General features: G+C 62.3%; 55 protein-coding genes and 2 pseudogenes (1 of these 57 running past the window's edge). 22 read left to right on the plus strand and 35 right to left on the minus strand.

Annotation, left to right across the window (positions count from 1 at the left end; translation table 11 throughout):
• From dxs to B7Y49_RS06015, 3 genes and pseudogenes are all read right to left on the minus strand, one after another.
• Positions 1 to 1,862: pseudogene (dxs, locus tag B7Y49_RS06005) on the minus strand (1-deoxy-D-xylulose-5-phosphate synthase); the annotation flags it as partial.
• Between the two features lie 132 nt (positions 1,863 to 1,994).
• Complete coding sequence (locus tag B7Y49_RS06010) at positions 1,995 to 2,453, minus strand: Fur family transcriptional regulator (protein WP_374126671.1); 459 nt, start codon at positions 2,451 to 2,453, stop codon at positions 1,995 to 1,997.
• Positions 2,454 to 2,493: 40 nt separating this feature from the next.
• The gene (locus B7Y49_RS06015) at positions 2,494 to 2,910 is read right to left on the minus strand and encodes a MerC domain-containing protein (protein WP_374126672.1); all 417 of its coding nucleotides are present in this window, start codon (positions 2,908 to 2,910) and stop codon (positions 2,494 to 2,496) included.
• Between the two features lie 152 nt (positions 2,911 to 3,062).
• On the opposite strand from B7Y49_RS06015, the gene B7Y49_RS06020 reads away from it, so the two are divergent.
• The 3 genes from B7Y49_RS06020 to rpsI all read left to right on the plus strand — a co-directional run bounded on the left by B7Y49_RS06020 (position 3,063) and on the right by rpsI (position 5,352).
• A complete protein-coding gene (locus B7Y49_RS06020; protein WP_374126673.1) occupies positions 3,063 to 4,106 on the plus strand; it encodes a COX15/CtaA family protein in 1,044 nt (347 codons plus the stop codon).
• 221 nt (positions 4,107 to 4,327) lie between these two features.
• Positions 4,328 to 4,807 (plus strand): 50S ribosomal protein L13, encoded by a 480-nt coding sequence (gene rplM, locus B7Y49_RS06025; protein ID WP_374126674.1) that lies wholly within the window; start codon positions 4,328 to 4,330, stop codon positions 4,805 to 4,807.
• Entirely contained in the window at positions 4,807 to 5,352 is a 546-nt protein-coding gene (gene rpsI / locus B7Y49_RS06030) for a 30S ribosomal protein S9 (protein ID WP_374126675.1), read from the plus strand. The genes rplM and rpsI overlap by 1 nt, the downstream gene beginning before the upstream one ends.
• A gap of 89 nt (positions 5,353 to 5,441) precedes the next feature.
• On the opposite strand, the gene B7Y49_RS06035 is transcribed toward rpsI, so the two are convergent.
• The 4 genes from B7Y49_RS06035 to B7Y49_RS06050 all read right to left on the minus strand — a co-directional run bounded on the left by B7Y49_RS06035 (position 5,442) and on the right by B7Y49_RS06050 (position 8,960).
• Positions 5,442 to 6,986, minus strand: coding sequence for a methyl-accepting chemotaxis protein (locus B7Y49_RS06035; protein ID WP_374126676.1), 1,545 nt, complete (start codon positions 6,984 to 6,986; stop codon positions 5,442 to 5,444).
• Positions 6,986 to 7,255, minus strand: coding sequence for a hypothetical protein (locus B7Y49_RS06040; RefSeq protein WP_374126677.1), 270 nt, complete (start codon positions 7,253 to 7,255; stop codon positions 6,986 to 6,988). Before B7Y49_RS06040 ends, B7Y49_RS06035 begins: the two co-directional genes overlap by 1 nt.
• Positions 7,256 to 7,398: 143 nt before the next feature.
• A complete protein-coding gene (locus B7Y49_RS06045) occupies positions 7,399 to 8,133 on the minus strand; it encodes a metallophosphoesterase (protein WP_374126678.1) in 735 nt (244 codons plus the stop codon).
• Complete coding sequence (locus tag B7Y49_RS06050; protein WP_374126679.1) at positions 8,130 to 8,960, minus strand: diacylglycerol kinase family protein; 831 nt, start codon at positions 8,958 to 8,960, stop codon at positions 8,130 to 8,132. Before B7Y49_RS06050 ends, B7Y49_RS06045 begins: the two co-directional genes overlap by 4 nt.
• A 182-nt stretch (positions 8,961 to 9,142) precedes the next feature.
• Here B7Y49_RS06050 and B7Y49_RS06055 point away from each other — a divergent pair, with 182 nt between their 5' ends.
• Complete coding sequence (locus B7Y49_RS06055; protein ID WP_374126680.1) at positions 9,143 to 9,685, plus strand: cytochrome c family protein; 543 nt, start codon at positions 9,143 to 9,145, stop codon at positions 9,683 to 9,685.
• Between the two features lie 45 nt (positions 9,686 to 9,730).
• On the opposite strand, the gene B7Y49_RS06060 is transcribed toward B7Y49_RS06055, so the two are convergent.
• The 7 genes from B7Y49_RS06060 to B7Y49_RS06090 all read right to left on the minus strand — a co-directional run bounded on the left by B7Y49_RS06060 (position 9,731) and on the right by B7Y49_RS06090 (position 16,399).
• The gene (locus tag B7Y49_RS06060) at positions 9,731 to 10,009 is read right to left on the minus strand and encodes a hypothetical protein (RefSeq protein ID WP_374126681.1); all 279 of its coding nucleotides are present in this window, start codon (positions 10,007 to 10,009) and stop codon (positions 9,731 to 9,733) included.
• On the minus strand, positions 10,006 to 10,488 hold the full coding sequence (locus B7Y49_RS06065; RefSeq protein WP_374126682.1) for a TspO/MBR family protein: 483 nt from the start codon (positions 10,486 to 10,488) through the stop codon (positions 10,006 to 10,008). The genes B7Y49_RS06060 and B7Y49_RS06065 overlap by 4 nt, the downstream gene beginning before the upstream one ends.
• Positions 10,485 to 11,690, minus strand: a complete 1,206-nt coding sequence (locus B7Y49_RS06070) for a geranylgeranyl diphosphate reductase (protein ID WP_374126683.1) — start codon at positions 11,688 to 11,690, stop codon at positions 10,485 to 10,487. The genes B7Y49_RS06065 and B7Y49_RS06070 overlap by 4 nt, the downstream gene beginning before the upstream one ends.
• Positions 11,687 to 13,039 (minus strand): BCD family MFS transporter, encoded by a 1,353-nt coding sequence (locus tag B7Y49_RS06075; protein ID WP_374126684.1) that lies wholly within the window; start codon positions 13,037 to 13,039, stop codon positions 11,687 to 11,689. Before B7Y49_RS06075 ends, B7Y49_RS06070 begins: the two co-directional genes overlap by 4 nt.
• Before the next feature lie 8 nt (positions 13,040 to 13,047).
• Positions 13,048 to 13,956, minus strand: coding sequence for a chlorophyll synthase ChlG (gene chlG / locus B7Y49_RS06080; RefSeq protein ID WP_374126685.1), 909 nt, complete (start codon positions 13,954 to 13,956; stop codon positions 13,048 to 13,050).
• Between the two features lie 73 nt (positions 13,957 to 14,029).
• Positions 14,030 to 15,382, minus strand: coding sequence for a transcriptional regulator PpsR (ppsR, locus tag B7Y49_RS06085; RefSeq protein WP_374126686.1), 1,353 nt, complete (start codon positions 15,380 to 15,382; stop codon positions 14,030 to 14,032).
• A gap of 126 nt (positions 15,383 to 15,508) precedes the next feature.
• Positions 15,509 to 16,399 (minus strand): B12-binding domain-containing protein, encoded by an 891-nt coding sequence (locus B7Y49_RS06090; RefSeq protein WP_374126687.1) that lies wholly within the window; start codon positions 16,397 to 16,399, stop codon positions 15,509 to 15,511.
• A 233-nt stretch (positions 16,400 to 16,632) separates the two neighbouring features.
• Here B7Y49_RS06090 and B7Y49_RS06095 point away from each other — a divergent pair.
• The 15 genes and pseudogenes from B7Y49_RS06095 (at position 16,633) to B7Y49_RS06165 (ending at position 32,744) form a co-directional block, all read left to right on the plus strand.
• Positions 16,633 to 17,063, plus strand: a pseudogene (locus B7Y49_RS06095) (2-vinyl bacteriochlorophyllide hydratase).
• Positions 17,060 to 18,361: a ferredoxin:protochlorophyllide reductase (ATP-dependent) subunit N gene (locus B7Y49_RS06100; protein ID WP_374126688.1), complete on the plus strand. Its 1,302-nt coding sequence runs from the start codon at positions 17,060 to 17,062 to the stop codon at positions 18,359 to 18,361. Before B7Y49_RS06095 ends, B7Y49_RS06100 begins: the two are co-directional and overlap by 4 nt.
• 5 nt (positions 18,362 to 18,366) lie before the next feature.
• Positions 18,367 to 19,983, plus strand: coding sequence for a ferredoxin:protochlorophyllide reductase (ATP-dependent) subunit B (gene bchB, locus B7Y49_RS06105; protein ID WP_374126689.1), 1,617 nt, complete (start codon positions 18,367 to 18,369; stop codon positions 19,981 to 19,983).
• Entirely contained in the window at positions 19,973 to 23,647 is a 3,675-nt protein-coding gene (locus tag B7Y49_RS06110; RefSeq protein WP_374126690.1) for a magnesium chelatase subunit H, read from the plus strand. The genes bchB and B7Y49_RS06110 overlap by 11 nt, the downstream gene beginning before the upstream one ends.
• A gap of 12 nt (positions 23,648 to 23,659) precedes the next feature.
• Positions 23,660 to 24,550, plus strand: a complete 891-nt coding sequence (gene bchL, locus B7Y49_RS06115) for a ferredoxin:protochlorophyllide reductase (ATP-dependent) iron-sulfur ATP-binding protein (protein ID WP_374126691.1) — start codon at positions 23,660 to 23,662, stop codon at positions 24,548 to 24,550.
• Positions 24,547 to 25,236 (plus strand): magnesium protoporphyrin IX methyltransferase, encoded by a 690-nt coding sequence (gene bchM / locus B7Y49_RS06120; protein WP_374126692.1) that lies wholly within the window; start codon positions 24,547 to 24,549, stop codon positions 25,234 to 25,236. The genes bchL and bchM overlap by 4 nt, the downstream gene beginning before the upstream one ends.
• Positions 25,233 to 26,651, plus strand: coding sequence for a BCD family MFS transporter (locus B7Y49_RS06125; protein ID WP_374126693.1), 1,419 nt, complete (start codon positions 25,233 to 25,235; stop codon positions 26,649 to 26,651). The genes bchM and B7Y49_RS06125 overlap by 4 nt, the downstream gene beginning before the upstream one ends.
• 22 nt (positions 26,652 to 26,673) lie before the next feature.
• Positions 26,674 to 27,447 carry a photosynthetic reaction center subunit H gene (gene puhA, locus B7Y49_RS06130; RefSeq protein ID WP_374126694.1) on the plus strand — a complete coding sequence of 258 codons (774 nt, stop codon included), beginning with the start codon at positions 26,674 to 26,676 and terminating at the stop codon, positions 27,445 to 27,447.
• Positions 27,444 to 28,097, plus strand: coding sequence for a photosynthetic complex putative assembly protein PuhB (puhB, locus tag B7Y49_RS06135; protein WP_374126695.1), 654 nt, complete (start codon positions 27,444 to 27,446; stop codon positions 28,095 to 28,097). Before puhA ends, puhB begins: the two co-directional genes overlap by 4 nt.
• Positions 28,094 to 28,582 carry a photosynthetic complex assembly protein PuhC gene (gene puhC / locus B7Y49_RS06140; protein WP_374126696.1) on the plus strand — a complete coding sequence of 163 codons (489 nt, stop codon included), beginning with the start codon at positions 28,094 to 28,096 and terminating at the stop codon, positions 28,580 to 28,582. Before puhB ends, puhC begins: the two co-directional genes overlap by 4 nt.
• Entirely contained in the window at positions 28,579 to 28,875 is a 297-nt protein-coding gene (locus B7Y49_RS06145) for a hypothetical protein (RefSeq protein ID WP_374126697.1), read from the plus strand. Before puhC ends, B7Y49_RS06145 begins: the two co-directional genes overlap by 4 nt.
• Positions 28,872 to 29,936 carry a magnesium-protoporphyrin IX monomethyl ester (oxidative) cyclase gene (gene acsF / locus B7Y49_RS06150; protein ID WP_374126698.1) on the plus strand — a complete coding sequence of 355 codons (1,065 nt, stop codon included), beginning with the start codon at positions 28,872 to 28,874 and terminating at the stop codon, positions 29,934 to 29,936. Before B7Y49_RS06145 ends, acsF begins: the two co-directional genes overlap by 4 nt.
• A complete protein-coding gene (gene puhE, locus B7Y49_RS06155; RefSeq protein WP_374126699.1) occupies positions 29,933 to 30,724 on the plus strand; it encodes a DUF3623 domain-containing protein in 792 nt (263 codons plus the stop codon). The genes acsF and puhE overlap by 4 nt, the downstream gene beginning before the upstream one ends.
• Before the next feature lie 21 nt (positions 30,725 to 30,745).
• Positions 30,746 to 31,966 (plus strand): 5-aminolevulinate synthase, encoded by a 1,221-nt coding sequence (gene hemA / locus B7Y49_RS06160; RefSeq protein WP_374126700.1) that lies wholly within the window; start codon positions 30,746 to 30,748, stop codon positions 31,964 to 31,966.
• 28 nt (positions 31,967 to 31,994) lie between these two features.
• Entirely contained in the window at positions 31,995 to 32,744 is a 750-nt protein-coding gene (locus B7Y49_RS06165) for a DUF4336 domain-containing protein (protein WP_374126701.1), read from the plus strand.
• A gap of 165 nt (positions 32,745 to 32,909) precedes the next feature.
• On the opposite strand, the gene pufC is transcribed toward B7Y49_RS06165, so the two are convergent.
• From pufC to B7Y49_RS06215, 10 genes are all read right to left on the minus strand, one after another.
• Positions 32,910 to 34,010, minus strand: a complete 1,101-nt coding sequence (gene pufC / locus B7Y49_RS06170) for a photosynthetic reaction center cytochrome PufC (RefSeq protein ID WP_374126702.1) — start codon at positions 34,008 to 34,010, stop codon at positions 32,910 to 32,912.
• Positions 34,007 to 34,981, minus strand: a complete 975-nt coding sequence (gene pufM, locus B7Y49_RS06175; protein WP_374126703.1) for a photosynthetic reaction center subunit M — start codon at positions 34,979 to 34,981, stop codon at positions 34,007 to 34,009. Before pufM ends, pufC begins: the two co-directional genes overlap by 4 nt.
• 12 nt (positions 34,982 to 34,993) lie before the next feature.
• The gene (pufL, locus tag B7Y49_RS06180; RefSeq protein ID WP_374126704.1) at positions 34,994 to 35,818 is read right to left on the minus strand and encodes a photosynthetic reaction center subunit L; all 825 of its coding nucleotides are present in this window, start codon (positions 35,816 to 35,818) and stop codon (positions 34,994 to 34,996) included.
• A 150-nt stretch (positions 35,819 to 35,968) separates the two neighbouring features.
• On the minus strand, positions 35,969 to 36,157 hold the full coding sequence (pufA, locus tag B7Y49_RS06185; RefSeq protein ID WP_374126705.1) for a light-harvesting protein: 189 nt from the start codon (positions 36,155 to 36,157) through the stop codon (positions 35,969 to 35,971).
• Between the two features lie 15 nt (positions 36,158 to 36,172).
• The gene (gene pufB / locus B7Y49_RS06190) at positions 36,173 to 36,397 is read right to left on the minus strand and encodes a light-harvesting protein (RefSeq protein ID WP_374126706.1); all 225 of its coding nucleotides are present in this window, start codon (positions 36,395 to 36,397) and stop codon (positions 36,173 to 36,175) included.
• 136 nt (positions 36,398 to 36,533) lie between these two features.
• The gene (gene bchZ / locus B7Y49_RS06195; protein WP_374126707.1) at positions 36,534 to 37,979 is read right to left on the minus strand and encodes a chlorophyllide a reductase subunit Z; all 1,446 of its coding nucleotides are present in this window, start codon (positions 37,977 to 37,979) and stop codon (positions 36,534 to 36,536) included.
• The gene (gene bchY, locus B7Y49_RS06200) at positions 37,976 to 39,412 is read right to left on the minus strand and encodes a chlorophyllide a reductase subunit Y (protein WP_374126748.1); all 1,437 of its coding nucleotides are present in this window, start codon (positions 39,410 to 39,412) and stop codon (positions 37,976 to 37,978) included. Before bchY ends, bchZ begins: the two co-directional genes overlap by 4 nt.
• Before the next feature lie 96 nt (positions 39,413 to 39,508).
• Positions 39,509 to 40,492 (minus strand): chlorophyllide a reductase iron protein subunit X, encoded by a 984-nt coding sequence (locus B7Y49_RS06205; protein WP_374126708.1) that lies wholly within the window; start codon positions 40,490 to 40,492, stop codon positions 39,509 to 39,511.
• Positions 40,489 to 41,418, minus strand: a complete 930-nt coding sequence (bchC, locus tag B7Y49_RS06210) for a chlorophyll synthesis pathway protein BchC (protein WP_374126709.1) — start codon at positions 41,416 to 41,418, stop codon at positions 40,489 to 40,491. Before bchC ends, B7Y49_RS06205 begins: the two co-directional genes overlap by 4 nt.
• 102 nt (positions 41,419 to 41,520) lie before the next feature.
• Positions 41,521 to 42,651 carry a methyltransferase gene (locus tag B7Y49_RS06215; RefSeq protein ID WP_374126710.1) on the minus strand — a complete coding sequence of 377 codons (1,131 nt, stop codon included), beginning with the start codon at positions 42,649 to 42,651 and terminating at the stop codon, positions 41,521 to 41,523.
• Positions 42,652 to 42,724: 73 nt separating this feature from the next.
• Here B7Y49_RS06215 and crtD point away from each other — a divergent pair, with 73 nt between their 5' ends.
• Both crtD and B7Y49_RS06225 read left to right on the plus strand, forming a co-directional pair.
• The gene (gene crtD, locus B7Y49_RS06220; RefSeq protein ID WP_374126711.1) at positions 42,725 to 44,281 is read left to right on the plus strand and encodes an NAD(P)/FAD-dependent oxidoreductase; all 1,557 of its coding nucleotides are present in this window, start codon (positions 42,725 to 42,727) and stop codon (positions 44,279 to 44,281) included.
• Between the two features lie 92 nt (positions 44,282 to 44,373).
• Positions 44,374 to 45,114 carry a hydratase gene (locus tag B7Y49_RS06225; RefSeq protein WP_374126712.1) on the plus strand — a complete coding sequence of 247 codons (741 nt, stop codon included), beginning with the start codon at positions 44,374 to 44,376 and terminating at the stop codon, positions 45,112 to 45,114.
• A 10-nt stretch (positions 45,115 to 45,124) separates the two neighbouring features.
• On the opposite strand, the gene B7Y49_RS06230 is transcribed toward B7Y49_RS06225, so the two are convergent.
• From B7Y49_RS06230 to bchI, 4 genes are read right to left on the minus strand one after another with little or no spacing between them, the layout of a single operon-like run.
• Positions 45,125 to 45,286 carry a hypothetical protein gene (locus B7Y49_RS06230; protein ID WP_374126713.1) on the minus strand — a complete coding sequence of 54 codons (162 nt, stop codon included), beginning with the start codon at positions 45,284 to 45,286 and terminating at the stop codon, positions 45,125 to 45,127.
• Entirely contained in the window at positions 45,283 to 46,176 is an 894-nt protein-coding gene (gene bchO / locus B7Y49_RS06235; protein WP_374126714.1) for an alpha/beta fold hydrolase BchO, read from the minus strand. The genes B7Y49_RS06230 and bchO overlap by 4 nt, the downstream gene beginning before the upstream one ends.
• Positions 46,166 to 47,911 (minus strand): magnesium chelatase subunit D, encoded by a 1,746-nt coding sequence (locus B7Y49_RS06240; protein WP_374126715.1) that lies wholly within the window; start codon positions 47,909 to 47,911, stop codon positions 46,166 to 46,168. The genes bchO and B7Y49_RS06240 overlap by 11 nt, the downstream gene beginning before the upstream one ends.
• Positions 47,908 to 48,915: an ATP-binding protein gene (bchI, locus tag B7Y49_RS06245; protein ID WP_374126716.1), complete on the minus strand. Its 1,008-nt coding sequence runs from the start codon at positions 48,913 to 48,915 to the stop codon at positions 47,908 to 47,910. The genes B7Y49_RS06240 and bchI overlap by 4 nt, the downstream gene beginning before the upstream one ends.
• A 54-nt stretch (positions 48,916 to 48,969) precedes the next feature.
• Here bchI and B7Y49_RS06250 point away from each other — a divergent pair, with 54 nt between their 5' ends.
• Positions 48,970 to 49,440, plus strand: a complete 471-nt coding sequence (locus B7Y49_RS06250; RefSeq protein ID WP_374126717.1) for a TspO/MBR family protein — start codon at positions 48,970 to 48,972, stop codon at positions 49,438 to 49,440.
• Between the two features lie 3 nt (positions 49,441 to 49,443).
• On the opposite strand, the gene B7Y49_RS06255 is transcribed toward B7Y49_RS06250, so the two are convergent.
• From B7Y49_RS06255 to B7Y49_RS06285, 7 genes are all read right to left on the minus strand, one after another.
• A complete protein-coding gene (locus B7Y49_RS06255; RefSeq protein WP_374126718.1) occupies positions 49,444 to 50,109 on the minus strand; it encodes a tetratricopeptide repeat protein in 666 nt (221 codons plus the stop codon).
• Positions 50,110 to 50,120: 11 nt separating this feature from the next.
• Positions 50,121 to 50,534 (minus strand): cytochrome c-type biogenesis protein, encoded by a 414-nt coding sequence (locus B7Y49_RS06260; RefSeq protein WP_374126719.1) that lies wholly within the window; start codon positions 50,532 to 50,534, stop codon positions 50,121 to 50,123.
• Complete coding sequence (locus tag B7Y49_RS06265; protein WP_374126720.1) at positions 50,534 to 51,061, minus strand: DsbE family thiol:disulfide interchange protein; 528 nt, start codon at positions 51,059 to 51,061, stop codon at positions 50,534 to 50,536. Before B7Y49_RS06265 ends, B7Y49_RS06260 begins: the two co-directional genes overlap by 1 nt.
• Positions 51,058 to 52,983 (minus strand): heme lyase CcmF/NrfE family subunit, encoded by a 1,926-nt coding sequence (locus tag B7Y49_RS06270; protein ID WP_374126721.1) that lies wholly within the window; start codon positions 52,981 to 52,983, stop codon positions 51,058 to 51,060. The genes B7Y49_RS06265 and B7Y49_RS06270 overlap by 4 nt, the downstream gene beginning before the upstream one ends.
• Positions 52,980 to 53,438: a cytochrome c maturation protein CcmE gene (gene ccmE / locus B7Y49_RS06275; RefSeq protein WP_374126722.1), complete on the minus strand. Its 459-nt coding sequence runs from the start codon at positions 53,436 to 53,438 to the stop codon at positions 52,980 to 52,982. The genes B7Y49_RS06270 and ccmE overlap by 4 nt, the downstream gene beginning before the upstream one ends.
• A gap of 106 nt (positions 53,439 to 53,544) precedes the next feature.
• Entirely contained in the window at positions 53,545 to 54,270 is a 726-nt protein-coding gene (gene ccmC, locus B7Y49_RS06280) for a heme ABC transporter permease CcmC (RefSeq protein ID WP_374126723.1), read from the minus strand.
• A gap of 124 nt (positions 54,271 to 54,394) precedes the next feature.
• Positions 54,395 to 56,453, minus strand: partial view of a PAS domain-containing protein gene (locus B7Y49_RS06285; protein WP_374126724.1) — the 3' portion only. 356 nt of this gene lie beyond the right edge of the window; the window shows 2,059 of its 2,415 coding nt (coding positions 357-2,415); its start codon lies off the right edge, out of view — the gene reads right to left on this strand; the stop codon is at positions 54,395 to 54,397.

Here is a 56,453-nt window from a genome sequence, read left to right on the forward strand (position 1 = left end):
TTCCTCATTCCACCTGAGGGCCTTGAGGACGCTGTCGATGATGGCGTCGGCGTCAAGGCCGGCCTGGGCGTACTGGATTTCGGGCTTGTCGTGGTCCTGAAAGATATCGGGCAGGCGGAGCGTGCGGAGCTTGAGCCCGGCGTCGATCAGCCCGGTGTCGCTGGCGAAGGTGAGGACGTGGGCGCCGAGGCCCCCGACGGCGTTTTCCTCGATCGTGATCGCCACTTCATGCGTGGTGAGCAGCTTGCGGATCAGGTCTTCGTCGAGCGGCTTGGCGAACCGCAGATCGGCGACCGTGGTGCTGAGCCCGCGCGCGTCGAGCGCGTCGGCGGCCTTCAGCGCCTCACCCAGCCGCGTGCCGAGCGAGAGGATCGCGACCTTGTGCCCGGTGCGCACGATCCGCCCCTTGCCGATCTCGAGCCGTTCGGGGACGGCGGGGAGCGCGATACCGGTGCCGTTGCCGCGGGGGTAGCGCAGCGCGATCGGGCCGCTGTCATGCAGCGCGGCGGTATAGGTCATATGGACCAGCTCGGCCTCATCAGCGGCGGCCATCACCACCAGATTGGGCAAGGTCGCGAGATAGGTCACGTCGAAGCTGCCCGCATGGGTGCAGCCATCGGCGCCGACCAGGCCAGCGCGGTCGATCGCGAACCGCACCGGCAGGTTCTGGATCGCGACGTCATGCACGACCTGATCATAGGCGCGCTGCAGGAAGGTCGAGTAGATCGCGCAGAATGGACGCATGCCCTGCGCGGCAAGACCCGCTGCAAAGGTTACGGCATGCTGCTCGGCAATGCCGACATCGAAGAACCGGTCAGGGTGCGCCTTGGCGAACTTGTCGAGCCCGGTGCCGCTGGGCATCGCCGCGGTGATCGCGCAGATCGTCGGGTCGGTCTCGGCAAGCTTGCTGAGCGTCTCGCCGAACACATTCTGGTACGCCGGCGGCCCGGGCGGTGCCTTGACCTGCACGCCCGACACAACGTCGAACTTCTGCACGCCGTGATATTTGTCCGCCGCTGCCTCGGCCGGGCCATAGCCCTTGCCCTTTTTGGTGACGACATGGACGAGGATCGGGCCTTGCTCTGCATCGCGGACATTTTCGAGCACCGGGATCAGGTGATCGAGATTATGCCCGTCGATCGGGCCCACATAATAAAAGCCCAGCTCCTCGAACAACGTGCCGCCCATCGCGATGCCGCGCGCGAACTCGTCGGTCTTTTTGAGGCCGGCCGCAACCGGGCTCGGCAGCAGTTTGGCGACGCGCTTGGCGAAGTCACGCAGACCGAGGAACTCACGGCTCGAGACGATCCGGCTAAGATAGGCGGAAAGCCCCCCCACCGGTGGGGCGATCGACATGTCATTGTCGTTCAGGATCACGACCAGCCGGTTGCCGGCCTGGGCGGCGTTGTTCATCGCCTCACGGCAATGCCCTTGCCCGGCGTGCCCGCAATCTTGTTCGCGATCGCAAAGCCGAGTGCGGCCGAGATCGAGGTCGACGAATGCGCCGCGCCGAACGGATCATACTCAGACTCGCTGCGCTTGGTGAAGCCGGAGAGGCCACCGCCCATCCGCAACGTCCGAATCCGGTCGCGGCGTCCCGTCAGGATCTTGTGCGGGTAGCATTGATGCCCCACGTCCCACACCAGCCGGTCATCCGGCGTGTTGAACACATAATGGATCGCCGTCGTCAGCTCGACCACGCCCAGCCCCGACCCGAGATGACCCCCCGTCACCCCCACCGCCGATATCACCTCGGCCCGCAACTCATCCGCCAACTGCGGCAACTGATCCGCTGACAGCAAACGAATGTCGGCGGGGGTTTCAACCGTATCGAGCAACGGTGTTTCAGGGCGATGGGTCATGCTGGCAGATTAGCCGCCTCGCCACACTGAGTCGATTACCCCGGGGCCAGTGCACCGAATTGCACCGAAATGTGACATAAATGCATGAACAGGCGACCATGGCGCCCAATCGATGCGGGTCAAGTCAAACGATCAATCACAAGTCGCGCATTTACCTCGCACCTCGATCACCGGTCGTTCGGGCGAAAATCCAGCAGCTTCGGCCGCCGACCTGACGCTGCGGGTTACAACATCATTGTCGAGATGCGTCGTTTGGCCGCAGCTGTCGCAGACCAGAAAGATGCAATCATGCAGGCAATCGGGATGGGCGTTGGCGATATACGCATTCGCGCTCTCAACCCGGCGGGCCAGATTGGCAGCCACGAACAGATCCAGGATTCGGTACACGCTGTTCGCCGCCACGCGGCGCCCGGCCGCCTTGGACACCGCCTCAGCAATGTCATAGGCCGATGCAGGCTTGTCGAATCCCGCCAGCGCGGCGAAAATCTGCGCGCGCATCGCGGTCCATTGTTCGCCGGAACGTTCAAGCGTGGCCTGTGCCGCGCTCGCCAGGGCAACGCCTTGATGTTCGTGATGATGGTGATTGGCCATCAGGCCAATCTAGGCCTTCACCGTCACAGCGGCAAGGCAGTCAGCGAGCTGCGCGTTGGTTCAGATCATGACCGAGCGCAAGCAGACCGACGCCAACCAACGTAAACAGCGTTTCCCCGCTGCCGTCATGCGGTAAAGATACCGCCCCTGCCATTACGCCGAGCCCGAGCGCACCGATCGAAATCGGCATCATGAACCCATGCTGCAACACACCACGGCCGAGCGCCATTGCGCCAAGCAAGATCGCAACCGACAGGCCGATTTCATGCACGGCCGGCACCAGCAGCAGCCCGCCCGCCGAAGCAGCCAGGGCAAGCAGTACGGCGCTTGCAAGGCAATGCACGGCGCACAGGCCCGACAGGCCAATCGCGAGGCGATCAAAGCCAATTGTGCCAAAGCCAATCGGGCCGACCAAGCCGGAGAGTCTCAAACCGGAATTACGAAACATCGTCGTCATGCCAACCATCTGGCATGATCATACGGAAGTTACAATATATCATTGCGGGGATCGGGCAATTTTTATGAACTTGGTCGCCCGCGTCCGCCACCCCATCGCTACCACCGATAGGCGGTGGTGACGCGGCAGCGGCTTTAAGCTATACGTCTGCCATGCTCATGCAATCTGCTGCCATGCTGCGCGCCCGGCCGCGCGCGCTTTCGATCTGGCTATTCGCGGTCGCGGCGCTGGTGATCGTGATGATCATGGTTGGCGGGATCACACGGCTGACCGATTCGGGGCTGTCGATCACGTCGTGGAAGCCGATCAGCGGCACCCTGCCCCCCTTAAGTGATCAAGCTTGGCAGGCTGAGTTCGACGCGTACAAGAAAATTCCAGAATATCAGCAAATCAACAGCGGCATGACGATGGCCGGGTTCAAAGCGATTTTTTTCTGGGAATATGTCCACCGGCTACTCGGTCGCTTGATCGGGATGGCGTTCGCGGTGCCGCTGTTGTGGTTCGCGGTACGGCGGCAAATTCCGCGCGGTTATGGCGTGCGTCTCGTCGCATTGCTTGCGCTGGGGGGGCTGCAAGGGGCGATCGGCTGGTGGATGGTCGCCTCCGGCTTGTCCGCGCGAACCGATGTCAGCCATGTACGCCTCGCGGTGCATCTGACGACCGCGCTGATTCTGCTCGGCGGCCTGCTCTGGACGGCGCTTGATCTGCGCGCCTTGGCGCAGTTGCCGGTTGCGCGCCCGGCCCGGCTGACGCGGGCTGCGGCAATTGCCCTCGCACTGCTCGGGATCCAGATCATTTACGGTGCCTTCACCGCGGGGCTAGATGCAGGCTATGCCTTTTCAAGCTGGCCGCTGATGGGCGACGCGATCTTTCCCGCTAATGTGCCGATGCTGTCGTCGGCATGGGCCAATGCGGTCGACAACCCGATTGTCGTTCAGTTCATTCACCGCTGGTTTGCCTTTGCCGCTGCCGCCGGACTCGGCTTTCTGGCCTGGCAGACGATTCGGCATGGTGCCCGACTGGCAGGGTATGCGATCGTTGGCCTGGTCGCGTTGCAGATCATGCTTGGGATAGCGACGTTGATGACAGGCGTCGCCATCCCAATTGCGGTTGCCCATCAGGTGAACGCAGCGCTGTTGTTGATGGCGGCGGTGGTGGCCGCCCATCTGCTCGGGCGACGTGCAGCGAAGATCTGAGTTCGGATCAGCAGATGACGCTGCTGAACCACGTCATGCGAGCACGACCGATAACACTCCAAGGGACCTGGTATCCTGATACCCACTCGCAATGCCGCGCAGATGCTTGACTTTTAGGCACCCTCGCGTAAATGCCGCCCAACGACGCCGCTCCTTTCCGGGGCGGCGTGTTCGTTTTTACCGGCGGCGCTAAGCTGCCAAAGCAAAGAAGGTCTGGCCCCATGAAGGCGCTGATGAAGACCACCAAGTCGGCCAAGCCGCACGAAGTGGAAAAAAAGTGGCATATCGTTGATGCCGATGGCCTGGTGGTCGGTCGCGCGGCGACGATCATCGCCAATGTGCTGCGCGGCAAGCACAAGCCCAGCTTCACCCCGCATGTCGATTGCGGTGACAATGTCATCGTCATCAACGCGGACAAGATCCGGTTCACCGGCAAGAAGCTGAAGGACAAGATTTATTACAAGCACACCGGCTATGCTGGCGGCATCAAGGGCGTGGCAGCGGGCAAGGTGCTCGAAGGCCGTTTTCCTGAGCGCGTGCTCGAAAAGGCCGTTGAGCGGATGATCCCGCGCGGGCCGCTGGGTCGTGATCAGATGCGCAACCTGCGCGTCTTTGCTGGCCCCGAGCATCCGCATGCAGCACAGGACCCGCAAGTCCTCGACATCGCGGGCATGAACCGCAAGAACAAGGTGGGCAACTAATGTCCGATAATCGTCAGTCACTTTCCGATCTGGGTTCGCTTGCCGGCGGTGCGCCGCAGGCGCCGCGCGACGCCGCCACGCTGGGCGACGTCATGCCCGTCAACAATTCCGGTCCAAAGCCAGAGCCGATGCCGCTGCGTGAGCAGATCATCGACAAGCAGGGCCGCGCTTACGCCACCGGTCGCCGCAAGGACGCCGTTGCCCGCGTCTGGATCAAGCCGGGTTCTGGCAAGATCACGATCAACGGTCGTGATCAGGAAGTGTATTTCGCCCGTCCAACGCTGCGTCTCGTCATCAACCAGCCCTTCGGCGTTGCCGAGCGGACTGGCCAGTATGACGTGATCTGCACGGTTAAGGGCGGCGGGCTTTCGGGCCAGGCCGGCGCGGTCAAGCACGGCATCAGCCAGGCGCTGACCAAGTATGAGCCGGTGCTGCGTGCCCCGGTGAAGGCGGCTGGCTTCCTGACCCGCGACAGCCGCACGGTCGAGCGCAAGAAGTACGGCAAGGCTAAGGCCCGCCGCAGCTTCCAGTTCTCCAAGCGCTAAACGCAGCCGTCATGTCAGCGCATGCTGGCCTGTCGGGTTGAAAATTGGGCGGTCCGTTCATCGGATCGCCCTTTTTTCATTGGGGCAGATCAAGCGGCGCGAAGCCGCGAAATGAAATCATCGGACACCGCCAGCAGCTGCTGTGCCGTGTCGGACAGGTTGACGGCGGCGCCACGCACCTGAGCCGATAGCTGAACCGCCGCATTGGCTGCCCCTGCCATATTCGAAATCCGCTGCGCCATCGCATCAGCACCGGTTGCTACCTCGCGGGCATTGTTCTCGATCACGCTAGCGGACGCGTGCTGGGCATCGACCGTTACCGCAATCTTGTCAGCGGCATCGGCAAGGTCGGCAATTGCTGTGGTAATATCGTGCAGGGCCGTTCCCGCCTCGGTCGCACCGTCCTGCACGCCAACAACGAGGCCGCCAATCCGGCGCGTCGCATCCGCAGTTTGCCCGGCAAGACTTTTCACCTCATGCGCAACCACCGCAAAGCCCGCCCCCGCCGGGCCGGCTCGTGCCGCTTCGATTGCGGCATTCAATGCCAACAGGTTGGTTCGGGCGGCCACGGCATTAATCCCGTCGACAAAGCTGACGATGTCTGTGGTGCGTTGATACAGCGCATGCACGGCCTGGTCGGTTGCCTTGCTGTTGTCGCGCGCCGTCTCGCTCAGCCCGGCTTGGCGCGACACATGACTGGCGATGTCATGAATTGAATGGGTAAGCGTCGTAATCGCCGATGCCACGCTGCGCGCATTAGTTGACGCATGCGCAGCGGCTTTAGCCACATCCCCGGCCTGCTGCCCAGTTTCATCGGCCAGCTCGTTCAGCGATCGCGCCGATTGCTGTAACTGTTGGGCAGCCGTCGCCACCGCCATTGCCACGGCGGAAACCGATTTTTCGAAGCTGGCGGCAAGCTGCAACATTTCTGCATGGCGTGTAGCCGCCACGCTATCTGCCAATGCCCTGCGCGCGCGTCGCTCTTCGGCGGCCGAAACTTCGGCAGCTCCTGCCTCTGCTAAGGCTCGTTCGGCCCGTGCTTGAAGCGTCGCAGCCTCACGCGCCATGGCATCGCTACGGGTTCGCTCGTTCGACTGATTAACGATCAGGATGCGGAGCCGTTCAGCAATATAGGCAAGAACCGCAAATTGCATCACCACAGCGGAAGCGTGCAGCAGCACGCGTTCGAATTCGCCCCGCTGCGCAAACACCCATTCGGGCACCACATAACCAAGAAGCAAATGATGAACGGCGATGGTGGCGGATGCGAGCGCCAGCGGCTTCCAGTCGCACAAAATCGTCAACGCTCCCAGCGCAACGAAAAAGAACATGTGCGTGTCCATCTGCCACGCATGGCCCTGCAGCACAAAAACATGAATAGCGGGATGGATTGCTGCCATGATGGCCGTCGCCATCCGTGCGGACAAATCATGGTAGCCGCGCAGCACCGCCATTGTCGGCACGACGTTGACCAACATCGAGATCAGGATCGCCGGCAAATAGGCAAAGGTGACCGTCCCTCTGTCAAGCGCTGCCCCGCTGGCCATCACCGCCAAGCTGGCAGTCGAACCCCAGGCGCAGATGACGGCCAACTTTATCCCGCGGTTGCGCAAACCGTCCAGGTCGCTGTTCATCACGTTCCGTTACTCCGCTCCAGATTCTCTCCGCACAGCGCATACGGCGCCGCAAGCGCTAGACTGCCCTGACGCAACATTGCCGCGAACAGGGGAATCCCATGCGCATCGACAATCAACGAGCCGGGCAGCGGTCCCTTCCCAAGCAGCCGCACCTGCAAATTGGTCGCAGCGCCCGGTAACGCCGCAGACGCTTCAGGCGTTAATGGCACCAGCAACAGGCGCCCTTGAGATGAAGGCGTGAATGCCACGGCGACCAGCGCAGCCACACCCGCGCAACCCTGAAAAGCAAGGCTAGAAAAGGCACAAAGCGACGATCGACGGTTTCCGGTCATGACGCTGAGTTAACGAATGATGGTTATCTCGCGGTTAACCAGACGGCTCCTTTCGAGGATTTTGAGCAGCGTATTCGCTACAAACTCGGCATTTCACGCAGGTTCGTGAGGATCGCACCGTCATCGACATGTAGTTCGTTAAACGACGGACGCGTAGACCGGACCCGTTCTGACAAGGTGCCGGCCCCGATCAGCCGGACGATGCGATCACCCACCGGATGCGCAATATCGAACGGATCATGCACATGGCCCGTCAGGATCGCATCCGCGCCCGCCAATGCCAGCGCCGACAACGATCGCGGGCCGTGCCGGGTTCGCGCGGTGCCGCTGGTGCCCGTTTCGATCAATGGATGATGACAAGCGACGATGACGGTCGCCCCCTCCGGCGCCGCGCCTATACCGGCCAGTGCGAGCGCCAGCTGGTCACCGCGAACAATGCCCTTTGACCAATTGGGCCGCAACTGGAACCGCGCCGTGGTGCGCAGCGGGACGATATGAACGCCGGGAAGATCAAGCGGTCGTTCGATCAGCCGTTCGAGCCGACCATAACGGGCATAGGGCCGGAACGCGCGCATGAACGGGTTGAAATAGGGCAGATCATGGTTGCCAACTTCGACCGTTGTCGGTCGGTCAAGCGCCTCCAGCCAACGCGCCGCCGCATCGAATTCGCGGCGACGCGCCCGCATCGTGATGTCACCGGTGACGATGATCGCATCGGGCTGTTCGTTGCGAACGGTGGTGGCAAACCAATCGAGCGCGGCGCGATCTTCTGCCCCGAAATGAATGTCGCTAACATGGAACAGACGGATCATTCGGATGACAGCGTGCTGATGAACCGGGCAGCGGTCTGCGCGCCCGTGATGGGAATGCCGGGGGGCAGCTGCTGCGGTTCGCCGTCGAACAGGGCGAGCACTGGTTTGTCGTTCAGGACGTGGACGCTCGTCGCCCGCACCTCCGTTACCGATGTTGCGGCAACCCAATCGCCGGTAAGCCAATCCCAACCGAGCTGTGCGATCGATCGCCAATCTCGCGCGTCGATGGCGGCCAGCTGCAGCGAATCCCCATCGGGCGTTACCAGCACGGCTTGTGCGCCGGACGGAAGCCCTGGTGCACCACCGATCCGGATGCCGCGACCAAAGGTGCGCGCCCAAGCGTGGCGAATGGCCCGGCCGAGGCCGCGCAGCCGGCCCGCTCGCACCAGTTCACGCGCATGGACCCAGCTCGCCGCCGGGCCCAGAATCAGCCCAACAAATGCGCGGTGATCGGCCGCCGCGACAAAAGAAAGCGCAATCCGTTCGTGGTGTTCGTGCATCGCACGGATGATGGCGGCGGGATCGGCATCGCCATGAAGTGCCTTGGCGAGCAGGTTCATCGTGCCGCCGGGCAGGATCAGGATCGCGCCATCCCAGTCATCAAGCGCGCAGATCGCCGCGTTGATCGTGCCGTCACCGGCGAACAACACGACGGCATCGACATCGGCGGTTTCGAGCATAGCGCGATTGGGCAGCTGATCCTCTGGAAAGATCGTGCGCCCCACAACGGTGAGCGAATGATCGGCAAAGATTGCCATCAACGCCTCGCATTTTTCGACCGTCGACGATCCGGATCCCGGATTGGTAATGAACCACAAATTTTTCATCGATGCTCAACGTCCGATACGGGATTTGGTCCCCAGGGGTCTTGCGCGTCACGAAAAGTCACGCAATGGCAATGTCCCACGTGGCTTTTTCCGTGTAACCACCGCCCGACATGCGCACCTTCGAATCGCGACATGTCGAGCAGGCCGGCGCAACCCGGCACTCGATTCAGGAGCAGGATCAAATGAACTCTCACTCCACAACTCGTTTTGGCGGCATCGCGCTTGGCGTTGCCGTTTCTTCGCTCGCGCTGGCAGCATGCTCGCCCCAGCCGACGACCGAAAAGGCTGAGGCACCCGCCGCCGAGGCAACCGCTGCTGCCCCAGCCGAGAACGCTGCAGTACCAGCAGCACCGGCAGCTGCCGCTGGCGTCGCCCCCGATAATGTCGACACCGTCAGCGGTGCGAAGTTCGCATCGTTCACCGGCGATGCCACCAAGGGTGAAGCCGTTTTTGCAGCCTGCAAGGTTTGTCACGCTGTTGAAGCCGGCGTGAACAAGATCGGGCCGTCGCTCAACGCCATCGTCGGCCGCAAGGCTGGTGAAGTCGCAGGCTACACCTATTCGGCAGCCAACAAGAACAGCGGCATCACCTGGTCGGCTGAGAAGATGTTCCAGTATCTGGAAAATCCGCAGCGCGTCGTTCCCGGCACCAAGATGACCTATCCTGGCCTGCCTGACCCGCAGAAGCGCGCTGACGTGATCGCTTATCTCGCCGCGCAGAAGTAATCATATTACCAAGTAAAAACTGGGCGGGTCTGGAAACAGGCCCGCCTATTTTTTTGTCCGCCGCCCCGGCCCGAAGCGCAAATCGGCAAGGTGGAATGGAAATGACAGCGTTAGCGGCAGCGCTATCCACACCCAGCCCTGCCCCGTCAGCGCCGCGCGCAATGCCAGCATCATCAACAGGCCGGGCATCAGCCGACACATGATGGCAATGACCAGCCAGCGCCGCCGCAACCGAAGCCAAACCGCCTCCAAAGCGATCACGATCAGAACGACATCGGCAGCGATACCGCTCGCGAACAGCCACACCAGCGTGCTTTCAGTCAAGAAAACGGGCCGTTGAGCCGCACGATGGCCAGGTTGAGATATCCTGCAAAGGTCACCCACAGGATATAGGGCACCACCAAAATCGCCGCCATCATCGATCGACGCCACGAATAGACGATCAGCGAGCCGACCGAGAGCCAAAGGAAAACGACCTCAATCAGCGCCCAATCCGGCCGCTGCAGCCGGAAGAACAACAGGCTCCACAGGATATTGAGGAAGCCATTCATCGCCCAAAGCGCGACCAGACCTTCGGACTCGCGCCGGGTCTCCATCGCTCGCCAGGCTGTGACCACGGCGATCACATTGATGGCATAGATGGCCGTCCAGGCAACGCCATAAGCCGCTTCGGGCGGCGCCCAGCGCGGCTGAACCAAGCCATCATACCAAGGGCCTGTCACGGTAATCGTCGACCCCATGATCGCGACGATGGCGGTTGCCAGCGCCGCAATCAGGATCGGGAACAGCGACGCTCGGGTCATGCCGCCACGCCGCGGATCCCCAGCAAATGGCCCATATCCTTCAGGAAGATACGCACGTGCGCCATTGGTTTACGGCGGACAAGCTCCTTGTTCATATAGGCCTGCCAGGTCAGTTCCTGAACATCCTTGTCCTCGCAGATCTTCACGAAGCGTTCGCGACGCTTGTCATTGGCGTACCAAAAATACTGCATGATCCCGAGTACCCAGAATACCTTGCCATGAGCGCGCATGAATTGCTTGCGCGCGCCCTTCAGCGCGCGAGCGTCGCCGGTAGCGAGAAAGTCCTGCACCGCATCCGCTGCAAAGCGACCAGCGGCCATCGCATAATAAATGCCCTCGCCGGAAGCCGGTGCGACGACCCCAGCCGCATCGCCGGCGACCAGAACATCGCGGCCATTATCCCAACGCTTCAGCGGCTTGAGTGGGATCGGCGCGCCTTCGGTACGGACCGTTTCGCAGGCAGCCATGCCATTATCGGCGCGCAACCGCGTGATCGCATCGCGCAGTTCATAGCCCTTGTTCGCGCTGCCAACGCCGATGCTGGTCGTCTCACCATGGGGGAACACCCAGGCATAAAAATCGGGCGAGTATTTGCCCTGATAGAGCACGTCGCAGCGCGACGGATTGAATGCCGCGCTCGCGGGCGGCGATTTGACGATCTCGTGATAGGCGAACACGCACGGAATGCGGTCGGCGCCCGGAATCTCCTGCCGCGCGACGCCTGAGCGGGCGCCATCAGCGCCGATTACGCAGCGCGCGCGGACGCGGTGCTCCTCACCCCCGCGTCGCTCGGTATAGACGACCACAGCGCAACCGTCGGCATCACGATCGATCCGGGTAAAGCTGCCGGTTCGCCGTTCGGCGCCTGTAAGTGCAGCGCGTGCCCGCAGCCATTCGTCAAACACATCGCGATCGACCATCCCGACAAAGCCGTCGCCCACCGGCATATCGACTTCCTTGGTGGATGGCGCGATCATGCGGGCCGATGTTGCTTTGGCCACAAGCAGGTGATCGGGGATCTCGAAATCTTTGATTAGCCGGGGCGGGATAGCGCCGCCGCAGGGTTTGATCCGTCCGGCACGATCGAGCAGCAACACATGCTTGCCCGCGCGCGCCAAATCAGTCGCGGCGACCGAACCCGATGGGCCACCGCCAACGACGACGACATCGAAATCGACGTGGGAACGTTGCTGATTCATCATGCGGCCACCTCCTGCGGCAAGTTGACCCTTGCGGGTGCATTGGGGCTGGCCGAACGGCGCGCCGGATCACGCGATCGCGATACGCTCATCGCCAGCCAGGCAGCGACGAGGAACAATGCCGCCTCGCCTGCAAAAACGATCAGGAAGGCAGGGGCATCGGCCCCGGCCAGCGCGCGACCAATATCGACGCCAACCGCGCCGATCAGCCCGCCCAAGCCGAAAGCAATGGCCTGCGATGCACCCCAGACACCCATTCGGATACCCGATCGGGATGGGCCCTGGGCCCCGGCCAGCCCCATCATCGCGCCAATCGCGGCGACCGCGAACACGCCATTGGCAAAACCGAGCAGCACTATGTTGATTGTCAACGGCCAGGCCGCACCCACTTGCGCTGCCACGGCCAGCCCGGCCAAAGCGACGGCCGAACCAACGCACCCTCCGACGATCCACCGGCGCAAGCTAGCGGGCGTGCCGCCACCAAAGGCGCTGCCCAGGAAGCCGACCACAATCATGCCAACGAGAACGCCGCCATGCTGCATTCCTGAAAGCTGGGTCGATTGGCCCGGGGTATAATCGAACAACAGGCCCGCAAATGGCTCCAGGATCATGTCCTGCATCGAATAGGCGAGCATCGAAAGAAAAACGAAAATCGTGAACTGGCGCGCATCCGTTTCAGCCAGCATTTCACGCAACGCTGCGCCGAACCCAACTGACGGGGCATCCTGCGCTGCAACCATTAGTCGCTGCCTGGGGTGTTCAAGCCCCCACAACGCCAGCAATGCGACCACAAAGGCGACCAGCGCGACGCCACTCGCCACCATCGCCAGCCGCTGCAGCGAATAAGGATCGATCAACGATCCGGCGACACCCGCAGTGATGACGATACCAAGCACCATCATGATCCAGGTGATTGATGCCGCAGCGGCACGTCGCTCGGGCGCAACCTGTCCTGCCAGCAGCGCGAGCAATGATGTTCCCGCCGCGCCGACACCCGCGCCGATCATGCTGTACCCGATGACCGCAACGAAATAGCCAAGTGCAACACGCTCCGCGAGTAACGGCACCGCGTTCACCGAAACCAACGCGCCAATTGCCAGCAACGCCATCCCGAACACGATCCACGGCGTGCGGCGATTGCCCTGATCGGAACCATGCCCCCAAGCCGGGCGCGATAGCTGCACCGCATAATGCCACGCGACCAACCCGGCCGGCAGGGCAGCGGGCAGCGCATATTCCACCACCATCACGCGATTGAGAAGTGACGTGACCAGCATGACCATTGCACCGATCGCGCTTTGGACCAGTCCGATCCGGACGATACCGAGCCATCCGAGGGTCTTCGTCGACATGTTTGTTGTCATAACCCTACCGCTCCGCCCAAGCCAAAGGCCGCCGCCAACATGCCGAAAACATACAATGTCGTGCCCGTCGCGTTGTACCAGGGCGTGTTAGCGCGCGGATCGTACAACAGGCGCGGCATCAGCGAGAGTTGCGCAATCACCAGCACGCCGACGATCAGCGCGGCGATCTGATGCCCCCATTGGCCAAGCAAAATCACCACCACAACTTGCGGTAGCGCCATCGTCACACAGGCAATCTGCGCAGCGCGATCGACCCCGAGTATCGCTGGCAGTGAGCGGACACCCATCTGGAGATCGCCCTCTACTGCCTTGAAATCATTCAGCGTCATGATGCCATGCGCGCCGATGCTGTAGAGCAGCAGGATGATCAGAATATCGGCGCCCGGTAAGGTGCCAGCCATCACCGCAGCGCCCGTAAACCAGGTAAGCCCTTCATAGGTGAGCCCAACGACACCTGGTCCCCAGATACCGCTCATCTTCAGCCGCAACGGCGGCGCGCTATACGCCCAGGCGCAGGCAAGCCCAAGGCAGGTCGCCGCAAACACCCATTGCCCCGCGATCAGCGACACAGCGAGCGACAGCACGGTGCCGCCGATAGCGATCCAAAGGCCCCATTGCCCAGCAATCCGGCCCGACGGAATCGGGCGTTCGGGCTGGTTGATGGCGTCGACATGCCGGTCGAACCAGTCATTGATTGCCTGGCTGTTGCCGCAAACGAGTGGGCCGGTGAGCAGAATGCCGATGATGACAAAGGGCCAGCGATCGGCAAGCGATTCGCCCGACGAAATACAGCCACACATGAATGCCCACATCGGCGGAAACCAGGTGATTGGCTTCAGCAATTCCAGCACGTCGCGAGGCGCGGGTGGGCGCAGGTTTAGGGTCGACATTCCAGCGTTGGCCATGGCCGCAAGCTATGGTTGACACCCCAAAGTGTCAAACCAAATTGTCACCTACAGCGCGTCATTTGCCGGAATTTCAATTGGCGTCGGATACGAGATTGCCCAGCCCATGGCGGTGCAGTTTGGAATACAGGCTCTGCCGGCTGACCCCCAATATTTCGGCGGCCGATGCGCGATTATCTGACGTGTAGGTCAGCGCCGCTTCGATACAGAGCCGCTCGATCAGATCGGTCGATTCGCGAACGATATCCTTGAGCGACATCCGCCCGACAAGCTCCGTCAATTGCTCAACCGAACGCGGCAACTGCTTGTCATTGGCCGGCGCGTCACGCAGCCGACGCCCGACATTGCGGATGGAAAAGCCATAGCAATAGCCGTCGCCATAAGGGGCCGACACCGCAGAAACCTCCACCTCCTCCTGCGTGTTCGCCCCACCCCGGAATATCGCCGACACGTTGCGCACCGAACCATGCTCGCGGAGCTGGCCCAGAATAAGGTCAAGATCGATACCGGGTCGACCGAGCCAATCGCCGAGCTTCAATCCGCGGAGCCGATCGATCGACGCCGTCTCGGTCAATTCGACAAACGCTGCATTCCCCGTCAGCACGCTCATCGTCGCATCGACTAACACGAACGCATCGGGCATCCGTTCGATCACGTCGAATAGCTTGGCATCATGTTGATGCCCCTCCGCCGGGGCATCGACCGCCGCAATGCGGACGAGCAGCAGCGACGTTCGCGCCTGGCGGAACAGCCGCGCGGAGAACGTGGCATCGATGGGCTGGTTCTTCAGGCGCAGCATCACCGGCTGCACATCGTCGGACGCCTCAGCCCCGCCGAGATGCGCGATAAAGGACTCGCGGTCCTTGGGTTCCACCAGCCCGCTAACCAGCTGATCGCTGAGCGCGCCTTCTTTGCTGCCGAACAATTTGTGTGCGGCCGGGTTCGCTTCCCGAATACGCCGCGTGGTCGCATCCACAATCAGCACCGGTTCCGATGCCATGTCGAACAACAACCGATACCGTGCCTCGGCCTGACGCAACCGCACATAATCGCGCTCTAGCGATTGCTGCGTCTGCAGCAGACGTTGCTGCATGACGGCAGCACTGCGCATGTCGCGGCCGATCGCAATGACCTGGCCCGCCTTCCCCATGTTTACCGTCAGATAGCGGACAGGCAGGTCACCCTCGAGACCGAGATGATTGATCTGACGCCACCGCGCCGGCAGGTTTGCCGCTGCGTCGGCCAACATATCCTGCACTTTGCCCCGGCTGTCGGGCGTTGTGCTTTCAATCCAGGGTTTGCCGATCCAGTCGGCCAGGCCGCTACCAACCAGTTCGGCTTCGGCAATCGCCACGTCGAGAATGATGCCGCTGGCATCGAGCACAAAGGCGATATCGCCCACTGATCCGAGCAGGGCAGCGGTCACAGCGGGAGATAAGGCGCCCGGAAGCTGATCGGGAGCCGAGAAGGGCCGCGATCGGAGAGGGGCGTGATGCTTGTTCATCGGCGAGCCGCCGCACTCCCTTAGGCCCCGAGTAAACCATAGGCGAAATCAGACAGCCGGTTTGCTGCCGATCGCTTCAACCAATGCCAGTGCCGTTTTCACCGCGACCTTTGCGTCAGACGCCGTGCCATCGGCACCAACGTTTGCCGCGAGGTCAGGATCGTCAACGAAAATGCGACCACCGACCATGACGCACAGATTGGGGTTTCTGGAGACGTTTCGCAACGCAACAATAACTGATCCGAGCGGCGCAATATGGTAGTCGCAGCTGATGGTCAATCCGATCAGATCGAACCACTCGCCGGCAACGCGCTCAAGCAGATCAGGCGTCGACGCTTCGCTCATCCGGTCAGTCAGCCAGCCTTCCCGGCTGAACAATTCCTCGACCACGATCGTGCCAAAACTGTGTTGATCGCCGGGCATCGATGCAAAGAGTGCGCGCTTGCCCGGTCCGACACGGCGCTCAGCGGGCAGCCGTGCGCCGAGTTCGTGGACGATTTCCTGCAGCCGCCAAAGTCCCATCGTAACGTCAACGAAGTCGCAGCGATCTTCTTCCCAATATTCGCCGAGTCGGCGTGCGGCGGGGGCGAGCAGATCGACCATCACCGTATCAATGCCAACACCACGATTCAGGATGCCCTCGACATAAGCGAGCAGATGATCCGCCTCTACCTGAAGCGACAGTGGCGCGAACTCGTCAATCTCTTCTGCCGTAATTTCGCCCGATCCGCGATTACCGCAATGCTTGCCGGCAAGCGGATGCGAAGCAACCAGGCGGGGGATGATTTCACGCTCGACAAGGTTTGATAGCGACTGATCGTCAATACTGGAGGCGACAGGAAATGGAGGTGAAATCTCGCTGGATTCGGCATCGCGGACAGGCGATTTTTTCCGATAGGCAGAGGCGATCTGGGCCCCAAATTCCAGCAATGAAGCCATTCCTCGACGCTCCCCACCACCTTAATATGCTTCACGCATATCAATGCTGACAGGCCATTTTTGACTCTGCCGACGATTGCGAAGGCTAAGCCGATTATCCAGCCCTGACAATATCCCAATTGTGCCGCAGCGCACCATATGTCAAAAAGTTTGGACGTCAGTTTAGGTTGACACTTTGCCGGGGGGTGCCTTAGTCTGATCACAATGTGGCAGGTGACCAAATGCGGGGAGCAATGCGGGTGAGTACGCCGCAGTACGATCAGTTCAGAAAGTCTTTGCGGCCGACGCCCCCGGCACCGCTCTACACGCCCGAGCAGCGTATCCGCCGCGACAACAGCAAATGGACGCTGGTCCAGGGCATTTTGGCCCCCGTCCAGTTCCTGATTTTTCTGATCAGCCTGTTCCTAGTGATTCGCTATCTGCAGACCGGGGAAGGCGCGTTCGCCGCGACGGTATCGATCGTCGTTCGCTGCACTCCGCCTACCTCATCATGCTGATTGGCGATTATGGAAGCGAGCGGGACCGGATGTTCGTCGCGCTCGCTGCCTATGCGACTTACGTGATCAACGCGGGGCAGTTCATTCTGAAACTGCGCGCCGCGCGCCTGCAGTCTGCCCATGAAGACGCTGCCGCGAACCTGTCAATGCGGGCGGTTGCCGCATGACGGTGGCGATCACCCTGCCCCCGGTTCTTGGTGCGGCATCGGCTCATGGCGCGGATTGCGCGCCGGTGCTGCGCGAGCGGGGACAGCGGGAGGTTTTCTGCGGACTCACGGGCATCATCTGGCTTCACCGCAAGGTGCAGGATGCCTTTTTCCTCGTCGTCGGATCACGCACCTGCGCGCATCTGCTCCAGTCGGCGGCGGGGGTGATGGTGTTTGCCGAACCCCGATTCGGTACCGCGATCATCGAAGAACGCGACCTCGCCGGGATGGCCGATTGCAATGAAGAGCTCGACCGAGTCGTTGACCGGCTGCTTACCCGTCGCCCCGATATCAAGATGCTGTTTCTGGTCGGTTCCTGCCCATCCGAAGTGATCAAGCTCGATCTGTCGCGGGCCGCTCAGCGGTTGCAGGGCAAGCATTCGCCCAATGTTAGGATCCTCAATTATTCCGGCAGCGGCATCGAGACGACTTTTACCGAGGGCGAGGATGCCTGCCTCGCTGCTTTGGTGCCCGAGCTCCCCGCGCTGCCCGCCGATTCGCCGCAAGAGTTGATGATCGTGGGCGCGCTGCCCGACGTCGTCGAGGACCAGTTTTTGCGCATCTTCAAGGAATTGGGCATCAAAACCGTGCGCTCGCTCCCTGCGCGCCAGTCCGTAAATCTGCCCCCGGTCGGCCCCAACACCCGTTTCCTGCTCGCCCAGCCGTTCCTTGGTGAAACCGCCCGCTGCCTTGAAGATCGCGGCGCGGTGCGACTCGACGCGATGTTCCCGTTCGGGGCGGAAGGCACCGCCAACTGGCTCTACGCCGCAGCGATGGCGTTCGGCGTCGACGAAGCCGAATTCCAGCGCGTCATCGCACCGGGCAAGGCCCGCGCCATCCGCGCGATCGAGCATTGCCGCGCACAACTAAACGGCAAAACCATCTTCTTCATGCCCGATTCGCAGCTCGAAGTGCCACTCGCGCGCTTCCTGGCGCAGGAACTCGGCATGATCCCGATCGAGGTCGGCACGCCGTATCTCCACCGCCGCCATCTTTCGCAGGATCTCGCCTTGCTGCCCGCAACCACGCAGATCAGCGAAGGTCAGGACGTCGACAAGCAGCTCGATCGGGTGCGCGAGTCGCGGCCCGACATTACCGTTTGCGGGCTCGGCCTCGCCAACCCGCTGGAGGCTGAAGGGCTGACGACCAAATGGGCGATCGAGCTCGTCTTCTCGCCGATCCACGGCTTTGATCAGGCCGGCGATTTGGCCGAACTGTTTGCGCGCCCCTTGCGGCGGCGCGACGTGCTGAAGGTATAGCGGCCATGCAATTGACCGTCTGGACCTATGAAGGACCGCCGCATGTCGGTGCCATGCGGATCGCGACGGCGATGGAAGGCGTGCACTACGTGCTGCACGCGCCGCAGGGCGATACCTATGCCGATCTGCTGTTCACAATGATCGAGCGCCGCAACAAGCGGCCGCCCGTAACCTACACCACGTTCCAGGCACGCGACCTCGGCAAAGATACCGCCGAGCTGTTCCAGTCCGCCGCACGCGATGCCTATGCGCGCTATCAGCCGCAAGCGATGCTGGTCGGCGCGTCGTGCACTGCCGAGCTTATTCAGGATGACCCCGCCGGGCTGGCCGAGGCGATGCGCCTCCCGATTCCGGTGGTTGCGCTCGAGCTGCCCAGCTATCAGCGCAAGGAAAATTGGGGCGCGTCCGAGACGTTCTACCAGTTGGTCCGCGCGATCGCCGACAAGGACGCCAAGCCGCGCCCTCGCGAAGGGCGTCGCCCCCGCGTCAACCTGCTCGGGCCGACCGCGCTCGGCTTTCGCCACCGCGACGACATTATCGAGATTACCCGACTGCTCGAATCGATGGGCATCGACATTCATCTGACCGCGCCGCTCGGCGCGAGCCCAGCCGACATCAAGACGATCGGCGAGGCCGATTTCAACATCCTGCTCTACCCAGAAATCGCCGACACGACGGTGCGCTGGCTCGAAAAAACCTTCGGGCAAAAGACCGTCCGCACGATCCCGATCGGCCACGGCGCGACTCGCGATTTCGTGAATGAAGTCGCAGCGCTGGCCGGCGTCGATCCTGCTTCGGCGCTCGACCGGTCGAACATGCCGTGGTGGAGCCGCTCGGTCGATTCGACTTATCTCACCGCCAAGCGCGTCTTCATCTTCGGTGATGCGACCCATGCCATCGCCGCCGCGCGCGTGGCGCGCGACGAACTGGGCTTCGAGGTCGTCGGCCTTGGCTGCTACAACCGTGAGTTCGCCCGCGAACTGCGTGAGGCTGCTAAGCTGTATGGCATCGAGCCGCTGATCACCGATGATTATCTGGAGGTTGAGGACGCGATTGCCGCGCTCCAGCCCGAACTCGTGCTCGGCACGCAAATGGAGCGGCACATCGCGAAGCGGCTGCGCATCCCGTGCGCGGTCATCTCGGCCCCCGTTCATGTGCAGGATTTCCCGGCCCGCTACTCCCCGCAAATGGGATTCGAGGGCGCAAACGTGTTGTTCGATACCTGGGTCCATCCCCTCGTGATGGGTCTGGAGGAACATCTGCTGACGATGTTCCGCGACGATTTCGAATTCTCGGACAGCGCCGGTGCCAGCCATCTGGGCCATGGTTCGTCCGCGCCACACGCCAATCAGCACCCCGCCATCCCAAGCGAAATGGCGGAAAATGACAGGACGACCGTACCGAACACGGCCGAGTCATCGGCGGGCTGGGCCCCCGTCCTTGAACCGGAAGTGATGGCCGCAGGCGGATGGACCGCCGAGGCCGAAAAAGAGCTGATGAAGATCCCGTTTTTTGTTCGCGGCAAAGCGCGCCGCAACACCGAGCGCTATGCCGCGGAGCAAGGCCTGGCCACGATCACGCTCGACACGCTCTATGACGCGAAGGCCCGTTATGCGCGCTAATGTCCCCGCTCCCACCACGCCGGTTCGTGTTGTCGTCATCACGCTCGACAACCATCTTTCGGGGGCATTCCAGCGCGCACAACGACAATTCGACCAGGCTGGGTCAGGCGTGACGATCGGCTTTCATGCCGCTGCCGATTGGGAAGAAAAGCCCGAGACGCTGGAAGCGGCGCGGGCGGACATTCTGCGCGGTGACATCATCCTGTGCACGATGTTGTTCCTTGAAGATCATATTCGCGCCGTGCTGCCGCAGCTGATCGAACGTCGCGAAGCCTGTGATGCGATCGTCGGACTGATGTCTGCCGGGGATATCGTCAAGCTCACCCGGATGGGTGACTACCGGATGGACAAGCCCGCGACGGGCATGCTCGCGCTCATCAAGAAGCTGCGCGGCACCAACAAGTCCGGCGCAAGCTCGGGCGCCGGCCAGATGGCGATCCTGCGCCGCCTGCCGAAGCTGCTGAAATTCGTCCCCGGCACCGCGCAGGATGTGCGCGCCTATTTCCTGACGCTGCAATATTGGCTGGCGGGCAGCGACGACAATATCGTCGACTTGATCCGCGCGCTGATCGATCGGTACGCCAGTGGCCCGCGCCAGAGCCTGCGCGGCACGATGAAGGCCGCCGCGCCGCGCGAATATCCCGAGGTCGGCGTCTATCACCCTGCGATCCCGCAGCGCATGGCTGAATCGATCAGCGCCCTGCCCCGCCGCAATGGCACCAAGGGCACGGTCGGGCTGTTGATGCTGCGGTCCTATGTACTCGCCAAGGATGCAGCGCATTACGATGGCGTGATTTCCGCGATGGAAGCGCGCGGGCTCGATGTGATCCCTGCTTTCGCTGGCGGTCTTGATGGTCGCCCCGCGATCGAAAACCTGTTCATGAAGGACGGCAAATCGACCGTTGATGCGGTCGTCAACCTCACCGGGTTCAGCCTGGTCGGCGGCCCTGCTTATAACGACACGGCGGCCGCCGAAGCAATCCTGACCAAGCTTGATCGCCCCTATATCGCTGCCCACCCCGTCGAGTTCCAGACGCTCCAAGCCTGGGGTGCAAACCGCCAGGGTCTGCTCCCGCTCGAATCGACGATGATGATCGCGATCCCGGAGCTGGACGGCGGTACCCAGCCGATGGTGTTCGGGGGTCGTTCGGACGGCAGCGGCACGGCCTGCACCGGCTGCCAGCGCGGGTGCACCTTCCACGCCACGGGTGCGGTGCGCCAGATGGAAAGCTGCAGCGAGCGTGCTGAAGCACTGGCCGGGCGCGTGCTGAAAATGATCGAACTGCGCCGCGCGAGCGAGGCAGAGCGCCGCGTCGCGATCGTACTGTTCAACTTCCCGCCCAATGCCGGCGCCGCCGGCACCGCACAGTTCCTGGCTGTGTTCGAATCACTCCACGCCACGCTCACCCGGCTTCGCCTCGAAGGCTATGACGTCGAAATTCCTGCCACGGTCGATGATCTTCGCGAGGCGATCCTGGGCGGCAATGCATCGCGCTACGGCACCGAAGCCAATGTCCATGCCAAGGTCAGCGCCGACACGATCGTCGCCCGCGAAACCTGGCTCAACGAGATCGAGGCAAGCTGGGGGCCTGCCCCCGGCAAGCTCCAGTCTGACGGCACTTCGGTGCAGATCCTGGGTGCGCAGTTCGGCAATGTGTTCATCGGCATCCAGCCAGCGCTCGGCATTGAGGGTGATCCGATGCGGCTGCTGTTCGAGGGCCGCTTCGCGCCGACACACGCCTTCGCCGCCTTCTACCGCTGGCTGCGCGAGGATTTCAAAGCACATGCCGTGCTGCATTTCGGCACGCACGGGTCGCTTGAGTTCATGCCCGGCAAGCAGACCGGGCTGACCGCCGATTGCTGGCCCGATCGGCTGATCGGCGACATGCCGAACATCTATCTCTATGCCGCCAACAACCCGTCGGAAGGCGTGCTCGCCAAGCGCCGTTCGGGCGCGACCTTGGTCAGTTATCTCACCCCTGCCCTCACCAATTCGGGCGTGTACAAGGGCCTTGCCGACCTGAAGGCATCGGTCGATCGCTGGCGCAATATGCAGCCGGGTGATGAACAAGCTGCGCCGCTTGCCGAAATGATTGCTGTGCAGGCTGAGGCGCTCGATCTTGACGGCAGCGACGTCAGCGCGCTCGCTGCCAAGCTCTACGAAATTGAGCGCGAACTTATCCCACAAGGGCTGCATGTCGCCGGTCTCGCCGCGACCCGCGAAGAGCGGATCGACATGATCCTCGCCTCTGCCGAGGGTCGCGATCAGCCGATGGCGCGCGACACCGTCGAGGCGCTCGTCGATGGCAAACTGAAGCTCGATACGCCGCTGCTGAAAGACATGGCCGCGCTCGACAAGGCGCTGGCAACAAACCACGAACTCGATGGCCTGATCGCGGCGCTGAACGGTACGTACATCCACCCGGTTTCGGGAGGCGACATCTTGCGCAACCCCGAAATCCTGCCGACCGGGCGCAATATCCACGGCTTCGATCCCTTCCGCCTGCCTTCGGCCTTTGCGGTGAAGGATGGTGCCGAACAGGCACAGCGCCTGATCGATCGCAGCGTGGCTGACTCAGGGCACCTGCCCGAAACCGTCGCGATGGTACTGTGGGGCACGGACAATCTGAAGAGCGAGGGCGCGCAGATCGCCCAGGTGATGGCGCTAATCGGCGCTCGGCCGCGCTTCGACAGCTATAGCCGCCTTGCCGGTGCCGAATTAATCCCGCTCGCCGAACTCGGCCGCCCGCGTATCGACGTGATCGTTACCCTCTCCGGTGTGTTCCGCGACCTGCTGCCGCTGCAGACGCGGATGATGGCCGAAGCCGCCCTGCTCGCCGCCCAAGCCGATGAGCCAGAGGAGATGAACTTCGTCCGCCGTCACGCGCTCTCGCATCAGGCCGAGCATGGCTGCGATCTCGAAACCGCAGCGCTGCGCGTCTTCTCGAATGCAGAGGGTGCTTACGGCGCCAACGTCAATCTGATGATCGACGATGGCGCCTGGACCGATCCGAACGAACTTGCCGACAGTTTCGAACGGCAAAAGGGCTTTGCTTACGGCGTAAAGGGCGTGCCCGTTCGCCAGGCAGCGATCCTCGCTTCCGCGCTGAAAACCGTCGATTGCGCCTATCAGAACCTCGAAAGCGTCGAACTCGGCATCACAACGATCGATCAATATGTCGATACGCTGGGTGGCATCAGCCGCGCCGTCACCCGCGCCAAGGGCGGTGCCACGGCGCCCGTTTATATCGGCGACCAGACACAGGGCTCGGGCAAGGTCCGTTCCTTGCAGGAACAAGTCGCGCTCGAAACCCGCACGCGTATCCTCAATCCCGTCTGGACCGAAGGTCTGCTGAAGCACGGATATGAAGGCGTCCGTACGATCGAGGGCCATGTCACCACAACCATGGGCTGGTCCGCCACGACGGGGGAAGTCGATCCCTGGGTCTATCAGCGGATCAGCGAAACCTATGTCCTCGATGCCGAAATGCGCGAGCGGATCGCCGCGCTCAACCCGCGCGCATCGGCCCGCGTCGCCAACCGTCTGATCGAGGCGGTGGAACGCAAATACTGGTCACCCGACGAAGCTACTCTTGCAGCACTCCACGCCGCCAGTGACGAACTCGAGGATCGCCTCGAGGGTGTCGTGGCTGTCGCGGCTTAAGGAAAAACACACATGGCTCTACTCGACCCACCAGTCCGCGGCACCGATGGCGAAGGCTCCGTTCAGGTCCGCATGGATCCCGCCGATCGCATCGGCAATGCAAAGGTCTTCGCCATTTACGGCAAGGGCGGCATCGGCAAATCGACAACGTCGTCGAACCTGTCCGCCGCGCTATCGCTGCTTGGCAAGCGCGTGCTGCAGATCGGCTGCGATCCCAAGCATGACAGCACCTTCACGCTGACCAAGAAGCTGATGCCGACCGTCATCGACGTGCTCGAAACGGTGAATTTCCACGCCGAGGAACTCCGGCCGGAAGATTACATGTTTGAAGGCTTTAACGGCGTGATGTGCGTCGAGGCTGGCGGTCCGCCCGCAGGCACGGGTTGCGGCGGTTATGTCGTCGGCCAGACGGTGAAATTGCTCAAACAGCATCATCTGCTCGAAGAAACCGATGTCGTCATCTTCGACGTGCTTGGCGATGTGGTGTGCGGTGGCTTTGCGGCGCCGTTGCAACATGCCGAGCGCGCCGTGGTGGTTGCTGCCAATGATTTCGACAGCATCTTTGCAATGAACCGCATCGTCGCCGCCATTAAGGCGAAGTCGAAGAATTACGACGTCCGGATGGCGGGCGTGATCGCCAACCGTTCGGCGGCAACCGATGAGATTGACCGTTTCAATGAGGCGACCGGGCTGAAGCGCCTCGCGCATTTCCCCGATCTCGATGAGATTCGCCGCAGCCGCCTGAAGAAATGCACGCTTTTCGAAATGCCATCGTCGCCGGCCGTCGATGCCGCCTGTCTCGAATATAAACGGCTTGCTGCCCAACTCTGGGCGGGCACCGATGCGCTCGAAGCAATGCCGATGAAGGATCGCGAGATCTTTGAATTTCTGGGGTTCGAATGACGCAGACGGCGACCTATTCTGACTATCGCGGCAAGCTCGAAACCTATTTCGACAAAACCGCGAGCAAGGCCTGGGAACAGCTGACCAGCGACGCGCCGGTCAGCGGGGTGCGGGCGACCGTGCGCGCCGGTCGTAATGAAATGCGCGATACGTTGCTGTCGTGGTTGCCCGCCGACATGACGGGCTTAAGGCTGCTCGATGCCGGTTGCGGCACCGGCGCGCTGGCGGTGGAAGCGGCGCAGCGCGGAGCGGAGGTCGTTGCGATCGATGTGGCGGGCAGCCTGGTTGAAATCGCCCGGAAACGGGCACCGCAAGGACTGACGATCGATTGGCGCGTAGGTGACATGCTCGATCCGACGCTTGGCAGCTTCGATCATGTCGTCGCCATGGACTCGCTCATTCATTACAAGGCGTTCGATATTGTCGAGGTGATCCGCGGCCTGTCTGACCGTACCCGGGGATCGATGGTGTTCACCTTTGCCCCGCAGACACCATTGCTGATGGTCGCGCTTGGCATGGGGCGGTTGTTCCCGCGCAGTGATCGCTCACCCGCGATCATCCCGGTGCGCGAACGCCTGCTCCGCACGCTGATCAAGAACGCCGTCCCGACAGCGACGCTTGGCCGCGATCGCAAGGTTTCGGGTGGGTTCTACACCAGCCACGCCCTGGAGGTGCTGCTGGGATGAAGCCTGCTGCGACGACCAAGTTCTGGATGACGGCAGGCACGAAATTCCTGCCCTTTGCCGATGCGGCGAGCAAGGATTTGCCGCTGAGCCGGTTGCTGCGGCTGTCGCTGTTCCAGGTTTCGGTCGGCATGGCAGCTGTACTGCTTACCGGCACGCTCAACCGCGTGATGATCGTCGAGCTCGGCATGTCAGGCTCAGTCGTTGCGGCGATGGTTTCGCTCCCGCTGCTGTTCGCACCGCTCCGCGCGCTGATCGGCTTCAAGTCCGATCATCACCGCTCGGTACTCGGATGGAAGCGCGTGCCCTATATCTGGTTCGGCACTTTGCTGCAGTTCGGCGGCTTCGCGATCCTGCCCTTCGCGCTGCTGGTGATGTCCGGCGGTGGCCAGGGGTCGGCGCTTAGCGGTCAAATTGCCGCGGCACTCGCGTTCCTGTTCATCGGCGCCGGAATGCACACCACCCAGACCGCCGGGCTGGCGCTCGCCACTGATCTCGCCACCGACGAAACCCGCCCGCGTGTCGTTGCGCTGCTCTATGTCATGCTGCTCGTCGGTATGATGATCAGCGCGCTGGTGATCGGCCAGTTGCTTGTCGATTTCTCAGCGACGCGGCTGGTGCAGATCGTCTCCACCGTCTCGGTGATGACCGTGGTGCTGAACGTGATTGCGCTGTGGAAGCAGGAAGCCCGCAACCGCGCGGCGACCAGCTCCACCGCCCCCCGCCCCTCATTCAACCGGGCTTGGGCGATCTTCATTGCCCGGCCAAAGACGATGCGGCTGCTGGTCGCGGTCGGGCTCGGCTCGGCCGCTTTCAGCATGCAGGATGTACTGTTGGAACCCTATGGTGGCCAGATTCTCGGACTTTCCGTCGGCGCGACGACGTCACTGACGGCGCTATGGGCGATGGGCATGCTGACCGGCTTTTCGCTGGCAGGACGCCAGCTCAGCCGCGGTGCGGAACCGCATCGCTTGGCCGGCTTCGGCGGCGTCGCCGGTATTTTTGCTTTCATGATGGTGCTGTTCGCCGGCCCGATCGGTTCCCCTCCGCTGCTGGCGATGGGTGCCGCGGCGATCGGCTTTGGTGCCGGGATGTTCTCGGTCGGCACGCTGACTGCCGCCATGGCGCTTTCGGACGAAGACCATGCAGGCCTCGCGCTTGGCGCCTGGGGCGCCGTTCAGGCAACCTGTGCGGGTCTCGCCATCGCAATCGGCGCGTTCGCGCGCGATCTGATCTCGGCGGCGGCGGTCGCGCGCGATCTTGGCCCAACGCTGGCGGCACCGACCACTGGCTATGGCTTTGTGTACGCTGTGGAAATTGTGTTGTTGTTGGCGACTCTGGTGGCACTGGGGCCGCTGGTTCGCGGGAGAGACAAGGCGCAGACGTCGCGCTTCGGCCTCACCGAATTCCCCATTTGACGGATATGTGAAGGAAATTCCCATGAACCTCCAAGTCACCCAAGGAATCGATATCGCACTGATTGTGCTCGATGCCTTTTTCATCTTCTTCCTTGGCCTGGTGATCTACCTGCGCCGCGAAGATCGGCGCGAGGGCTATCCGCTTGAGCATGAACTCACCGGCCGCTTGGAAGGCGAAGGCGGGCTGATCCTCACCGCCCCCACCAAGTTCTTCAAGCTGCCCTTCGGCCATGGCACGGTGAGCGCACCGACCAAGGGCCGCGAGCCGTTGCAGGTTCCCGGTGCACGCAAGTCGGATTGGTTTGCAGGGGCGCCGATCGAGCCGACCGGTAACCCGCTGGTCGACGGCGTCGGCCCAGCCGCCTTTGCCGAACGCGCCAAGCGTCCCGATCTCGACTGGGAAGGCCATCCGCGTATCGTACCGATCAGCGCAGCACACGGCTTCACGATCGCGCGGCAGGATGCCGATCCACGCGGCTACACCGTCGTCGGCTGTGATGGCCGCAAAGCAGGCACGGTCAGCGACGTTTGGGTCGACAAGGCCGATCGCCTGATCCGCTATGTGCAGGTCGACACCACCGGCGGTCGCCAGGTGTTGATGCCGATGTTTGTCGCCTCGGTCAGCCGCGCCGGCCAGTCGGTGACAACGACTGCCATCACCGCCGCGCAATTCGCCGATGCCCCTGCCATCGAGGGCACGGGCGTGATCACGATGTACGAAGAAGAACGCGTTCAGGCCTATTTCGGTGGCGGCTACCTCTATGCTACGCCTGATCGCTCGGAGCCGCTGATATGATGACGGAATATGAGAATGAGCCGGTCCCCGGTCTGCCAGGCTTTCTGCCCAAGGGCGAAACGATGATCTGGCAGGGCGCGCCAAACTGGCGCGTCCTTGCCCGGACGGCGTTTCATACCGGGACAGTATCGGCCTATTTCGCTGCGCTGACGGCGTTCGCGCTGGGTGCGGCGGTATGGCGCGGGGTTGAGGCGCCATCCGATCTTGCCGGGGTCGGCCTCACGGTGGGAGGAGCAGTGATTGGCGTTGCCTTGCTCCACCTGCTTGCCTGGGCGGTTGCACGGTCGACGATCTACACACTAACCGATCGCCGCATTGTGATGCGTTTCGGCGTGGCGCTGCCCAAATGCATCAACCTGCCGCTCAACATTATCGGCAATGTTGATCTGCGCCACCGCACCCACGGCACCGGCGATCTCGCGATCAAGCTGACCAGCGAACAGCGGCTCGGCTATGCGGCGCTGTGGCCACATGCCCGCGCCTGGCACTATACCGTACCCCAGCCAATGCTGCGCGCCGTGCCCGATGTTGATGCAGTCGCCACATTGCTCGCCCGCGCATGTCTGTCGATCCAGACCGACGGCCGCGTGGTTCCTATCGAAACCGCAACCCGCCGCAACAAGGCGGAAGATCAGGCAGTCGCCGCATGACCAGCGCCCCGCATTCCCATCATGTTGATGTTCCCAAAGGCGCGCTGATGATGGCGGGCCTGCTAGTGGTATCGGCGATCACGGTGACGAGCATCGCGCGCATCGCGCAGATCCCGCCATCCGCATCACCGGTCCTGATGCGCGAAGCCACAAAGGTTGCGCCAGTCGCAACCCGCAAATTGCGGTTCAGCGATCGGGCGGACGGGGCCGTGATCATTGAGGATGTTGGCACCGGTGGCACTGCCTTGCTGCTCGAACCCGGCACGAACAGCGGCTTCATTCGCGGCGTCATGCGCGGCCTGGCCCGCGAGCGGCGGATGCAGGGTATCGATTCGAAGCCACCGTTCGATCTGACGCTGTGGAAAGATGGTGAATTGTCATTGACGGATACCGTTACGGGGCGTTCAATTGAACTCAACGCGTTCGGCACGACCAATCGGGCGACGTTCTACGATCTCCTCACCCGCCCGGAGACTCCTCGGTGATTTCCCTTTCGCGTACCCGGTTCGATACACCCTGCCGGATCGAGATTGAAAACAGCCATGAGCATTTCCATGCCCACGTCGAACTGGACGGTGGCATCGCCATCCATCCTGGCGACAAGGTGTTGGTGCACGGCGATCCGATCGTGATCGGCTTTGGCGAAAGTGCGACGTTTGACCGTATTGCCACGGTAGAGCGCGCGAACGCATTCGAACGCCTCTGGACGAAGTTCGCCGGTCACTTCGAGATGACCGAACTCTACGAAGTCAGTTTCCTGCCGCGGAGGACCGCATGAACGCCATTACCCCGATCAAGGCCGCACCCGACACGATGGCGATCGCGCGCGAAAACACCGTGCTGTCCCCGCGTTTCTACACCACCGATTATGTCGCGATGGACAAGATTGACGTAACCCCGGTTCGCGCCGAATGGGACAAGCTGATCGCGGAAATGGTTGCCGATCCCAACAAGCTGCATTTCAAGCGGACCAACCAGTTCGACGGCGTTATCGAGAGCCTGCCCGATGGCTTGCGCGAAGAATTCATCGATTTCCTGGTGAGCTCACTGACGGCCGAATTCTCGGGCTGCATCCTGTATGCCGAAATCCAGAAGCGCGCGAAGAACCCCGATATCAAGCAGCTGTTCCGGCTGATGAGCCGCGATGAAAGCCGCCATGCCGGTTTCATCAACGATACGCTGAAGGATGCCGGGATCGGCGTGGACCTGAGCTTCCTGACCAAAACCAAGAAATACACCTATTTCCGGCCAAAGTTCATTTTCTACGCGACCTATCTGTCCGAAAAGATCGGTTATGCGCGCTACATCACGATCTTCCGGCACCTTGCGCGCCACCCCGAGCTGCGCTTCCACCCGATCTTCAATTGGTTCGAGGAATGGTGCAACGACGAGTTCCGCCATGGCGAAGCCTTCGCGCTGCTGATGCGGAACGATCCCAAGCTGCTGACCGGTGCCAACAAGCTCTGGATCCGCTTCTTCCTCGTGGCGGTCTATGCGACGATGTACGTTCGTGACCACAATCGCCCGCAATTCCACAAGGCGCTGGGAATCGATCCCAAAGATTATGATTTCCAAGTCTTCCGCGTTTGTTCGGAGATCACCAAGCAGGTGTTCCCGATGACGCTCGACACTGACAGCCCGGCCTTCCGCGCCGGGTTGGAGCGGATGCGCAAAACCGCATTGGCGATCGACGCGGCAAAAGCGCAGGGCGGCATCATCGGCAAGATTAAGCAGATCGGGCATGTCGCCATAGCAGGCGTCAACTTTGCGCGGCTCTACTTCCATCCCGTGCAGAAGAACGCGTTGCCGGCCAATGTTCGGCTGGTGCCGGCCTGGTGACAATTCCGCCACTCTTTTTCGCATTGCTGATGTGGTTCATCGGGACAGGCGCTGTCGTCTGGCTCGATAGCCGCCCGCAGCACACCTTCAAAACCAGCCACCGGATCGCCGGACTGGTCGCGGTGATCGCGATGGGCGTGGTGTACGCTTATGGTGCCGATACCAGCTGGGAAGGTGCCTATGTTGCCTTTGCTGCTGCGATCCTGATCTGGGGCTGGCACGAAATGGGGTTCCTGATGGGGTTTGTCGCAGGGCCGCTGCGCACACCCTGCCCGCCGGGCGCCGAGGGCTGGGAACGTTTCAAACTGGCTACATCAACCGTCATTCATCACGAAATCGCGATCGCCACCAACCTGCTGGTGCTCGTCGCCATCACTTGGGGCCAGCCCAATCAGGCTGCGCCGCTCACTTTCGCCTTGCTGTTCGGCCTGCGCCTCAGTGCCAAATTGAACCTGTTTTTTGGCGTGCCCAATTTAAGCGACGAGATTTTTCCCGCGCATCTAGCGTATCTGAAAACCTATTTTGGCGCGAAATCGATCAGCATGCTCTATCCCTTTTCGGTCGCGGGCTGTGCCGCCGTCGCCATTTGGGCATGGATGAGCGCTGAAGCTGCCCCTACCAATAGTGGGCCTGCCGTTACCGCCACATTGCTCGCCGGACTTGCGGCGCTGGGCCTTGTGGAGCATATATTCCTGGTCCTGCCGGTTCGCGATGCGAAGATGTGGCGCTGGGCTTCTGCGTCTAAGCCGACGCCGCCAACCGCGGCGAAGGCCGCCACAATCGAATAGAATTTCGGGGAGGGTCGTTTCATGAATTACGAGGCATTTTTCCAGTCGGAGCTCGATACGCTCAAGGACGACGGTCGCTACCGCGTCTTCGCAGAGCTCGAGCGCAAGGCCGGTGCCTTCCCGCACGCCAAGCACTACACCGACGACGGTGTGAAGGACGTTACCGTCTGGTGCTCGAACGACTATCTGGGCATGGGCCAGCATCCCAAAGTGCTGAACGCGATGCACGAGACGCTGGACAGTTGTGGCGCAGGTGCTGGGGGCACGCGCAACATCTCCGGCACCAATCATCACCATGTGCAGCTTGAGAATGAACTTGCCGATCTGCATGGCAAGGAAGCAGCCTTACTGTTCACCTCGGGCTATGTCTCGAACTGGGCAGCGCTCTCGACGCTCGCATCGCGACTGCCGAATTGCGTGATTTTTTCGGACGCGCTAAACCATGCCTCGATGATCGAAGGCATGCGTCACAGCCGCGCCGAGTGCCACCGCTTCAAACACAGCGACCCGGCCGATCTCGATCGCTTGCTGAGCATGGTCGAACCCGGCCGGCCAAAGCTGGTCGCCTTTGAGAGCGTTTATTCGATGGACGGCGACATCGGCCCGATCGCCGAGATCCTCGACGTCTGCGAGAAGCACGGCGCGCTGTCATACATCGATGAAGTCCACGCTGTTGGCCTTTACGGTCCGCGCGGCGGCGGCATTGCCGAACGCGAAGGCCTGATGGACCGGATCGATGTGATCGAGGGCACACTTGGCAAGGCGTTCGGCGTGATGGGCGGCTATATCGCTGCGTCGAAGAACCTCTGCGATTTCGTCCGCAGCTTTGCCAGCGGATTCATCTTCTCCACCGCGCTGCCGCCAGCGATTGCTGCTGGTGCCTGCGCCAGCATCCGCCATCTGAAGGATAGCCAGGTCGAGCGCGATCGCCATCAGGAGCGCGTTGCGCAGGTCCGCCGTCGTCTTGACGCAACCGGTATCCCGACGCTCGACAACCCCAGCCATATCATCCCGGTGATGGTGGGCGATGCCCACAAGTGCAAAATGATCAGCGATTGGCTGCTGGAAAAGCACGGCATCTATGTTCAGCCAATCAACTATCCAACGGTTCCGGTAGGCACCGAGCGGCTACGGATTACCCCGTCGCCCGTACACACCGATGGCGATATCGATCGCCTGGTAACTGCTCTTTCCGAAATCTGGTCGCAGTGCGAACTCGCTCGCCGCGCTATGGCTGCCTGATCCACTTTAGAGCCGGGGTTGCTTTGGCATGAGCGACCCCGGTTACAGGCCCTATGAGCCGCAATTAACCCCACAGCGCATCGCCGACAGGATCTGGACTGTCGATGGACCGGAAGTCGCCTATCGATTTGCCGGACTGACGCTCCCCTGCCCCACCCGCATGACGATCGTTCAACTGGCCGATGGCCAGCTGTGGCTGCACTCACCGACCGCCTATACAGGCGCGCTCGGCGAGCAGGTGGCAGCGCTTGGAACGGTGGCGTGGATCGTCGCCCCCAACAGCTTTCATTATTGCCACATCGCTGCCTGGGCAGCTGCTTTTCCCGAGGCCGCATGTCATGTCTCCCCCGACCTTGCGCCCAAGCTGACAGCCACGCTGCCGGCGCACAGCCTGCTCGATGATACTGCGCCAATGGCCTGGGCAAGTGAGATCGACCAGCTTCTGGTGCGGGCAGGCAGCTTTACGGAGGCCGTATTCTTCCATCGCCACGCGCGAACATTGATCGTCACTGATCTGATGCAGAATTTTGAAGCGAGCCGGATCGGCGGGCGCTTCAACCGACTCGTCCTCCAAATCGGCGGCGCAACCGGGCCGCGCGGGACCACATCGATGGATGTCCGCCACGCGGCTCGGAAGCATCATGCTGTGATCCGCGCGGCAGCTGTCCAGATGGCGGCCTGGAACCCGGCTCGGATCATCCTGTCACACGGCAAATGCTATGATCATAATGTCCAAGAGGAGCTGGCTACTGCCTTTGCCTGGGCAAGAAGCCGATAGCGGAAGGTCCAGGCGTTCTTTAGCCCGCAACCGGATCGAACGCGTTCCCCATAAACAAAACGCCCTGCCTATCTGATCGATAGGCAGGGCGTTTTCGTCATTCAATTATCCCAGCTGAGACCAGCCACCCGAAATGGCGCGCGGATCACCGCGCGCCGCTATCGATTACTGCGCTGCGGTGGGCAGCGCCGTATTGCCATCCGCGGCCGCCACTGGCGTCGCTTCGGTCGGTTCGGTTGCTGGCGCTGCCGGCATCGCCATTGGTGCCCCTGTCAGCGCTGGGTAGTCCGCGATCATGCTGACACCACCCAGTGGCTTGGCCAGGCCCTGATGGCACGTCGTACAGTTGGTCTTCAGCACATCACCATAAGGCCCCTTGCGATTGGCAGGGAAGACCGAGGCGAGCGATGAGATGTACTTGTTGTTGATCTCACCAACCATCCGGATGCCGTACCAAGCACCAACACGCTGCGGCCGGCTATTGCTCCAGCTCGAGAATGAGTCAGTGTTATGGCAATAGGTGCAGTTGACATTCAACGCCGATGACATGTGCATCATCAACGCATAGGTTTTTTCGGTCCGGGCAATCGATGCGCCCGGTGTACCGCCCCGCAACGCCGCTGCGGACTGCACGCGGATGTTGTTCTTGGCACCCAGATAGGTGGTGAAGGGATCATAGGGCAGTGAGCTGAATGCATTGGCGTCAACCGGCTTGCCCTGACCGTGGCGATTGCTCATCGACCGCGTCGAACCTTCCGGTGCGTCTGCTCTGGCCCACACATTCTTTGGCACCGCATTGCCGCGGTGGCACGTATAGCACGTGACGCCGGTTTCCTTGACGTGCGGTTTCCAGTTCGCATTGATGTTGATCGTCATCTGCAACATTTTGCGGGCGACGACCTTGGTATAGACCTCGTCCGAAGCCATGTTGTTCGGGTTGTGGCAATAGTTGCAACCAGCCTCTGGCGGCGCGACCCACTGGGTAATCGCCGCCATCAGATGGTTGAACCGTTCGGAGCTCACATTCCCCAAGACCTTGACGTTCTGGTAGGTTTCGCTGGCCAGCGGTCCGCCATCTTCCGGCAAATCATAGGGCGGTGCCGGGACGTCCTGCGGGGTAATCCGGCTGGCCTTGATGATTTGCGCACCACCGGTGCCCCGATATCCCGTCTGTTCGATCTTTTTCGGGCCGAATTCGCAGCCCGAAAGGACCAGCATGAGCGATCCAGCAAGGACCGATTTGGTTATGGTGGCGACGCGGATCATTGCGGTGCTCCCGGCAGAGTTGCTGGATCGATGACCCCGGTGCTGGGATAGGATGGCGCATAGCCATTCTGTTGAGCCCAGAGATACCAGTTATCAACAACGGTGCCCGTCAGCAGGATGCCGATACCGCCCGTGAGCGTCGTCAGCACCGCAAACCACCAGGCCCAGCGGTGGATCGATTCCATCGTGGCGTTGAACCCCATCGTCCAGCGCCAGAAGAGCGCTGCGCGTTCGGATGCCGTACCACGATCGGTAATTTGCTCGATTTCGCGTTCACCGCCATACCGACCAACGGCCAGGATGGTGGCGCCGTGCATCGCGAACAGAAGCGTCGACCCGTAGAGGAAGGCGATCGAGAGCGCGTGGAACGGATTGTAGAAGAGGTTGCCGTAGCGGATCGAGAATGCGGCAGTCCAATCAAGGTGCGGGAAGATGCCGTAAGGCACTGCTTCTGACCAGCTGCCCATCAGCATCGGCCGGATAAAGCCAAGAACGAGCATCAGCCAGATCGCGCTGAGGAACGCCCAGGACACATGCGTGCCCATGCCCAATGCCAGTGCCCGGCGATAGGTGCGTGCCCACCAGAGCAATACCGATGCCGAGAAGAACAGACCGGTCAGGATGAACCAGCCGCCTTCATGCAGCGGCACGAATGGAGAGAAGCCATATTTTGGTGCCGGCGGTTCGAGCGACAGCCAGAACAGCTGGCGGACGAACTGGATCGGGTTCCAACCAACCGAGGCCAGCATGTTGAGCCCGATGATCTCAAAGGCAATCAACCCCAGGACCAGCGAGATCGACCCGAGCCAGCCCAGGTAGATCGGGCCGATCTGCGCGTTGCCGATCTTGCCCAGCCAGTAGAAGAAGCCACCGGCATTCGTGCGGGTTTCGTGCGGATCATTTGTCGGCGGCCCCATTTCGGGGGCAGCGCGCAGCTGAACCTGTGTAAAGATATTTTGATAGGTCGCCATGTTGCGCGCTCCTTAAGCCCAGATCGGCAGGTTGAGCCACCACGTCCACCATTCAGGCCAGCCGCGCGTCCAAAGCGGGCCGCTGATGATAATGCAGATGGCGCTCCAGAAGCCCGCCGAAAGCGCGAGAAACAAGCCGACACGGTGAATGCCGAGCGTGCCGACCGAGTAACCGATCGTATCGCGGAAAAAGGCGTCTTCATATTCGGGCGACTTTACGTCTTCGCCCTTTTGCGGGTTCACCGCGGACAGCACCAGGCCACCATGAAGCGCGAGTGCGAGCGTCGTCGTGAAGAAGAAGCTCACAGCGATCATGTGTGCCGGATTGTAATGGAAATGGAGATATTGGTAGCCGGTGTTCGACACCCAATCGAGATGGCTGAAGATCCCATAAGGGAAGCCATGCCCCCAGGCGCCCAGCAGCATCGGCCGGATCACGACCAGACTGACATAGGCGAAAATCGCGAAACCAAAGGCAATCGGGACGTGATAGCCCATGCCCAGTTTCCGGCAGATTTCAACTTCGCGCAATGCCCAGGAGACGAACGCACCGATCGCGCAGATCGTGATAATCTGCCACAAACCGCCTGCCTTCAACGGCGCCAGGCTCAGCCCGTAACTCAGGTCAGGTGGCGCGATGCTAATCAACCACGGGTTCCATGTTGGACCCAGGGATGCGCCGTACAGGATCAGTGCAGTACCAAGACTGGCGAAGAACGCCGTCGTGACGCCGAAAAAACCGACATAGAAAGGGCCGATCCAAAAATCGAAAAGGTCCCCGCCAACCAGCGTGCCTCCCCTTACGCGATATTTCCGCTCAAAGCTCAAGAGTGCCATGGAACAGCTCCTTCACCCGTCGGTATGCGGCGGGATGGCATGAATTAGGTGGTCGAGGACTGGACGGACCTGGGCGCTTTTCACGCCAATCAGGTCACGTCCGCCTCGACTGTCAACAACGTGACAAACGAGTTGTCACTGCAGGTCTGATCAGGACGCCGGCGCTGCCGGAGTCACTGCCGCTGCAGCTGCAGCTGCAGGCGGATTGGGTGCTTCGAGCCAATTGTAGCGATTGGTGCTCAGCAGGATGAAGTGAATCAGGATCGCGAGCGTGAACAGAAACACTGCCAGCGCTGTCAGGACCCTGCGCGGATCAAAAGTTACCCACATTCTCCACATGGCATAGTCTCCTTTTTATACGTTGGCCGAGTGGATCGGCGCTTCAACCGGCACCACGAGCGCTGCGGTGGCTTCATAGCCAGCCGTGCCCGGGAACCATGGCCGCCACTGCCAAACGAGGAAGTGGGCAATGATGGCCACAATGGTGAAGAACCCCATGCTGACCACGAACAGCTTGTGGAATTCCTTCGCTTCGTCGGGCGTCAGGTAGGTGCCCGGCCCCAGTCTTTCGTCGCTCATTTCGTTCGTTCCTTCATCTTCGTTCGACCCGACGAGATCAGGCGCGCGGCACGCGTCCCCCGGCGGCATCCACGCAGCGCGAAGCACCACGAAGATTGGTTGACCCGCATCAAGCGGGAATGGCTGGGCAAGGCGATCATGCACCCCTGCTTTCGGTAATCGCGAGCGCCAGGCGCTCGGCGGTAACTTTGGCTTCGCCCGCGCGGCGTGCACCGCGTTCGGCGGCATCGCGGATGCGCTTGGCGGCGGAAATGCGGACCAGCACCGGTTCGCGCTCGACGACCGCGTCGAGCTCGACCTTGGCTTCATCTTCCCACATCAGCTCGCGTTCCATTCGCGCCGGCGTCGCTTCGACCTGGTCGAGTTGGGCGGCGAGTGGGATGATGTTGAACAGCGCATCGAACAGCGCGTTGCACACTTCCTGGATGAGGTAGGTCGCGCCCGCATAGCCCATGTACGGCGTACCGGTATGACGGCGGATTGCAGCGCCTGGGAACGATACTGGCACGTAAATGCTGCGTGCGCCCGTCTCCGCCAGGTACATCCGCTCATTATAGCTGCCGAACATGATCAGCGGCGGATTGGTACGGATCGATTCAAGCACGGCGGCATTATCGGGCTTCACCCCGGCGGTGCGGCGATAGGAGAAGTTGCAGGGCAACCCCATGTCGTTTTCGAGGAAATTGCGGATGCCGCGTTCGTAGGTTTCCGTTGCGACCACCGCAAAGCTGGCCGTCGCAAAGAAATCCTGCGTCACTGACCGCCACAAATCCCAGAGCGGCTTAATGGTGGTGTGCTTTTCCTGCTCGATAAACGGCTCTGGATCGAGACCGGTCAACTCACCCAGCTTGCGCAGGAACAGGGTCGTGCTTTCCAGCCCGATCGGCGCCTGCAGATAGGGGCGCTCAAGCGCCTCGCACAGACCGCGACCGAATTCGCGGTACATGCACACATTCACATGCGCGTTGGCGAGTTTCTTGACGTCCGCCAAGTGACTACCGAGCGGGAAGACCATATTGATCTGCGCGCCAATCCCTTCGATCAATCGACGGATTTCGGCGAGGTCGGACGGCATGTTAAAGGTGCCGTACATTGGCCCGATGATGTTGACGCGTGGCTTCTCACCTTCGCGCAGTTCCTTCAGGCTCGGCACCTTTTTCGGCCCGAATTGCGTCCACAGCCAGGTCAGGGCGCGGTCGCCCGATTGCCACTGATCCTCGTCGATCGTGCGCGGCAGGAAGCGTTGGATGTTGGTGCCCTCGGGCGTCACGCCGCCGCCGATCATTTCGGCGATCGATCCCGTCACCACCACAGCGGGCAGATCAGGATCGAGCGTCTTCCAAGCCCGTTTCATCGCGCCCTCAGTGCCGTCGCGGCCAAGCTCTTGCTCGCCAAGGCCAGTGACAACGATCGGCAGCTCGTGTGGGGGAAGTCCGTCGGTGTAATGCAACACCGAGGTGACAGGCAGATTCTCGCAGCCCACCGGGCCATCGATGATGACCTGAAGTCCCTTGATCGCGGTGAACGCATAAACCGCGCCCCAGTAACCGCCCGCGCGGTCATGATCGAGAACAAGCGTCATGTGCCGATATGCTCCTCGGCCTTCGCGGCCGCGATGCGCTTGGCAGCGTACTTCGCCTTGAAGTCTGGGCGATCTTCGGGCGTCGTTTCCCAAATGCCGGCGGTGTGCCCCGTGCCGACGCCGTCGAAGAACGCGCTCATCTTGTCCATCCGCGCCTGATTCGCCATCGCGGCGTTGACGACCATCGCCAGGCTGCCTGCCCCCGCCGGCCCCATGAGCGGCCGCGCGGAAATCAGGTTGGTGAAGTAAAGCGAGGGGATCGATTTCTGCTTCGCGTGCTGGACGACGGGCGTTGTGCCGATCGCGAGATCGGGCCCATATTCGTGGATCGCCGCAATGTCCTGCTCAAGGCTGGCGCGGTATTGAACGCGGCAGCCATGCGCCTCCAGCCATTCGCGGTCCGGGTCCGACCAGCGGGTGCGGGGGCAGGCCGTGCCGACATAGGGCACGTCGGCGCCGCTTTCAATCAACAGTCGCGCAACGAGCAGTTCGCTGCCCTCATAGCCCGAAACGGTTATCCGACCCTTGATCGGGCGCGCGGCCAGCGCACCGGTAATCGCGGGCAGGAACTTGTTCTTGGAGGCGTCGATCTTGTCCTGCGCGATGCCGCAAGCTGCCCCGATCGCATCGAGCCAAGCCGCAGTGCCATCACGCCCAACCGGCGCGGAACCAACGACCGAACGGCCTGCCGCTTCGAATTCACGCACGCTGGCAGTGTAGAAGGGGTGGATGGCCGCAACGACGGCGCAGTCGAGTGCCGAATAGAGCTCGCGCCATTCACGCGTCGGTACGACCGGGCCTGCCGCAAGGCCCAGCGGCTCCAGCATAATGCCGATGCCTGGCGGGTCGGCCGGGAACATCTCGCCAAGGAGAGTCACCGTCGGCCGGTCCGGTCGTTCTTTGGGCGCGGCAACGGGGCCAAGCTCGGCCTCCTTGCGCGCATAGTTGAGCATTGCGCCTGCCAGCACATCCTTCGCTTCGGCATGCGTCGGTACGCCGAAGCCGGGGACGTCGATGCCAATCACGCGGACGCCGTTGATCTGGTCAGGCAGCAATTGCAGCGGCACGCCAGACGCGGTTGGCACGCAGAGATTGGTGACGATAATCGTGTCGTACAGCGCGGGGTCGGCGAGATCGTGGACCGCGTCGCGGATGTCCTCGAACAACTTGCCAGTGACGAGCGTCTCCGACGAAAAGGGCACATAGCCGACGGTGCGGCGTGCGCCATAGAAGTGCGACGTGAAGGTCAGGCCGTATACGCAGCAGGCCGAACCCGAGAGGACGGTCGCTGTGCGGCGCATCCGCAGGCCTACCCGCAGCGATCCGAAGGCAGGGCACATCGATTGGGGCTGATCATGCGGGCCCTTGGGATAGTCCGCCGCATAACGCTCTAGAATTTCCGATTTACCAGCCTTTGACGCTGCCTCATGCATCGTCTCGGCACCCGCATGGCAACCAGCGCCCTGCGCTTCGGGAGCGCTGAGGTCGATGCGATCAGTCTCGCGGGAAGGGTTTTCCAGATCCACTGATCAGACCGTGTCGTAAACGATTTCAAGGGAGGGCTTCACGACGAAGTCGACGCCGCGCATATCGGCCTGGGTTGCAGGCTTGAGCGTGAAATCAGCCCCCGTCACATCGGCGCTGAACAGGTTGAGCAACCCGTCCTGATCGAGCGGCGCAGGGCGCAGCGGTGGCGCTTCGGCCACATTGATCGCAAGTTCTTCGAACAGGCTTGCCCATTGGCCACCGGGCTTGCCGATGATCTGGTAATTCGCGCTCTTCTTGCGGATATCCTCGTTTGCCGGGATTGCGCAGAGCACGGGAATGCCTACCGCTTCGGCAAACGCATTCGCTTCGCCCGTGCCGTCATCCTTGTTCAGGATCATGCCCGCCACGCCGACATTGCCGCCCATTTTGCGGAAATATTCGACCGCCTTGCAGACGTTGTTGGCAACATAGAGTGACTGGAGATCGTTTGACGCGACGACGATCACCTTCTGGCACATGTCGCGCGCAATCGGCAGGCCGAAGCCGCCGCACACCACGTCACCCAGGAAATCGAGCAGGACGTAATCGAAGCCCCATTCATGGAAGCCAAGCTTTTCAAGCGTTTCGAAACCGTGGATGATCCCGCGACCGCCGCAGCCGCGACCGACTTCGGGCCCGCCCAACTCCATCGCGAAAACACCATCGCGCTGGAAGCAGACATCCTCGATGCCGATTTCTTCGCCCGCCAGCTTCTTCTTCGAACTCGTCTCTATGATCGTCGGGGTCGATTTGCCGCCGAACAACAAGCTGGTCGTATCGCTTTTCGGGTCACAACCAATCAGCAGAACGCGCTTGCCCTGCTGCGCCATCATGTAGCTCAGATTGGCGAGGGCGAAGGACTTGCCCGATCCACCCTTACCATAGATCGCAATGATCTGAGTTTCCTTGGTCACTTCACCGGTATGAACCGGATCGGGCTCCTGCGACGCTTCATTGCGCAGGGCATCGACATCAAGCATCGTCATTCGCTTCTCCAGTCGAGAACCATTTTCAGGCATTCCGGGTCGCCAAAGGCGGCGGGATAGGCTTCAACGGCCTCACCAGCTGGCCGCACATGGCTCACCAGACCCTTCAAGCTCAGTGCACCGCCATCGACCAACGCCGCGGTCGCCCGCAGATCCTCGATGACAAACTCGGTTGATATCCGCAGCCGCGCTTCACGCATGAAGGCGGGCGGAAAGGAAAAAGTCAGCTTGTCGTAGAAGCCCGCGAGCACCACCTCACCACCCTTGGCAAGCCGACCGATCAGTGTGTCCAGGATGCTCCCGGCACCGCTGGCATCACAGATCGTCTTATAGTCTTTGCGATCATCTTCCGATGGATCGATCACCCGGTAGCCGAAGTCACCCACCCGGCGCGCGGCGGCGGTTTCCCACACCGTCGGTGGCGGCGCACCGACCGCGACGACAATCCGTGCGATCAAGCGGCCCAATATGCCGTGACCGACAATCAGATCGGGCGCCTGCCCACCGACGATCGCGTGATAGGCGGTGGCAGCAAGCGCAATCAGAATACCCGCTTCGCCCAGCGATTCGTCGACCGGCATGGCGCGGGCCGCAGGCAGGATCACCCGCCGTGCCGTCCCGCCGAAAAGCCCGCGTGCATGGGTGTAGCAATTGGCCCCCGGGACAAAAACCCACTCACCGATTCGCGAATGCGCCTCAGCCCCTGCGTCGACGACGCGGCCAACCGATTCGTATCCCGGCACCAGCGGATAGCCCATGCCCGGGAAAGCCGGCATCCGGCCCGACCATAGCAGTTTTTCGGTACCCGCGCTGATCCCGCTCCAGGCGACTTCCACGAGCAAATCGCCCGGTGCCATCGGATTCAGCGCCATGGAACGCAGTGATAGCGTTTCCGGAGCTTCCAAAATGACGGCCAGCGTTTCCAACGTTCACTCCCCCGGCGATCCCAATGCTTGAAGGGATTCTTCGCCTCTTGTGTCATCCTATATGGACACTTTTTATTGTCAACTGTTCTGGACGCTTTGCCGTCAAGCTTCCGCCACAATCGCACTCACCGTCAGCGGCAAGGGTGTCGGGACGCGCTTGGTAGCGCTGAACCCGGCCGCCTTCAGCATCGATGCGATCTCTTTCATGCTGCGCGGCCGGCCTGACCCCATCGCCCAGAGATACATGCCGAAATAGCCGTCGCCAGCGGGCTCCGCGCCCGGCGTTTCGGCCATAGGTTCAGCGATCAGCAGACGTCCGCCAGGCGGCAGCGCCGCGCGAATGTTGCGCAGCAATTGCAGTGCCGGTGCATCGTCATGATCGTGCAGCACGCGGATCAAGGTGATCAGATCATGCCCTCCGGGCAGCGCATCATCGAGGAAGTTGCCACCGTGAATCGTCACGCGCGGCCCATATCCCGCGGCATCCAGTGCGATGCGGGCGCGCTCGCCCACGGCTGGCAGATCGAACAGCCCAAGCGTGATCGCCGGCACCCGCGCGGCAACAGCGGCGATGAATGCCCCCTGCCCGCCGCCCACATCGAGCATCCGGCGGTGCCGCGTAAAATCATAGCTGTCGATCACATGAGTCGCGATCAGCGGCTGCGATGCCGCCATCAGCCCGGAATAGGCGGCAACCTCATGCCCCTCCCCCTGCCCAACCGATTCGGCATAGGTCCAGTAATTGGACAGCTGGCCACCCCCCGCCCCGCGCCGCAGCAGTGCCACCGGATCGGCGAGATCAGCATAAAGCAGCCGGTGATGCGCCACCATTTCGGCAATGCCGCGGTTGCCGCGCAGTGCTGCGCCGTCCCCACCCAGTGCCCATCGCTCCGCGCCGAGTCGCTCGACCAGCCCGATCGAGGCAGCGGCGCGCAGCAATCGGTCGGCAGCCTCGCGCGGCATGTCGATCTGCACGGCGATATCGTCCAGATCGCGCGCGCCATCGGCCAGCAGGTCGAGCAGTTTCACCTCGATGCACGCCGCAATCACCTGCGAATAGGTGAAGCCCGCGACCAGATTGAACATCGTGCGCGCCTTGCTGCGCACGATCGGTCGAGTAAGAAAAAAGCGAGCCGCAAAATGCTGAAAACCCGGATCGGCAAGCACCCGGTTGCGCGCGGCGACCCAGCGTTCCCGCCAAGAGCTATTGTCTTTGGTTGTGGACGGTTTCATATGTCCAATTAGTTGGACGGTTGAGCAGGGGGCGTCAATTGCCATCGACTTGCTCAACGCTGGAAAGGCCGGAATGCAGCGCGAAAAGGTAATCGTCATCGGGGCCGGCGTGGGAGGGTTGACCAGTGCAGCCCTGCTCTCTGCGCGCGGCTTGGATGTGACGGTCATCGAAGCGGCGAATGCTCCGGGCGGCAAGATGCGCCAGGTCGATTCGGGTGGTGCACTAGTAGACGGTGGTCCAACCGTATTCACCATGCGTGAGGTGTTCGAAGAAATTTTCGATCGCTGCGGCGCGTCGCTCGACGATCACGTCAAGCTTACCCCGAGCACCACGCTAGCGCGCCATGCCTGGGGTGATGATCGGCTCGATCTCTTCGCCGATCGCGCTAAAAGCGAAGCAGCAATCGCCGAATTCGCCGGTGCCGATGCAGCGGATGGCTATCGCCGGTTCTGTGCGGAAGCGAAGCAAATCTTCACCTCGCTGCAAAAGCCCTTCCTGCGCAGCCAGCGCGCAGGCCCGGTGCGGCTGGCCTGGGAAATGGGCAAGGCCAACCCCGCTGACCTTCTCACCACCCGCCCCTTCCAGACCTTATGGGGCGCGCTTGGTGATTATTTCGCTGATCCGCGTCTGCGCCAGCTGTTCGGGCGCTATTCGACCTATTGCGGCTCCTCCCCCTTTCAATGCCCCGGCACATTGATGCTGATTGCACATGTCGAGGCGCGCGGTGTTTGGCTGGTCGACGGGGGGATGCACGCGCTTGCCCGCGGGCTGGAAGCAATCGGCAAGGCCAATGGCGCGCGCTATCGCTATGGCGAGCCCGTCCGCGAGATTTTGGTCGAACAGGGTCACGCTGCGGGCGTGGTCCTCGCCAGTGGCGAGCGCCTGACCGCGCCGACGATCATCTGCAACGCCGATCCGGCGGCGATTGCCGAGGGACGGTTCGGAGCAGCGGTGAGCAGCGCTGTGGCGGGCATGACCCCGTCTGAGCGATCGTTCGGCGCCATGGTGTGGACCGCCCACACCACCACCAGCGGCTTTCCGCTGGCACACCATAATGTGTTTTTTTCCAACGATTACGAAGCCGAGTTCGTCGATCTGGCGGCCGGCCGCATGCCCTCCGTTCCCACCGTCTATATCTGCGCGCAGGACCGCGACGATCGCGGCGTGGGGCCGGACGGGCGCGAACGCCTGCAAATTCTCGTCAATGCCCCCGCCAATGGCGACGGGCCCGGATTTACCGAAGCGGAGATCAATCAATGCCAATCGCGGATGCTGCAGATTACGGAGCGAGCGGGCCTTACGCTGGAGCTTCCGCCATCGGCAACGGTGCTGTCGACTCCGGCAACGTTCGAGAGCCTGTTTCCCTCGACGGGTGGAGCCCTTTATGGACGGGCCTCGCACGGATGGGCGGCGTCCTTCCGCCGGCAGGGCGCCCGGACAGCGATCCCTGGTATCTATTGCGCGGGCGGGAGCACCCACCCGGGCGCCGGCGTGCCGATGGCAGCCCTCAGCGGCGGATTAGCCGTCGATATTCTGCTCAAGGACCTCGCTTCGACGTCGAAGTCGATGCGCAGGGCTATGCCTGGTGGTACATCGACGCCTGCAGCGACGACGGCCGCTTCGGTCTGACCATCATCGCTTTCATCGGCAGCGTCTTTTCACCCTATTACAAGCTCAGCGGCCGCCACAGCCCGGCCAATCACTGTTCGATCAACGTGTCGATGAACGGCCCGCGCGGCAATGCGTGGGCGATGACCGAACGCCCCTGGCACCGCGTCCGCCGCGATGCGGACAACTTCATCGTCGGACCTAGCGGGCTGCATTGGGACGGCAATTCGCTGCTCATCGACATCAACGAAACATCGGCACCGCTTCCCTATCCGGTGCGCGGGCAGGTGCGCGTCTATCCCGACATGATCGGGACGACCGGTTTCCACCTCGACAATGCCGGCAAGCATCGCTGGCATCCCGTGGCCCCGCGCGCGCGCGTGGAAGTGACGATGAACAATCCCGAAATCAGCTGGAACGGCAGCGGCTATTTCGATTCGAACTTCGGTGAGGAAGCGCTGGAGGAAGGCTTCAACGACTGGCACTGGTCGCGCGCGCACCTGAAGAACGATGTCGCGGTGCTGTACGAAGGCACGCGCCGTGACGGCACCCCGTTTGATCTCGCATTGAAGATGGATCGTCAGGGCCGTTGGCATGATGTGATGCAACCGCCTGCCGCCAAGCTGCCGCGATCGGGCTGGCTGGTCGATCGGCTGACTCGCGCCGATGCCGATTTCCGGCCAAAGGTGACCAAGACGTGGGTCGATGCGCCCTTTTATGCGCGCTCTGCCCTTTCAACGCGGCTATTCGGAGAAGACGTGCACGCGGTGCATGAAAGCCTGTCGCTGGGGCGGTTCCGCTCGCCGATCGTGCAAGCGATGCTGCCCTTCAGGATGCCCCGCGCGATCTGTTAAGGCAGTTACCTTATTGCTGCGGGTCGCTCGGGGCGTTGTTCGCGGCGCGCTCCCGCGCAGCTTTGTCGCGGGCGATCGAGCGGCCAGTCGACCAATAGTGGTAGACCAGGAAGACTAGCGTCAGCCCCAGCACCAGGCCCATTTCGAGTAATCCGATATTGTCGCCGATCATGCTGCCATCACCCCTATTGCCCGCGCAAACCCGATGATCCGATCAGCGATCGCCCCCGGCTGCTCTTCATGCGCCAGATGCCCCAATCCCGGCAAGCTGATGATCTGTGCGCCGGTCACCTGTGCAACGGCAGCCTGAGCGCTCGCCAGCGGGATCGCCGCATCGTCATCGCCATGCACCAGCAGCAACGGCACCGACAGGCGCGGCAAATCGCGCGCCAGCGACTCGAGGTCCCAGTCGGCCATCATGGTAATCGCTCCCGCGCAATGGGCGGGCGTGGCGAACAGCCGACCATAGAAGTCAGCCCCCGCTGCATCGATCTTTGACCCCGTGCTGCGCGCGAGGAACCGCCCCGCCTCACCGCGCTGGCGGGCGATGCCGGCGAAGATGTGCGGCGCAAAAGGGTTGACGAACAGCATCCGGGCAAGCGTGGGAAACATCTTGGCGGCAAGCCCGGGAAAAGGCTGAAGCGCAGCATTCAGGCCGATTACCCCCGTCGGCGCTACAAGCCCGTCGAGTACCATCCGCGCCGCGATTGCCGCCCCCGCGGAATGGCCAATGATGAGCGCAGGCTCGAGTTGCAGTTCGGCAAGCAACGCACCCGCCGCCCGCGCCATCGCGCCCATCGACAAGCCACCCAGGGGTCGACCGACAGTGAAGCCATGCCCCGGCATATCGGGAGCCACGACGGTGAAATGCGCCGCCAGCACCGGCATCAGTTCACGCCAGCTATGCGTTGCAGCACCAGTGCCGTGGATCAGCAGGATCACCGGCCCGCTGCCCATCACCTGGACATGCCATTTGACCCGGTCGGTCGCGACGAACCGGCTCTGCGCCCGGTTGGGCCAGTCACGCCCCTCGACATCCCAGCGCGCGCGATCAGTCAGCATGTTGCGCTCCCTTGACGGCGGCGTGCATCGCCCGGGCATCGGCGCGTGGCAAGGGCAGATAGCGCGCGCCCATGATCGCGGCCAGCTTTGCACCCTCTGGCCGGGGGCGCGGAGAGATATCGACGAATGCGCTGCCGATGCCCGACAGGCCAATCGCCTTGGCGGCAGCCTCGGCATCATCCTCGGCGGCCTGGCCCACCATCGTACCCTTCGAGCAGATATTCGCCCTGCCATCGGTCAGGATCACCAGAAACGGCGTTCGTCCACGTTTACGAGCAGCCTCAGCGAGCTCGCGCGCGGCATTCAGGCCCGAAGCGAGCGGCGTGCCACCACCACCGGGCAAGGCCCCGAGCGACTTGCGGGCGCGCGCCAGCGAGCGAGTCGGCGGCAAAATCAATTCCGCCACCGTGCCGCGAAATGCCACTAGCGCCACCTGCGCGCGCTTCACATAGGCCTCCGCCAGCAACAGCTCGACCGCGCCCTTCGCCTCGGCAAGCCGCGCCAGCGCCGATGATCCCGACGCGTCGACGGCGAAGATCGTCGTCGCCTCCATCTTTTTTTCGAACCGGCGGATTCGCAGATCGTCGCGGCGGATGCTGACCCGGCCAGCCTCTGCGCCGCGCACGCGCTGCCAGGGCGCCGCCGATCGTAGCGTATCAATCAGGCTGAGCCGAAGCCCGCCGCGCGGGATACCGGCACGCACCCCGACCGGGCGACCACGCGTGGCGGACTTCTGCTTCGCGCCCTTGCCCTGCCCCCGCCCTTGCGGCCCACGCCGCTGCCCGCCTGCCGCGATTTGCGCGAGCACGTCCTTGGGCAGGGAGGCGAGCACGGCTTCGAGAACCACATCCTCCAGCGGCTGCGGATCGCCGCTTTCCTGCTCGCTCGTTTCCGACTCGGGCGGCGGTGGTGGTGGCGGTTCGGGCGCTTCGCCCTCGGGTTCGGCCTCGGGCGGTGCAGGCATCCGCGTGGCCCGCGGGCCGAGCACCAGCCGGGCGGCAATCATCACGTCATCTTCGGTGATCGCGCTGCGCCCGGCGAGGATGGCCGCCGCACGGGCGGCGCGCAGGGCGAAATTGGGTGCGCGGGCGGAGTCGATGCCGAGTGCCAGTGTGGTGGCGGCGATGGCGTCAAGGACATCCCCGGAAGGGGCGTTTACCTCCCCGATAATCGTCGTCGCCGCGTGAGAATCAAGTAATTGAAGTGGCCGCACGTCCCCAAAATCAAACCAGAACGCCACCCGCTCGGCGAGTGCCACCGGCGGGCGCTCATCCGGCTCCACCCCGTCATCGAGTAGGACGATCGTGAACCGCGCTGGGGACCGCAGCGCCATCCCTTCCCGTTCGGCAATCACTTCGCCCGTATCGAGCGCAGCGGCGATCGGGGCGGCGGTGCTGGTCGCCATCCGCTCGGCCATCGGCACGATCACGACGCCGCCATCGGCCTCCGCCAGCAAGCCGACCCGCGATACCGCGCGACCGGTCGACAGCGTCGCGCCTAGATCAAGCCCGCCCAACAGCCGCTCATCATCGATATGCGACGGCAGTCGCCGCACCGGCACACCCGACCCGAGCCCGTCGACCAGCGCTGCGATCACCGCATCGCGCGCTTCGCCGCCGCTACGCAGCACCAGCCCGCCGAGCGAGGGATCAATCGCGCATAGCCGCGCCGCCAGCAGCGCATCCGACCAGATATCGGATTGCATGGGGGGCGGCGTATCGCCCGTTTCACTCATGCCGCGAACATGGTTTCCATCGCCCGCTCGATCCGCGCGGTCGATCCGGTTTCGTCGAGCACATTGCGGCGCAGCCGGTGGCGGAGCGCCAGCGGGGCGACGCGCTTCAGATGCGTCTCGGTCACCTGCACATCGCCCTCCAGCGCCGCCAGCGCACGTGCCGACCGCATCAGCGTCAATTCGCCGCGCAAGCCATCCGCGCCCACCGCGATGCACAGTTCGGACGCGCGGGTCAGCACGGCATCGGGCACCACCACCTCGGCAAGCAATTCCTTGCCCTTGGCGATCCGCTTCAGCGTCTTGCGCTCGGCCTTCACCCATTCCTTGGCAAAGCTGTCGGGCGTGCGTTCATAAGCATCGCATCGCTTCAGGATTTCGACGCGCTGCTTCAGGTCCTGCGGGGTCCGCACCTCCACCGATAGCCCGAACCGATCGAGTAACTGCGGACGAAGCTCGCCCTCTTCGGGGTTACCGCTCCCGACAAGCACGAAGCGCGCCGCGTGTCGCACGCTCAACCCCTCGCGCTCGACGACATTTTCACCCGATGCTGCCACGTCGAGCAGCAGATCGACGATATGATCCTCGAGCAGGTTGATTTCATCGATGTACAAAAAGCCGCGATGCGCGCGGGCGAGCAGCCCCGGCTCAAAAGCCTTCTCGCCGTGGCCAAGCGCCTTTTCGAGATCGAGCGCCCCCACGACGCGGTCCTCGGTCGCCCCCAGCGGCAGATCGACGAACGGTACTGGCGCACTCGCTTTGCCGGGTCGGTGCGTTTCGGGCGTCGGGCAAACCGCCTGGCCGGGTACGCAGCCATAACGGCAGCCGGGAACAACCGGCATCGGCGGCAACAAGGCAGCCAGTGCACGCACCGCAGTCGATTTGCCGGTGCCGCGATCACCGAACACCATCACGCCCCCGATCCGCGCATCAATCGCGGCGATCAGCAGGGCTAATTTCATTTCGTCTTGGCCGACGATGGCGGAGAATGGGAAGGACGCTCGCATCCTTTGCGTGTACCAGTTGTTTGACACTCCACAAGACGGGCTAGGCGGAACAACATGGAAACACCCGTAATCGTGGGCATTGGCGGCGCCGTTTTTCTCGGGGCAGCTGGCGGGCTGATGACCCCGATCGGCCCTTGGTATCGCAACCTGAAAAAACCAAGTCTGCAGCCCCCCGATTGGCTGTTCGGCCCTGCCTGGACGATCATATTGGGGCTTGCCGCCTGGTCGGCGATCACCGCTTGGTATGCCGCCGACCAGAATTGGGAACGCAGCCGCGTGCTGTGCCTCTATTCAACCAACGCAGTCTGCCATTTCTTATGGAGCCCGCTGTTCTTCCGCGCGCAGCGGCCCGATTGGGCGCTGGTGGAGGTCGTGTTCCTTTGGGTATCACTGGTGCTGCTGGTGGCGCTGATCTGGCCGATCTCGTCCTTCGCCAGCCTGTTGATCGTGCCTTATCTGCTCTGGGTCAGCTTTGCTGCCTGGCTTAACTGGGCGATCGTTCGGCTCAATAGGCCATTTGCCTAGCGCCTAAGGCGCAGGCGCCGTAGCGGGCGGCATTGCTGGAGCACCACCCTGGCCCTGTTGCTGGCTCATCATGATGAACTGATCGAGCAGCATCAGCCGTTCTTGAATCGCGGTGCGGTAACTCGCGCCGGGGGGCGAAAGCTCGAGCGAGCGCCGCCACCAGAACCGTGCATTTTGCAACTGGCCCGACTGAGCATAGCCGAGCCCCAGGAAAAAGGGCGGCCCGGGATGACGCGGTGCGATGAACATCGCCCGCCGGAATGCAAACAGCGCGGCTGGAGAAACATTGCCACCATCATGCTTGACGAGCACGCTGCCAAGTTCAGTCCAGAGCGGCACGCTTTTGGGAATACGGTCGATACCCCCCAATGTCACCTTGACGGCGGCGGCTGAATCATTGCTGCGGATCATCGCGTCAGCCGCTGTCTGGTACGCGGCATCCTGGGTAAAACGCCCGAAAAAGGCGCCCCGAAGTTCGACAATGTCGGCAGCCACATCAAGTTTCGAGATCTGGCCCTTGGCCGGGCTGGCAGGCAGGCTTGGCGATCCCTGCAGCGCATAACCGGCCGCGCCGAACACAAGCGCCGCAGCGCTCGACGTCCATAACACGCGCGGCACCCCTAGCCGCCAGAGCAGCGCGGCCGCCGCGAGAGCGATCCCGATCAGCATGGCCCAACCCATCAGAAGCGCTTCCGTCGTTTGAAGCTGGCCCGCGCCAGCCATAAACCGATCACGATGAACGCAATCGGCGTGATCCATAACGGCAAAGTCGCGGCCGACAGGGGCGGATCATAAGTCACATAATCTCCATAGCGCGCAATCAGCCAATCACGTACCTGTTGCGGGCTTGATCCTTCGGAAATCTGGCGGCGCACCAGCGCGCGCATATCGCCTGCCATTTCGGCGTTACTGTCGGCAATCGACTGACCCTGACAGACAAGGCAGCGCAGCTCCAGCATCAGCTTTTGCGCCTCTGCCTCCTGCTTTGGATCGGGCAATTGGGTGTCGGAAAGCCGCGCTGGCGGGCGCGCCGAATCGGCGAATGCAGGGCCGGTCGACACCAGCATCAACAGCAGTGCGATCAACCAGCGCATCACGACGATTTGCCCATCGCTTCGAGAATCTTGGGCACATCCTCATCGCGGATTTCGCCGACATGCTGGAGAATGATCTTGCCCTGCCCGTCAATCACGAAGGTTTCCGGCACGCCCGCCGATCCCAAGGCCAGCTGCACCGCGCTTTCGGGATCATCGCCGATGCGTTCAAAGGGATCGCCGTAACGCGCCAAAAACCCTCGAATATCGTCAGGCCGATCGCGGATCGCGACGGCATCGATCGGTACGCCCATCGCGCGCAACCGCTCGAGCTGCCCTGCCTCTGCTGCGCACGGGATGCACCAGCTCGCGAACACATTCAGCAGGCGCGGCTTGCCTTGGCGAAACACGGCCGCGTCAAGGCCAGGCTTGCCCGGCAGCATCGGCGGCAAAGAAAATTCGGGTACCGGCCGACCAACCATTGCCGATCGCACTGTGCGATCAGCAGGCTTGATCAGCGCATAGCCCGCGACCATGAACAACCCCAGAAACACCACGAGGGGGACCCAGAGCAGCCCGCGCTTCACGCCCAGCTCTCCCGCAACGCCGTTTTGCGATCACGGCTGACACGACCGATCAACGACAACAGCCCCCCCAGCGCGATCATGCCGCCGCCCGCCCAGATCAGCGTGACAAATGGCTTCCACCACAGCCGCAACTGCCAGCGTCCGGCCTCATCAGGCTGGCCGAGCACGGTGTAGAGTTGACCGTCGAAAACCGTCGCGATCGCCGATTCGCTTGTTACCGTAACCGGGTTCGAAAAAAACCGTGATTCGGGCGTCATCGTGAACGCCGTGCCCCCATCGCGCTGCACCTTCAGCCGCGCCTCCAGCGCTGACCAGTTCGGCCCGGCGCGTGGGGTAATGCCCTCAAGCGTAATCGTGTACGGCCCCACCCGCTCGGGGACACCAACCGTGGCAGCGACCAGCGTCTGCTGGGTGAACGCGGTTTCGGATGCCATGCCCGCCAGGCTGACGGCGATTCCCAAATGCGCGAGCACCATGCCATAAGTAAACAACGGCGTGCGGCGCAGGTTGCGCTTCCACAACGGAGCAAGGCTCGCCACGGCAAGACCACCGGCAAGGCACAGGCCCAGGATCGGCAGAATACCGGCATTGGCGGCGAAGACGACTAGCGCGAGCAGGGCCACAACCGTCACCGCGATTGGCAGCAGCATCCGGCGCGTGATGGCCCCTGCCTCATCCCGGCGCCAGCGCACCAGCGGCCCGACGGCCATGATCATCACCAGCGCCAGCGCAACCGGACCTGCAGCCTTGTTGAAGAATGGAGGGCCGATCGACAGCTGCAGCCCGAACAGCCCAGCCGCGACGATCGGATAGAGCGTGCCGATCAGCACGATGCCAAGGATCACAGAAAGCAGCAAATTATTGGCCACCAACGCGCCTTCGCGGCTGACAAATTCAAACGTATTGCCCGCCCGGATCGTACTCACGCGGAGTGCAAACAGCGCAAGGGCACCACCGATATACAGCGCCAGCAACGCCAGAATGAAACTGCCGCGTTCAGGATCGACGGCGAAAGCGTGCACGCTGGTCAGGATGCCCGATCGCACCAGGAAGGTGCCGATCATTGACATCGAGAACGCCACCACGGCGAGCATGATCGTCCAGGCGCGCAGTCCGTCGCGCGTTGCCAGCACCGTTACCGAATGGAGCAGCGCGGTCGCTGCAAGCCATGGCATCAGCGACGCGTTTTCAACCGGATCCCAAAACCACCAACCGCCCCAGCCAAGCTCGTAATAGGCCCAGTAACTGCCCGCGGTGATGCCCAGCGTCAGGAAAATCCAAGCGCCAAGCACCCAGGGCCGCATTGCCCGCGCAAAGGCGGGGCCAACATCGCGCGTCACCATCGCACCAACCGCGAAGGAGAACGCCACCGAAATGCCGACATAGCCGATGTAAAGCGTGGGCGGATGGAAGGCGAGGCCAGGATCCTGCAGCAACGGATTGAGACCATTGCCGTCGACCGGCGCGGGGTTGAGCCGCGCAAACGGGTTGGACGAGAAGAGCAGGAAGCCATAAAAACCGAGCGCGATCAAAGCCTGCGCGCCAAGCGTTGCGATCAACGTCGACAGCTGCAAACGGCGCTCGAGAATAGCCACCGCGCCCCCGGCCATCCCCAGAATGGTCACCCAGAGCAGCATCGATCCTTCATGATTGCCCCAAGCGCCAGCGATTTTGTAAATCAGCGGCTTGGCGGAATGGCTGTTCTGCGCGACCAGCAGCACCGACATGTCGGACTGGATAAACAGCCACATCAGCACGGCAAGCGCGCCCATCACGACCAGGCCCTGCACCACCGCGACCGGGCGGACAGCCTTCATGACATCGGGATCACCCCGGGCGACGCCAAGCGCAGCCAACGCAAATTGCAAGGCCGCGAGCGCGGCAGCGATCCAGAGTGCGGCGAGCCCCGCTTCGGCAATCATTGTGGTGATGTTTTCCCGGATGGCATCTTGGTCGGCATGTTGGCCGCCATTTTGCCCGCCATTTCGGGGGGCATGTAGCGCTCGTCATGCTTGGCGAGCAGATTATCGGCGACGAAGCTGCCATCGGGCTGGAATTCGCCCTCTGCGACCACGCCCGATTTTTCTTTGAACAGATCGGGCGTGATGCCGCTGAACGTCACAGGCACGGTCGCCTTACCATCAGTGACGACGAACTTGATCGTCACGCCGTCGGCCTGTTTCTTGATCGATCCGCCCTCGACCATCCCGCCCAGCCGCACCGCGCGACCCAGCGGCAGGCCCTGCTTGGCGACATCGCCGGGCGCGTAAAAGAACGCGGCCTGATCCTTCAGCGCGGATAGTGCCAGCCCGCTTGCGCCTGCAATTGCGACAATGGCGAGGACGGCCAGGGTCAACCGGTGATGCTTCGCTTTCATTTACTGCCCTTTTCGGCGGCGCGCATCGCCAGATAGCTGACCAGCGCAATACCAGCGGAAGTGACCAGCGTGATCACATAAGCAGCGGTGACGAACGGCCACGGGTTCATGCCTGCGCCATCCGCCGCATCCGCGCTTCGGCCTTGCTCGTCGCCAGCATTGCGCGCATTCGCATCAACACGATGCTGGCGAAAAACAGGGTAAAGCCTCCCAGCGTGTACCAGAGCGGCCAGATGAGCGAACCATCGATCGTCTGCTTGTTGATACCGATGCTCTGCCCCTGATGCAGCGTGTTCCACCACACCACCGAATAACGGATGATCGGCAGCAGCACCGATCCGGCAATACCATACAGCGCCGGAATACGGCCATCACCGCCACGATCGGCATCGGCGCGGGCAAGGCCCATGAATCCCAGATAGACGAAGAACAGCAGTAACATCGACGTCAGCCGGCCATCCCATTCCCACCAGGTGCCCCAGGTCGGGCGGCCCCAGATCGACCCGGTCGCGAGGCACAATGCGGCAAACATTGCGCCGGGGAGCGCCATTGCGCGCGCGGCGAGCATCGCGAGCGGGTGTCGCCAGATCAGATAGGTAAGGCTGGAAACAGCGATACCGCTCCACCCGGCCATGCCAAGCCATGCGGTCGGCACATGAATATAAAGAATCCGGACGGTTTCGCCCTGCAGATAATCCGCCGGGGTCTGCGTGAGCCCGGCCCAGCAGCCAAACGCAATCAGCGCCACGCCTGCCCAGAACAATGCCGGGGTCAGCGGTCGCGCCAGCTTCAAAAAGCGCGCGGGATTGGCAAGGGCGTGAATCGACGGCACGAGCGCGGTACTAAGCCAAGATCGGCGACGAATCCACTAGTCGTTAGACGGTATTTCGCACAGGTTGTCCCGGCAGATGCGCAACACGCGCTATCCGCTTGCCAGGCCGAACCTCTCTTCCAGGTCAATGAGGGCGAAGGCTCGCCAGCATTGCCGCCAGTTCAACGCTGCGAAACGGCTTGGTGAGGCGGGGCACGTCTGCAGCAATGCCTGCCGCATCGGCATAGCCGGAGATGACCAGCACGGGCATATCGGGCACGTCGGTACGCACCAATTCAATCAGCGCCATACCGGTCATCCCGCCCATCAAATGATCGGTAATAATCAAGTCGACCCCTCGCTTGCCGAGCAACGCCAGGGCGTCTTCGCCCGATTCCGCCTCGATCACGTCATAGCCGAATTCGCTCAACATATCGGCGGTGGTCTGCCGCACATGTTCTTCATCGTCGACCAACAGCACGGTTCCGACGCTACTCGCCAGCACTGCAGCCTCAGCGGGTGAATCGAGCTGGATAACGGCAGCGTCGGAGACGGGCAGCAGCAATTCGATGGTCGTCCCGAGCCCGACCTTGCTCGCGATCGAGAGGTCACCGCCGAGCTGGGAGGCAAGCCCATGGACCATCGAGAGGCCCAGCCCCGTCCCCTTACCAATCCCCTTGGTTGAGAAAAACGGCTCGATAGCGTGCCGACATGTGTGCTCATCCATCCCAATGCCCGTGTCGCTGACGGTGATCCGCACATAGCGCCCTGCGGCCAGACCCGGCCGGGCATCCGCCGCCAGCGTCACAACCGAAGCACCGATCGTCAGGTTGCCGCCACTCGGCATTGCATCACGCGCATTCACTGCCAGATTGAGCAAGGCCATTTCAAGCTGATTGACCTCTGCCGTCGCTGGGGGCAGCGGTTCGTCAATGGCCAAATCTATGCGAATACGCGGGCCCGATGTGCTTGCAATCAAATCAGTCATCGACCGGATCAACGCCGCGACGTCCACTGGCTGAGGCTGGAGCGGCTGTCGGCGTGCAAAGGCCAGCAGCCGCTGCACCAACATCCGCGCGCGCTCTGCCGATTGCAGCCCGCCCTCGATCAAACGGCGTTCGCGTTCACCGCCAAGTTCCCGGCGGCTGAGCAAGTCGAGCGTGCCGATGATCGGGGTCAACAAATTATTGAAATCATGCGCGACACCGCCCGTCAGCTGGCCCATCGCCTCCAGCTTTTGCGACTGACGCAGCGCTTCTTCCGCCGTCCGGCGTTCCGTTGTTTCCTGGGCTTCGGGCACAATCGCAATCACGTCACCTTGCGTCGAGAAAATCGGACGCAGCACAAAATCAAACCAGCGCCAACCACCGACAGGCAGATTCAACAGCAATTCCTGGCGAACCACGGCACCGGCCGCCACCGTCTGCACCGCTTGCCGGATCGCCTCGTCCATACCCGGATTATTGGCAAACCAAGGGGTGTCCCAGAAAGCGAGACCCGCAATATCGTCAAGCACGCAATTGATTGCAGCTAACGAGGTCGCATTGGCATCAAGCAGCCGACCCTCGGGATCAAGCAGACCCTGAAACCCGAAACTCGTCTCAAAGACCGTCCGGAGCCGCGCTTCCTTGGCCTGCAATTCAGCCGTTCGGGCGTGCACCTGCTCCTCCAGCGTTTCGTTGGCAATGCGCAGCGCAGCTTCGGTTTCACGCATATCGTGGATATCGGTGTTGGTGCCGACCCAGCTTGCAACCTCACCCGATGCATCGCGCACCGGTTCGGCGCGAACAAGAAACCACCGATAAGTGCCGTCAGCGCGGCGGATACGGAATTCGGTTTCATAGATCGAGCCCGTTGCCAGCGCGGCCGTCCAGCGCTGGGCAGCAATCGGCAGATCGTCAGGATGAACAATGGTGCCCCATGCTGATGGCCCGTCCATATCGCCGACTGCTGCCCCGCTATAGGCATATGCCTGAGCGTTCAGCCAATAGAGATCACCGTTTGCGCGCGCGGCCCAAACCTGATTGGGCATTGCTTGCGCAAAGACGCGGAATTGCGCCTCGCTGCGCTCCAGCGCCCGGGTATCCATCACCCGCGCCGTCGTCTCGGTTACAAAAGCGATGATGGCTGCCGGTGCACCATCCTCCCCCAATACGGGCGCATAATCGAGGTTAAACCAGGCCTTTTCAGGCGCACCATTGCGC

The sequence above is a fragment of the Sphingomonas sp. 28-62-11 genome, assembly GCF_002278865.1.
Classification (GTDB): domain Bacteria; phylum Pseudomonadota; class Alphaproteobacteria; order Sphingomonadales; family Sphingomonadaceae; genus Sphingomonas.

Bases quoted from the DNA above. Each gene is read 5' to 3' on its own strand.
- B7Y49_RS06010 (WP_374126671.1), bottom strand. From the start codon at position 2,453: ATGGCCAATCACCATCATCACGAACATCAAGGCGTTGCCCTGGCGAGC.
- B7Y49_RS06015 (WP_374126672.1), bottom strand. From the start codon at position 2,910: ATGACGACGATGTTTCGTAATTCCGGTTTGAGACTCTCCGGCTTGGTC.
- B7Y49_RS06020 (WP_374126673.1), top strand. From the start codon at position 3,063: ATGCTCATGCAATCTGCTGCCATGCTGCGCGCCCGGCCGCGCGCGCTT.
- rplM (WP_374126674.1), top strand. From the start codon at position 4,328: ATGAAGGCGCTGATGAAGACCACCAAGTCGGCCAAGCCGCACGAAGTG.
- rpsI (WP_374126675.1), top strand. From the start codon at position 4,807: ATGTCCGATAATCGTCAGTCACTTTCCGATCTGGGTTCGCTTGCCGGC.
- B7Y49_RS06035 (WP_374126676.1), bottom strand. From the start codon at position 6,986: ATGAACAGCGACCTGGACGGTTTGCGCAACCGCGGGATAAAGTTGGCC.
- B7Y49_RS06045 (WP_374126678.1), bottom strand. From the start codon at position 8,133: ATGATCCGTCTGTTCCATGTTAGCGACATTCATTTCGGGGCAGAAGAT.
- B7Y49_RS06050 (WP_374126679.1), bottom strand. From the start codon at position 8,960: ATGAAAAATTTGTGGTTCATTACCAATCCGGGATCCGGATCGTCGACG.
- B7Y49_RS06055 (WP_374126680.1), top strand. From the start codon at position 9,143: ATGAACTCTCACTCCACAACTCGTTTTGGCGGCATCGCGCTTGGCGTT.
- B7Y49_RS06065 (WP_374126682.1), bottom strand. From the start codon at position 10,488: ATGACCCGAGCGTCGCTGTTCCCGATCCTGATTGCGGCGCTGGCAACC.
- B7Y49_RS06070 (WP_374126683.1), bottom strand. From the start codon at position 11,690: ATGATGAATCAGCAACGTTCCCACGTCGATTTCGATGTCGTCGTCGTT.
- B7Y49_RS06075 (WP_374126684.1), bottom strand. From the start codon at position 13,039: ATGTCGACGAAGACCCTCGGATGGCTCGGTATCGTCCGGATCGGACTG.
- chlG (WP_374126685.1), bottom strand. From the start codon at position 13,956: ATGGCCAACGCTGGAATGTCGACCCTAAACCTGCGCCCACCCGCGCCT.
- B7Y49_RS06090 (WP_374126687.1), bottom strand. From the start codon at position 16,399: ATGGCTTCATTGCTGGAATTTGGGGCCCAGATCGCCTCTGCCTATCGG.
- B7Y49_RS06100 (WP_374126688.1), top strand. From the start codon at position 17,060: ATGACGGTGGCGATCACCCTGCCCCCGGTTCTTGGTGCGGCATCGGCT.
- bchB (WP_374126689.1), top strand. From the start codon at position 18,367: ATGCAATTGACCGTCTGGACCTATGAAGGACCGCCGCATGTCGGTGCC.
- B7Y49_RS06110 (WP_374126690.1), top strand. From the start codon at position 19,973: ATGCGCGCTAATGTCCCCGCTCCCACCACGCCGGTTCGTGTTGTCGTC.
- bchL (WP_374126691.1), top strand. From the start codon at position 23,660: ATGGCTCTACTCGACCCACCAGTCCGCGGCACCGATGGCGAAGGCTCC.
- bchM (WP_374126692.1), top strand. From the start codon at position 24,547: ATGACGCAGACGGCGACCTATTCTGACTATCGCGGCAAGCTCGAAACC.
- B7Y49_RS06125 (WP_374126693.1), top strand. From the start codon at position 25,233: ATGAAGCCTGCTGCGACGACCAAGTTCTGGATGACGGCAGGCACGAAA.
- puhA (WP_374126694.1), top strand. From the start codon at position 26,674: ATGAACCTCCAAGTCACCCAAGGAATCGATATCGCACTGATTGTGCTC.
- puhB (WP_374126695.1), top strand. From the start codon at position 27,444: ATGATGACGGAATATGAGAATGAGCCGGTCCCCGGTCTGCCAGGCTTT.
- puhC (WP_374126696.1), top strand. From the start codon at position 28,094: ATGACCAGCGCCCCGCATTCCCATCATGTTGATGTTCCCAAAGGCGCG.
- acsF (WP_374126698.1), top strand. From the start codon at position 28,872: ATGAACGCCATTACCCCGATCAAGGCCGCACCCGACACGATGGCGATC.
- hemA (WP_374126700.1), top strand. From the start codon at position 30,746: ATGAATTACGAGGCATTTTTCCAGTCGGAGCTCGATACGCTCAAGGAC.
- B7Y49_RS06165 (WP_374126701.1), top strand. From the start codon at position 31,995: ATGAGCGACCCCGGTTACAGGCCCTATGAGCCGCAATTAACCCCACAG.
- pufC (WP_374126702.1), bottom strand. From the start codon at position 34,010: ATGATCCGCGTCGCCACCATAACCAAATCGGTCCTTGCTGGATCGCTC.
- pufM (WP_374126703.1), bottom strand. From the start codon at position 34,981: ATGGCGACCTATCAAAATATCTTTACACAGGTTCAGCTGCGCGCTGCC.
- pufL (WP_374126704.1), bottom strand. From the start codon at position 35,818: ATGGCACTCTTGAGCTTTGAGCGGAAATATCGCGTAAGGGGAGGCACG.
- pufA (WP_374126705.1), bottom strand. From the start codon at position 36,157: ATGTGGAGAATGTGGGTAACTTTTGATCCGCGCAGGGTCCTGACAGCG.
- pufB (WP_374126706.1), bottom strand. From the start codon at position 36,397: ATGAGCGACGAAAGACTGGGGCCGGGCACCTACCTGACGCCCGACGAA.
- bchZ (WP_374126707.1), bottom strand. From the start codon at position 37,979: ATGACGCTTGTTCTCGATCATGACCGCGCGGGCGGTTACTGGGGCGCG.
- bchY (WP_374126748.1), bottom strand. From the start codon at position 39,412: ATGCATGAGGCAGCGTCAAAGGCTGGTAAATCGGAAATTCTAGAGCGT.
- B7Y49_RS06205 (WP_374126708.1), bottom strand. From the start codon at position 40,492: ATGACGATGCTTGATGTCGATGCCCTGCGCAATGAAGCGTCGCAGGAG.
- B7Y49_RS06215 (WP_374126710.1), bottom strand. From the start codon at position 42,651: ATGAAACCGTCCACAACCAAAGACAATAGCTCTTGGCGGGAACGCTGG.
- crtD (WP_374126711.1), top strand. From the start codon at position 42,725: ATGCAGCGCGAAAAGGTAATCGTCATCGGGGCCGGCGTGGGAGGGTTG.
- B7Y49_RS06225 (WP_374126712.1), top strand. From the start codon at position 44,374: ATGAACGGCCCGCGCGGCAATGCGTGGGCGATGACCGAACGCCCCTGG.
- B7Y49_RS06230 (WP_374126713.1), bottom strand. From the start codon at position 45,286: ATGATCGGCGACAATATCGGATTACTCGAAATGGGCCTGGTGCTGGGG.
- bchO (WP_374126714.1), bottom strand. From the start codon at position 46,176: ATGCTGACTGATCGCGCGCGCTGGGATGTCGAGGGGCGTGACTGGCCC.
- B7Y49_RS06240 (WP_374126715.1), bottom strand. From the start codon at position 47,911: ATGAGTGAAACGGGCGATACGCCGCCCCCCATGCAATCCGATATCTGG.
- bchI (WP_374126716.1), bottom strand. From the start codon at position 48,915: ATGCGAGCGTCCTTCCCATTCTCCGCCATCGTCGGCCAAGACGAAATG.
- B7Y49_RS06250 (WP_374126717.1), top strand. From the start codon at position 48,970: ATGGAAACACCCGTAATCGTGGGCATTGGCGGCGCCGTTTTTCTCGGG.
- B7Y49_RS06255 (WP_374126718.1), bottom strand. From the start codon at position 50,109: ATGCTGATCGGGATCGCTCTCGCGGCGGCCGCGCTGCTCTGGCGGCTA.
- B7Y49_RS06260 (WP_374126719.1), bottom strand. From the start codon at position 50,534: ATGCGCTGGTTGATCGCACTGCTGTTGATGCTGGTGTCGACCGGCCCT.
- B7Y49_RS06270 (WP_374126721.1), bottom strand. From the start codon at position 52,983: ATGATTGCCGAAGCGGGGCTCGCCGCACTCTGGATCGCTGCCGCGCTC.
- ccmE (WP_374126722.1), bottom strand. From the start codon at position 53,438: ATGAAAGCGAAGCATCACCGGTTGACCCTGGCCGTCCTCGCCATTGTC.